The 49,419-nt window shown below is 66.0% G+C and carries 43 protein-coding genes, 1 other RNA gene and 1 pseudogene; 22 read left to right on the top strand and 23 right to left on the bottom strand.

Annotation, left to right across the window (positions count from 1 at the left end; translation table 11 throughout):
* Positions 1–441 (bottom strand): annotated as a pseudogene (locus tag SP6_RS19270) (hypothetical protein); the annotation flags it as partial.
* A gap of 135 nt (positions 442–576) precedes the next feature.
* Here SP6_RS19270 and SP6_RS19265 point away from each other — a divergent pair.
* From SP6_RS19265 to SP6_RS19250, 4 genes are read left to right on the top strand one after another with little or no spacing between them, the layout of a single operon-like run.
* On the top strand, positions 577–1,245 hold the full coding sequence (locus tag SP6_RS19265) for a response regulator (RefSeq protein WP_007406933.1): 669 nt from the start codon (positions 577–579) through the stop codon (positions 1,243–1,245).
* Positions 1,245–2,606 carry an ATP-binding protein gene (locus SP6_RS19260; protein WP_007406930.1) on the top strand — a complete coding sequence of 454 codons (1,362 nt, stop codon included), beginning with the start codon at positions 1,245–1,247 and terminating at the stop codon, positions 2,604–2,606. Before SP6_RS19265 ends, SP6_RS19260 begins: the two co-directional genes overlap by 1 nt.
* Positions 2,607–2,623: 17 nt before the next feature.
* Positions 2,624–4,210 (top strand): alpha,alpha-trehalase TreF, encoded by a 1,587-nt coding sequence (treF, locus tag SP6_RS19255; RefSeq protein ID WP_037570057.1) that lies wholly within the window; start codon positions 2,624–2,626, stop codon positions 4,208–4,210.
* Positions 4,211–4,267: 57 nt separating this feature from the next.
* Positions 4,268–5,551 carry an Hsp70 family protein gene (locus SP6_RS19250; RefSeq protein WP_007406939.1) on the top strand — a complete coding sequence of 428 codons (1,284 nt, stop codon included), beginning with the start codon at positions 4,268–4,270 and terminating at the stop codon, positions 5,549–5,551.
* A gap of 39 nt (positions 5,552–5,590) precedes the next feature.
* Here SP6_RS19250 and SP6_RS19245 read toward each other — a convergent pair whose 3' ends face one another.
* Entirely contained in the window at positions 5,591–8,002 is a 2,412-nt protein-coding gene (locus tag SP6_RS19245) for a TonB-dependent receptor (protein WP_007406940.1), read from the bottom strand.
* 286 nt (positions 8,003–8,288) lie between these two features.
* Positions 8,289–10,547 (bottom strand): NADP-dependent malic enzyme, encoded by a 2,259-nt coding sequence (locus SP6_RS19240; protein ID WP_007406925.1) that lies wholly within the window; start codon positions 10,545–10,547, stop codon positions 8,289–8,291.
* A 132-nt stretch (positions 10,548–10,679) separates the two neighbouring features.
* Here SP6_RS19240 and SP6_RS19235 point away from each other — a divergent pair, with 132 nt between their 5' ends.
* The 3 genes from SP6_RS19235 to mutS are packed head-to-tail and all read left to right on the top strand — an operon-like array spanning position 10,680 to position 13,720.
* Positions 10,680–10,859, top strand: coding sequence for an antitoxin (locus SP6_RS19235; protein ID WP_007406923.1), 180 nt, complete (start codon positions 10,680–10,682; stop codon positions 10,857–10,859).
* Complete coding sequence (locus SP6_RS19230) at positions 10,847–11,122, top strand: type II toxin-antitoxin system RelE/ParE family toxin (protein ID WP_007406919.1); 276 nt, start codon at positions 10,847–10,849, stop codon at positions 11,120–11,122. The genes SP6_RS19235 and SP6_RS19230 overlap by 13 nt, the downstream gene beginning before the upstream one ends.
* A 27-nt stretch (positions 11,123–11,149) precedes the next feature.
* Positions 11,150–13,720, top strand: coding sequence for a DNA mismatch repair protein MutS (mutS, locus tag SP6_RS19225; RefSeq protein WP_007406927.1), 2,571 nt, complete (start codon positions 11,150–11,152; stop codon positions 13,718–13,720).
* A 405-nt stretch (positions 13,721–14,125) separates the two neighbouring features.
* Here the strand turns inward: mutS and ssrA are convergent.
* Positions 14,126–14,474: a transfer-messenger RNA gene (gene ssrA, locus SP6_RS20650) on the bottom strand.
* A 36-nt stretch (positions 14,475–14,510) separates the two neighbouring features.
* Here ssrA and SP6_RS19220 point away from each other — a divergent pair.
* Positions 14,511–14,942 (top strand): RrF2 family transcriptional regulator, encoded by a 432-nt coding sequence (locus SP6_RS19220; RefSeq protein WP_007406932.1) that lies wholly within the window; start codon positions 14,511–14,513, stop codon positions 14,940–14,942.
* A 154-nt stretch (positions 14,943–15,096) separates the two neighbouring features.
* Here SP6_RS19220 and mscL read toward each other — a convergent pair whose 3' ends face one another.
* On the bottom strand, positions 15,097–15,549 hold the full coding sequence (mscL, locus tag SP6_RS19215) for a large conductance mechanosensitive channel protein MscL (RefSeq protein WP_007406920.1): 453 nt from the start codon (positions 15,547–15,549) through the stop codon (positions 15,097–15,099).
* Positions 15,550–15,656: 107 nt separating this feature from the next.
* Here mscL and SP6_RS19210 point away from each other — a divergent pair, with 107 nt between their 5' ends.
* The 4 genes from SP6_RS19210 to SP6_RS19195 are packed head-to-tail and all read left to right on the top strand — an operon-like array spanning position 15,657 to position 18,360.
* Positions 15,657–16,250 carry a LemA family protein gene (locus SP6_RS19210; RefSeq protein WP_007406921.1) on the top strand — a complete coding sequence of 198 codons (594 nt, stop codon included), beginning with the start codon at positions 15,657–15,659 and terminating at the stop codon, positions 16,248–16,250.
* A 10-nt stretch (positions 16,251–16,260) separates the two neighbouring features.
* The gene (locus SP6_RS19205; protein WP_007406931.1) at positions 16,261–17,163 is read left to right on the top strand and encodes a TPM domain-containing protein; all 903 of its coding nucleotides are present in this window, start codon (positions 16,261–16,263) and stop codon (positions 17,161–17,163) included.
* A gap of 1 nt (position 17,164) precedes the next feature.
* Complete coding sequence (locus SP6_RS19200) at positions 17,165–17,830, top strand: TPM domain-containing protein (RefSeq protein ID WP_007406929.1); 666 nt, start codon at positions 17,165–17,167, stop codon at positions 17,828–17,830.
* A complete protein-coding gene (locus SP6_RS19195) occupies positions 17,827–18,360 on the top strand; it encodes an NUDIX hydrolase (protein ID WP_007406922.1) in 534 nt (177 codons plus the stop codon). Before SP6_RS19200 ends, SP6_RS19195 begins: the two co-directional genes overlap by 4 nt.
* A gap of 231 nt (positions 18,361–18,591) precedes the next feature.
* Here the strand turns inward: SP6_RS19195 and SP6_RS19190 are convergent, their stop codons facing one another.
* The 3 genes from SP6_RS19190 to SP6_RS19180 all read right to left on the bottom strand — a co-directional run bounded on the left by SP6_RS19190 (position 18,592) and on the right by SP6_RS19180 (position 22,561).
* Positions 18,592–18,873: an ETC complex I subunit gene (locus SP6_RS19190; RefSeq protein ID WP_007406935.1), complete on the bottom strand. Its 282-nt coding sequence runs from the start codon at positions 18,871–18,873 to the stop codon at positions 18,592–18,594.
* 12 nt (positions 18,874–18,885) lie between these two features.
* Positions 18,886–21,336 (bottom strand): ATP-dependent helicase HrpB, encoded by a 2,451-nt coding sequence (hrpB, locus tag SP6_RS19185; protein WP_037570061.1) that lies wholly within the window; start codon positions 21,334–21,336, stop codon positions 18,886–18,888.
* Between the two features lie 214 nt (positions 21,337–21,550).
* Complete coding sequence (locus SP6_RS19180) at positions 21,551–22,561, bottom strand: polyprenyl synthetase family protein (RefSeq protein WP_007406937.1); 1,011 nt, start codon at positions 22,559–22,561, stop codon at positions 21,551–21,553.
* A gap of 109 nt (positions 22,562–22,670) precedes the next feature.
* Between SP6_RS19180 and SP6_RS19175 the strand changes: the two genes are divergently transcribed.
* Both SP6_RS19175 and SP6_RS19170 read left to right on the top strand, forming a co-directional pair.
* Positions 22,671–22,949, top strand: coding sequence for a chorismate mutase (locus SP6_RS19175; RefSeq protein WP_007406936.1), 279 nt, complete (start codon positions 22,671–22,673; stop codon positions 22,947–22,949).
* On the top strand, positions 22,949–23,620 hold the full coding sequence (locus SP6_RS19170) for a nucleoside/nucleotide kinase family protein (protein ID WP_007406928.1): 672 nt from the start codon (positions 22,949–22,951) through the stop codon (positions 23,618–23,620). Before SP6_RS19175 ends, SP6_RS19170 begins: the two co-directional genes overlap by 1 nt.
* A 415-nt stretch (positions 23,621–24,035) precedes the next feature.
* On the opposite strand, the gene SP6_RS19165 is transcribed toward SP6_RS19170, so the two are convergent.
* The 3 genes from SP6_RS19165 to SP6_RS19155 are packed head-to-tail and all read right to left on the bottom strand — an operon-like array spanning position 24,036 to position 27,247.
* Entirely contained in the window at positions 24,036–24,629 is a 594-nt protein-coding gene (locus SP6_RS19165; protein ID WP_007406938.1) for an NADPH-dependent FMN reductase, read from the bottom strand.
* Positions 24,630–24,683: 54 nt separating this feature from the next.
* A complete protein-coding gene (locus SP6_RS19160; RefSeq protein ID WP_007406924.1) occupies positions 24,684–26,738 on the bottom strand; it encodes a putative bifunctional diguanylate cyclase/phosphodiesterase in 2,055 nt (684 codons plus the stop codon).
* On the bottom strand, positions 26,735–27,247 hold the full coding sequence (locus SP6_RS19155; protein ID WP_042469521.1) for a GAF domain-containing protein: 513 nt from the start codon (positions 27,245–27,247) through the stop codon (positions 26,735–26,737). Before SP6_RS19155 ends, SP6_RS19160 begins: the two co-directional genes overlap by 4 nt.
* A 312-nt stretch (positions 27,248–27,559) precedes the next feature.
* Between SP6_RS19155 and SP6_RS19150 the strand changes: the two genes are divergently transcribed.
* From SP6_RS19150 to rplA, 6 genes are all read left to right on the top strand, one after another.
* Positions 27,560–29,605, top strand: a complete 2,046-nt coding sequence (locus tag SP6_RS19150) for a carbon starvation CstA family protein (protein ID WP_042469518.1) — start codon at positions 27,560–27,562, stop codon at positions 29,603–29,605.
* A gap of 10 nt (positions 29,606–29,615) precedes the next feature.
* Entirely contained in the window at positions 29,616–29,798 is a 183-nt protein-coding gene (locus tag SP6_RS19145; RefSeq protein ID WP_007407053.1) for a YbdD/YjiX family protein, read from the top strand.
* A gap of 538 nt (positions 29,799–30,336) precedes the next feature.
* Positions 30,337–30,534 carry a preprotein translocase subunit SecE gene (gene secE, locus SP6_RS19140; RefSeq protein WP_007407051.1) on the top strand — a complete coding sequence of 66 codons (198 nt, stop codon included), beginning with the start codon at positions 30,337–30,339 and terminating at the stop codon, positions 30,532–30,534.
* A gap of 10 nt (positions 30,535–30,544) precedes the next feature.
* Positions 30,545–31,081, top strand: coding sequence for a transcription termination/antitermination protein NusG (gene nusG, locus SP6_RS19135; protein ID WP_007407052.1), 537 nt, complete (start codon positions 30,545–30,547; stop codon positions 31,079–31,081).
* A gap of 316 nt (positions 31,082–31,397) precedes the next feature.
* Positions 31,398–31,829 carry a 50S ribosomal protein L11 gene (rplK, locus tag SP6_RS19130; protein WP_007407063.1) on the top strand — a complete coding sequence of 144 codons (432 nt, stop codon included), beginning with the start codon at positions 31,398–31,400 and terminating at the stop codon, positions 31,827–31,829.
* Positions 31,830–31,833: 4 nt separating this feature from the next.
* Positions 31,834–32,526 carry a 50S ribosomal protein L1 gene (gene rplA / locus SP6_RS19125; RefSeq protein WP_007407047.1) on the top strand — a complete coding sequence of 231 codons (693 nt, stop codon included), beginning with the start codon at positions 31,834–31,836 and terminating at the stop codon, positions 32,524–32,526.
* Positions 32,527–32,674: 148 nt separating this feature from the next.
* Here rplA and SP6_RS21740 read toward each other — a convergent pair whose 3' ends face one another.
* Entirely contained in the window at positions 32,675–32,749 is a 75-nt protein-coding gene (locus SP6_RS21740) for a tryptophan 7-halogenase (RefSeq protein WP_113667900.1), read from the bottom strand.
* Entirely contained in the window at positions 32,746–33,219 is a 474-nt protein-coding gene (locus SP6_RS19120) for a tryptophan 7-halogenase (protein WP_050794234.1), read from the bottom strand. Before SP6_RS19120 ends, SP6_RS21740 begins: the two co-directional genes overlap by 4 nt.
* A gap of 209 nt (positions 33,220–33,428) precedes the next feature.
* Here SP6_RS19120 and SP6_RS19115 point away from each other — a divergent pair, with 209 nt between their 5' ends.
* Positions 33,429–36,278, top strand: a complete 2,850-nt coding sequence (locus SP6_RS19115) for a TonB-dependent receptor (RefSeq protein WP_007407058.1) — start codon at positions 33,429–33,431, stop codon at positions 36,276–36,278.
* 112 nt (positions 36,279–36,390) lie between these two features.
* Here SP6_RS19115 and SP6_RS19110 read toward each other — a convergent pair whose 3' ends face one another.
* Both SP6_RS19110 and hchA read right to left on the bottom strand, forming a co-directional pair.
* Positions 36,391–37,110, bottom strand: coding sequence for a PA1136 family autoinducer-binding transcriptional regulator (locus SP6_RS19110; RefSeq protein ID WP_007407057.1), 720 nt, complete (start codon positions 37,108–37,110; stop codon positions 36,391–36,393).
* A 2-nt stretch (positions 37,111–37,112) separates the two neighbouring features.
* Positions 37,113–37,982 carry a glyoxalase III HchA gene (hchA, locus tag SP6_RS19105; RefSeq protein WP_007407054.1) on the bottom strand — a complete coding sequence of 290 codons (870 nt, stop codon included), beginning with the start codon at positions 37,980–37,982 and terminating at the stop codon, positions 37,113–37,115.
* 153 nt (positions 37,983–38,135) lie between these two features.
* On the opposite strand from hchA, the gene SP6_RS19100 reads away from it, so the two are divergent.
* Positions 38,136–38,699, top strand: coding sequence for a DUF1993 domain-containing protein (locus tag SP6_RS19100; protein ID WP_037570202.1), 564 nt, complete (start codon positions 38,136–38,138; stop codon positions 38,697–38,699).
* 148 nt (positions 38,700–38,847) lie between these two features.
* Here the strand turns inward: SP6_RS19100 and SP6_RS21735 are convergent, their stop codons facing one another.
* From SP6_RS21735 to SP6_RS19060, 8 genes are all read right to left on the bottom strand, one after another.
* The gene (locus SP6_RS21735) at positions 38,848–39,174 is read right to left on the bottom strand and encodes a methyl-accepting chemotaxis protein (protein ID WP_126053466.1); all 327 of its coding nucleotides are present in this window, start codon (positions 39,172–39,174) and stop codon (positions 38,848–38,850) included.
* A 65-nt stretch (positions 39,175–39,239) separates the two neighbouring features.
* Positions 39,240–40,850 (bottom strand): long-chain-fatty-acid--CoA ligase, encoded by a 1,611-nt coding sequence (locus SP6_RS19090; protein WP_007407066.1) that lies wholly within the window; start codon positions 40,848–40,850, stop codon positions 39,240–39,242.
* Positions 40,851–40,852: 2 nt separating this feature from the next.
* Positions 40,853–42,202 (bottom strand): alpha/beta hydrolase family protein, encoded by a 1,350-nt coding sequence (locus tag SP6_RS19085; RefSeq protein ID WP_007407064.1) that lies wholly within the window; start codon positions 42,200–42,202, stop codon positions 40,853–40,855.
* 16 nt (positions 42,203–42,218) lie between these two features.
* Complete coding sequence (locus tag SP6_RS19080; protein WP_113667901.1) at positions 42,219–43,352, bottom strand: alpha/beta hydrolase; 1,134 nt, start codon at positions 43,350–43,352, stop codon at positions 42,219–42,221.
* The gene (locus SP6_RS19075; protein ID WP_007407062.1) at positions 43,349–44,689 is read right to left on the bottom strand and encodes an alpha/beta fold hydrolase; all 1,341 of its coding nucleotides are present in this window, start codon (positions 44,687–44,689) and stop codon (positions 43,349–43,351) included. The genes SP6_RS19080 and SP6_RS19075 overlap by 4 nt, the downstream gene beginning before the upstream one ends.
* Before the next feature lie 13 nt (positions 44,690–44,702).
* Positions 44,703–47,375 (bottom strand): TonB-dependent receptor, encoded by a 2,673-nt coding sequence (locus SP6_RS19070; RefSeq protein WP_007407060.1) that lies wholly within the window; start codon positions 47,373–47,375, stop codon positions 44,703–44,705.
* 173 nt (positions 47,376–47,548) lie between these two features.
* The gene (locus SP6_RS19065) at positions 47,549–48,517 is read right to left on the bottom strand and encodes a FecR family protein (RefSeq protein ID WP_007407050.1); all 969 of its coding nucleotides are present in this window, start codon (positions 48,515–48,517) and stop codon (positions 47,549–47,551) included.
* Positions 48,514–49,080, bottom strand: a complete 567-nt coding sequence (locus tag SP6_RS19060; RefSeq protein ID WP_037570206.1) for an RNA polymerase sigma factor — start codon at positions 49,078–49,080, stop codon at positions 48,514–48,516. Before SP6_RS19060 ends, SP6_RS19065 begins: the two co-directional genes overlap by 4 nt.
* Positions 49,081–49,419: the final 339 nt, after the last annotated feature.

The following is a 49,419-nucleotide window of genomic DNA, read 5'->3' as shown; positions in this document are numbered from 1 at the left end:
CGGGGGCGGCGGACCATCGCCACGCGGGCCGGCACCGGGGCGCGGCGGGGGCGGGCCGACCGGCACGACCGATCCGTTGGGATCGACCAGATACTGGGCGTGCATCACGCCGTCGTCATAACGCCCCTGAACCAACACATTGCTGCCGACCGAGGGCATCGCGTCACGCGACCCCGCCACCATCGCGCGGCCGGTACGGTCCTGCACCACGAAGCGATCGCCGAAGACTTCGGTCACGCGCCCCTTGGCGCTGACGATGCCGCTGGTCGAGGCCAGCTTGGCGATCGCCGTCGGGTTGGTGGGGGCCATGGTCACGGTCGGCCGGGTCATCGAGACGGCGGCGGCGCCACCGCCCGCGCCCAGTGCGATCAGGACTGCGGCCGCAGCAGCCAGCGGGGCCTTGCCCTGAAGGCGGAGATTCGAAACATTCCATCGAGACATTGTCTGAGGCTCCTTGGTTGATGAGCCCCTTCTAGGTGATTCGTCCCGATGCCCGCTGAACCACGCGGTTCAGATTGGGTTTAGGCTTGGGCCGGATAGCCGCATCGTGGGGACAAAGGGGAAGACAGGCACGCCATGCGAATTTTGTTGGTCGAGGACGATCCGGCGCTGGGCCCTGCCATCGCCCGTGCGCTGCGCGCCGAGCATTGCGCGGTCGACCTGTTCGACACCGGCGTGGATGCCGGCCATGCCGGCGACACTGAAATCTATGACGCCGCCGTGCTCGACCTGGGCTTGCCTGATGGCGATGGCATGACCTTGCTGCGCGAATGGCGAGAGGCGGGGCGTGCGCTGCCCGTGCTGATCCTGACCGCGCGCGACGGCTGGTCGGACAAGGTGGCCGGGTTCAAGGCGGGCGCCGATGATTATCTGACCAAGCCCTTCCGCGTCGAGGAACTGGTCATGCGGCTGCGTGCGCTGGTCCGCCGCGCGGCGGGCCATGCCCAGCCGCGTCTGACCTGCGGCCCCCTCTCCTTCGACAGCCAGACCGGGCAGTTCGAACTCGACGGTCTGCCGCTGAAACTCACCGCGTTCGAATGGCGGGTGCTGTCCGCGCTGATGCTGCGCAAGGAGGCGGTGATCCCCCGGCTGGAACTGCTCGAGCGGGTCTATGAGGGCGATGCCGATGTCGATTCCAACAGCCTGGAGGTGATCGTCGGGCGGCTGCGCAAGAAGATCGGCGCCGATCTGATCGAGACGGTGCGCGGCATGGGCTATCGCCTGACCGCCGGGGATGCGGGGTGATGCCGCGATCGATCCGGGGGCGGATGATCCTGATCTCCGCATTGGCCATCCTGTTATCGCTGCTGATCGCCGGCTGGGCTCTGGCGGGCGCACTGGAGGGGTTCGTCACGCGCGGGCTGGACCAGCGGCTCGATTCGGAAATCACCTTGTTGGCCACCGCGATCGACGATCGCGGCGCGGTGGAGCGTTCGCGCATCGCCAAGGTGCGCGGGCTGCTGGAGGCGGAGCCCGGCTGGCGCTGGCAAATCTGCGGCCCCGATGGCGTGCTGGGCTCCACCGATTTTCCGCCCCTCGCCGCCCCGCACCCGCCGGGCCCGGGCCCGATGGAAAGGACGGCACCGCCGCCCCCCGGCCCCCCGCTGCCCGACGCCGCGCCGGATCGGCCGCAGCCGGCCGAGGGTCGGACGGAGCAGGGCGTGCGCGTTCATGCCCGCCAAGTCACCCTGCCGACGCCGCGTGGCCCGGTGACGATCAGCGCCGCCGCCCCGCGCGCCGTGGTGGCTCGCCCGATCCGGGCCGCCTTGTTGCCGCTGCTGGCGATGCTGGCCGGGCTCGGCGTACTGCTGGCCGCCGCCAGCCTGATCCAATTACGGCTGGCGCTGCGCCCCTTGCAGCGACTACGCGACGAGATCGCAGCCATCCGCACGGGCGAGCGGACCCGCGTCGACGAGGAACAGCCCGCCGAGCTGCGGCCCCTTGCCAGTGAACTCAATGCGCTGGCCGCCGATAGCGAGCGTGCGCTGGCCACGGCGCGGACCTCGGCGGCCAATCTGGCGCATGCGCTGAAGACCCCGGTGGCGACGCTCGCGCTCGATCTGGCTGGCGACCCGGCCCGCGCCGCGCAGGTGGCGCGGATCGACAAGACGATCCGCCACCATCTCGCCCGCGCCCGCATCCAGGCGAGCGCGACCCGCGCCATGACGCCCCTCGCGCCGGCGCTCGACGATCTGATGACGGCGATCGGGCGTCTTCATGCCGATCGTGGCCTGACCCTGTCGGCGCAAGGCGCGGACGATCTGGCGGTGGCGATGGACGCGCAGGATCTGGACGAGGTCGCCGGCAATCTGATCGACAATGCCGCCCGCCATGCCCGTGCGATAGTGACCGTCACCGCCACGGCCGAAGGGCGGCAGATCCGGCTGAGCGTCGTCGATGACGGTCCCGGCATTCCCGAAGCCGACCGCCTCCGCGCGACCCAGGCGGGTGCACGGCTGGATGAGCGCGGCAATGGCCATGGCTTTGGCCTGGCCATCGCGCGCGAACTGGCCGAACTCCATGGCGGCCGTTTGATCCTCGACGAAGCGCCCAATGGCGGGTTATCCGCGACCGTACTGCTGCCTCGCGCGGCCAAGACCGGATAGTCAGGAGAAACGCCGTCATGACGTCCCGATGCCCTCGGCTCCGCTCGTTGGCGCTCCTGCCTGCCCTGGCCCTGCTGCTGCAGGCGCAGGCGATGCCGCCCTCACCCGCCGACATCTATGGCCCGCTCTTCGCCGCCGTGCAGGAGGCGCAGGTGTTTCCCGACGGCAAGACCTTCGCCGATGCCGTGCCGCGCGAGAACCCGCAAGCGATCCTGGCCGCCTATCGCCGCGAGGCCCCGCGCGACAAGGCGGCGCTGGCGGCCTTTGTCCGCCGCCATTTCTCGGTCCGGGGCGAGGATGCCAAGGCGAAACCGCCGCTGCGTGCGCGCATCCGCGAGCTGTGGCCCGTCCTGGGCCGCGCGCCCTTTGCCGCGACACCGGGGTCATCTGCATTGGGGCTGGATCGCGGCTATATCGTGCCCGGCGACCGGTTCCAGGAGATTTACTACTGGGACAGCTATTTCACCATGCTGGGGCTGAAGGCCGATGGCCAAGCGCCGCTCATCGAGGCGATGCTGGCCAATTTCGTCGACCTAATCGAACGTTATGGCCATGTCCCCAATGGCACGCGCAGCTACTATCTCAGCCGGTCACAGCCGCCCTTTTTCGCGCTGATGCTCGACCTGTCGGAGAATCGCGATCCGGCGCTGGCGAAGCGGCGGCTGGCCGCGCTGATCCGCGAGCATGATTATTGGATGGCGGGGGCCAAATGCCTCGATGCGAGCGGCGCCTGTCGCCATGTGGTGCGCATGCCCGATGGCAGCTTGCTCAACCGCTATTGGGACGCGCGCGACACGCCGCGCGACGAGAGCTGGCGCGAGGACCGTGCCACCGCCGCCAAGGCTGCACCCCGCCCCGCCACCATCGTCCAGCGCGACCTGCGCGCGGCGGCGGAGTCGGGCTGGGACTTCAGCTCGCGCTGGCTGACCGATCCGATGCGGCTGGAGACGATCCACACCACTGACATCGTGCCGATCGATCTGAACAGCCTGTTGTGGGTCACCGAGACCCGCATCGCCGCCCGCGCCCGTGCGAGTGGCGACAGCGCGACGGCCAGCCGGTTCGAAGGGCTGGCCACCCAGCGAAAGGCGGCGATCGACCGCTATCTCTGGGTGCCAGGGGAGCGCCGCTTCGCCGATTGGGACCGCATCGCCCAGCGTCCAACGCCCGCGCGCACCGCCGCCACCCTGTTCCCGCTCTTCGCCGGCCATGCCAGCCGGGAGCAGGCCCGCGCGGTCGCGGCCATCACACGCGAAACCTTGGTTGGCGAAGGTGGGCTGCGCACCACCGGCATCCGCACCGGCCAGCAATGGGATTCGCCCAATGGCTGGGCGCCGCTGCAATGGGTCGCGGTCGAGGGGCTCGGGCGATACGGCGAACAGGCGTTGGCCAAGGACATCGCCCGCCGCTGGATCGCGACCGTCGCGCGGACTTATGCCGAGACGGGCAAGCTGCTGGAGAAATATGACGTCGAGGAACGCCGGCCGGGCGGTGGCGGGGAATATCCGACGCAGGACGGCTTTGGCTGGACCAACGGCGTGACGGCGGCGATGCTGGATCGTTGGCCGGATCTGACGCCGGCGATGAAAGGCGCGGGGCAATAGATTTTCGCGCGAACAAAAATCCTCCCCGTCGCTCGTACATCGTGTAGCGGACCCCGCATGACCGACACTCCGCACACTATCCTCGGCATCGACTTCGGCACCACCAATTCGGTCATCGCCCGCGCCGACGCCGGCCAATCGCACCTTGTGCCCCTCAAAGGCCCGCGGGGCGCAGACCCCGTCTTCCGCTCGGCGCTGTGCTTCTGGGAAGACGACGGTATCGCGGTCGAGGCCGGTCCCTGGGCGATCGCCGAATATCTCGACTTTCCGGGCGGCAGCCGGTTCATCCAGTCGTTCAAGTCGGTCGCCGCCTCGCCCGTGTTCGAGCACGCCACCGTCTTCGACAAACGCTATCGCTTCGAGGAACTGGGCGGCCGCTTTCTCGAGCGGATGGCGGCGCGCAGCGACGGCGCGCTAAACGGCAAGGCGGCACGGATCGTCGTGGGACGTCCGGTCGAATATGCCGGGCACCGTCCCGACGAAGCACTGGCCCGCCAACGCTATGACGCGATGTTCGCGCGGCTGGGGGCGGAGATCCACTATGTCTATGAACCGCTGGGCGCGGCCTTCAGCTATGCCTCGCGCATCACCGAGCCCGCGACCGTGCTGGTCGCCGATTTCGGCGGCGGCACCAGCGACTTCTCAGTCGTGCGCATCGCCGCCCCCGGCGCGGTGCGGCGGTGCGAGCCGCTGGGCCATGCCGGTGTCGGCATTGCCGGCGATCGGTTTGACCAGAGGCTGATCGATCACCTCGTCCTGCCGCTGCTCGGCGCGGGCGGGCGCTATCGCTCGTTCGACAAGATACTGGAGATTCCGCGTGGCTATTTCGCCGATTTCGGCGACTGGTCACGCCTCGCCCTGATGCGCAACCGCAAGACGCTGGCCGAACTGGAGAAGCTGCGCCGCGCCGCGCTCGACCCCGACGCCATCGGTCGGATGATCGCGATCATCGAGGAGGAACAGGGATATCGCCTCTACGACGCGGTCGGCCGGGTGAAGCGGGACCTGTCGGCGGCGGAAGAGGCGCGCTTCCGCTTCGAGGGCGGCGGCCTGTCGATCGAAGCGGATGTAAAACGCGCCGATTTCGAGAACTGGATCGCCCCCGACCTCGCCCGGATCGAGCAGGCGGTGGACCGGGCACTGACGGCGGCGGCGACCGAAGCGGATGCGATCGACCGGGTCTTCCTGACCGGCGGCACCTCGCTGATGCCCGCGATCCGGCGGATGTTCGAGGCGCGCTTTGGAGGTGAGAAGATCGCGACCGGCGGCGAACTCACCTCGATCGCGCATGGCCTGGCGCTGATCGGCGAGCAGCCCGATATCGCAGCCTGGGCGGTGTGAAGAGGCGGACGGCCACAGCCGCCCGCCCTTCCCGATGGCTTAGAAGCCCTTCTTCAACGTCACGAACCACTGGCGCGGCGCGCCGGTCAGCAGCGTCTGGAACGTGCCCTGCGGATCGCTGGCGACGAAGCCACCGGTGCCGACCGTCGCGATATAACGCTTGTCGGTCAGGTTGGTCACGCTGCCCTCGATCGAGAAGCCGCCCCATTCCGCCGGGAAGCGATAGCCGATACTGGCATCGACCAGCACGCGCCCGTCGACCGACTGGTCGTTCAGATAGGTGTAGTAGCGCTTCGACATATAGTCGGCACCGACCCGACCGAAGACGCGGCTGTCGTCATAGACCAGTTCGCCCTTTACCATGTCCTGCGGCTGGCCGACCACATAGCGGCCCTTTTCGGAGAGCAGATTGCCCTGACCGTCGCGCACCGTCTGCTGATAGGTCGCATGGTTGTAGGAATAGCTGGCCAGCGCCGACAAGGCCGGAGTCACGCGGTAGAAGGCGGACAGTTCCGCGCCATAGCTTTCCACGCCGCCGACATTGTTCAGCGTCGGCGGAATGCCCTGGATCGCGGTGCCGATCGAATAGGTCAGCAGACGGTCGGAGAAGTCGATATAATAACCGACCGCCGATAGCTGCAGACCGCCGGCACGTACGCGCACGCCGCCCTCGGCCGTCTTCGACTTTTCGGGGCGCACGGTGTTGGCCACGCTGTTGAACGCCACCTGGGTGATCGAGAAGGGCGGCGCGGTCGCGGCGGCGATGAAGGCGCGCATATTCTCGGTATAGCTGGCGAAGATTTCCGCCTGGTTGCCCAGGTGGAGCACCGCGCCGACCTGCGGCAGGAACCAGTCCTCGCTCTGAATCTTGCCGCGCGCTAGTGAGCCCGCCAGCACATTGGCCTGGTTGCGGACACGCACGCCCTTCCACCCGCCGTTGAGCGTCAACTGGCCGATATCGACCGTGTCGCCGATCGAATATTGCAGCGTCTCGGTATCATATTTGCCGTTCCACACGGTCGCCATCGGATTGCTCTGGTAATCCAGCGCGTTGCGATTGGGCGTCGCGGTGTCGGTCATGCCATAGAGGCGGCGCGCCTGGTGGAGCGTGTTGCTCTCATACCAGCCGGTCAGCTCCAGCTTGTTGATGCCGGTGGTCAGGGCCAGCTTGGCGATGGTGCCAGCCCGGTCCAGGCTATATTCGGTCGTGCGGAACGACAGCGGTGCCGGATTGGTGATCGGCGTGCCATCGGCATTGGGGGCGCCGACCGTGGTCGCGGTATAGGGGGTGATCCACGATCCCTGCCCCTTGTTGTGATGATAGTAGCTGGTCGAGGTCAGCGACAGATTGTCGGTCAGCTTGGCATCAAAGATGATCCCGCCCAGATAATCGCGGCGCAAACCGGCGGCGTCATAATAGCCGTCGTCCAGCGTCACATTCTGGGGGAAGGACAAGCCCACGCCCGCATAAGGCGCCGAAAAGCCGTTTAGCGACCCATTGGCCTGCTGATAGGCGGCGGCGGCATATTGGTTGTTGGCGATCTTGGCCAGGCGAACGGCCAGCGGATAATCGTTGCTGATATTGTCGTTATAATAGCCGCGCCGCTTGATGATATCGAGGCTCAGGTCCTGATAGTCGTTCTCGCGCCGGTCGGAGAAGTTGAAGAAACCGGTGATCGAACCGCGATCGCCGAAATCCTTGACGATCTTGGCATTGGCCTGATGCTGGCGCTGCGAGCCGAAGCCCTTCCACTTGTCGGTGGTGAGATAGCCATAGCTCAGATAGCCCTTCAACCCACCGCCCAGATCACCGCTGTCAACGCGGACGAAGGCGCGGACGGTATCGTTGCTGCCATAGGTGCCCGAGGCGGCGATGCCCGCGGTGTCGGACGGCGCGCGGCTGGTGAACTGGATGGTACCGCCCAGATTGCTGGTCGAGGCGGTGCCCAGCGCGCCGGCACCCTGCGCCACGCTGGTCGAGGCGATATTCTCGGAGATAATCGCGCGGCTGATATGCAGGCCGTTGGTCGGGCCATAGCTCATATCACCGAGCGGCACGCCGTCGAGCGTAAAACCGAGCTGGTTCTGGCTGAACCCGCGCAGGCTGATGCTGGTCGACCATTCATAGGCGCCGAAGGGATCGGCGGACTGGAAATTGACGCCGGGCAGCTTGGAGATCGCCTTGAGTGGCGAGGTGCCGGGAGTCAGCCGGTCGAGATCGGCGGCGGTAACTGTCTGGACCTGGCGGCTCTGGCCGAAGCCCAGCACGACGACATCGCCCGAGGCGTTCGCCTGATCCGCGTCGGTCGGGGCGGGATCGGTCGGAGCGGGATCGGTCGGAGCGGGATCGACCGCGGCCCCCGTGACGGCGACCTGCGCCGGCAGGGTCTGCGCCGACGCGCCGGATGCGATCAGTGCGAGCGGCGCGACACCGATCAAAAACTTCACCATAAACTTGGCCCCCAAATGGCTCGTTAACCCAATGGGCCGGGCGCATGGGGCCAGCGCATGACACCGTGGCGACAGCGTAATGACCGGATTGTGACGGCGTAGTGTTGTGGCTTTGGGAACACGATCCTTCCCAGCACGGGGCGGTGGCAGGGCGACGCCCCAACGGACGGGGGGCTTTCATAGAGTATGCCCTTCGCTGCGCGCGCCCTTCCCTTGCAGGGGAGGAATGAAAAAGGGCCGGACAGCCTGATGCTGCCCGGCCCCCTTTCCTACAATCCGGCCGAAATCAGCGCGCGATACCGCCCGCCGCCAGCACCGCCAGCGTCACCAAATCGCCGGCGGTCGAGGTCATCGGTGCGATCTGCACCGGCTTTTCCATGCCGATCAGCATCGGCCCGATCATGCTGTCACCGCCCAGCTCGCGCAGCAGCTTGGCCGAGATATTGGCCGACTGAAGCCCCGGCATGATGAGGACGTTCGCCGGCCCCGACAGGCGCGAGAAGGGGAAGTTCGCCATCTGCTTGGGGTTCAGCGCGACGTCGGGGGCCATGTCGCCTTCATATTCGAAGCCGACCTGCCGCTTGTCGAGCGCGGCCACGCCGTCGCGGACATTGTCGATCCACTGGCCTTCGGGATTGCCGAAGGTGGAGTAGGACAGGAACGCCACACGCGGCTCATGCCCCATGCGGCGGGCGACGGCGGCGGTGCGCTCGGCGATGTCGGCCAGTTCCTCGCCCGAGGGACGCTCGTTGACCGTGGTGTCGGCGATGAAGACCGTGTGGCTCTGCCCGACAAGCAGATGGATGCCGAACGGCACCTTGCCATCGACCGGATCGATGACCCGGCGGATCTCGCGGAAGCTTTGCGCATAGGTGCGGGTGATGCCAGTGATCATCGCATCGGCCTGCCCCAGTTGCAGCATTACCGAGCCGAAGATGTTGCGGTCCTGGTTGATCAGTCGCTCGGCATCACGCTTGAGATAGCCGCGCCGCTGCAGCCGCTCGTAGAGGAAGTCCACCATCTGGGGCACCATCTCCGAGGTGCGGCTGTTATGGACTTCATATTCCTGCGGATTGGTGACACCCAGCGCCTTCAACCGGTCATAGACATCGTCGCGGCCGACCAGCACCGGCGTGCCATAGCCCCCTTCCTTGAAGGCGATGGCGGCGCGCAGCACGACTTCCTCTTCGCCCTCGGCGAACAGCACGCGCTTCGGGTGCGCACGCGCGCCTTCATAGGCGAGCGTCAGCACCGAGGTGGTCGGATTCAGGCGCGCGCGCAGCTTCTGGCGATAGGCGTCCATGTCGAGGATCGGGCGCGTCGCCACACCCGAATCCATCGCCGCCTTGGCCACGGCCGAGGGGACCAGCTCCATCAGGCGCGGGTCGAAGGGGGCGGGAATGATATATTCGGGGCCGAATGTGTGCTGCGTGCCGTACGCCAGCGCCACTTCCTCCGGCACGCGCTGGCGCGCCAGTTCGGCGATCGCATTGGCGGCGGCGATCTTCATCTCGTCATTGATCCCGGTCGCGCGCACGTCGAGCGCACCGCGGAAGATGAAGGGGAAGCCGATGACGTTGTTGACCTGGTTCGGATAGTCCGACCGGCCCGTCGCGACGATCGCGTCGGGGCGCGCGGCCTTGGCGAGTTCGGGGCGGATTTCCGGCTCCGGATTGGCCATCGCGAAGATGATCGGCGACGGCGCCATATCCTTGACCATCTCGGGCTTCAGCGCACCCGCCGCCGACAGCCCCAGGAACACGTCCGCACCCGACAGCGCCTCGGTCAGGGTGCGGCGGTCGGTGGCGGCGGCGTGGGCCGACTGCCACTGGTTGATGTCCTCGCGGCCCTGATAGATCACGCCGGTGCGGTCGCACATGATGACGTTTTCGTGCCGGACGCCCATCGCCTTCATCAGCTCGGTGCAGGCGATCGCCGCCGCGCCGGCGCCGTTGACCACGACCTTGATCTCGTCCAGCCGCCGCTTGGTCAGCAGACAGGCATTGATGAGACCCGCCGCGCAGATGATCGCGGTGCCATGCTGGTCGTCATGGAAGACCGGGATGTTCATCCGCTCACGCAGCGTCTGCTCGATGATGAAGCATTCGGGCGCCTTGATGTCTTCCAAGTTGATGCCGCCGAAGCTTGGCTCCATCAGCTCGATCGCGTCGATCATCCGATCGACATCCTCGGTCTTCAACTCGATATCGATCGAGTCGACATCGGCGAAGCGCTTGAAGAGCACCGCCTTGCCCTCCATCACCGGCTTGGACGCCAGCGCGCCGAGATTGCCCAGGCCCAGGATCGCGGTGCCGTTGGAGATGACCGCGACCAGATTGCCCTTGGCGGTATAGTCGTACGCCGTGGCGGGATCGTCGGCGATGGCCAGCACCGGCACCGCGACGCCGGGCGAATAAGCGAGCGCCAGATCGCGCTGCGTCGCCATCGGCTTGGACGCGATGATCTCGATCTTGCCGGGCCGTCCCTCGGAATGGAACAACAGGGCCTCGCGCTCGGAGAACTGGTCGGTCGGTTCGTCGGACATGCGCGCGGCCTTCGATGCTGTGAATACAAGGACGCTACGGCTCTTGAAGCTTTCGCGCACGGCTGACAACCCTGTCACGCGGGAGTTTTGCCGCCCTAGGCAAGCCGAGCCATCAGCCGTATAAGTTGCGCTATGGAGCATGAGCCCGGCATTTTCGAGCAGCGTGACGAGGCGGCGGAACTGGCCGCCGACGAACGCGCACGGGCCGATTTCAAGGCGGGCCGTTTCGTAAGCCATGAGAAGATGGCCGAATGGCTGAAGACCTGGGGCACCCCCGATCGCAAGCCCCTGCCCCCCGAATGGCTCAAATAAGCTGGTCGGTTCAGGCCTCGCTCCAACTCGCCGCGATCGTCGATTATATAGAGCAGTTCGATCCCGACGCCGCCCGGCGCTTGGGTGACAGGCTGATCGACGTCGCCGAATCCTTGCGGCAATTCCCGGATCGCGGCAGGCCCATTTCCCATGGCCGCCGCGAGATGGTGACGGTTCGCCCCTATGTCCTGCGCTATGAGCATGACGGCGAGACCGTCCTGATCCTCGGCATTCGCCACGCCGCCCAACTTTCCGACGATTGAAGAAGCCCCATGACCACCCCCACCCCGATGATGGCGCAATATCTGACGCTGAAGGCCGAGGCCGAGGATTGCCTGCTCTTCTACCGGATGGGCGATTTCTTCGAACTGTTCTTCGACGATGCGCGCATCGCATCGGGCGTGCTCGACATCGCATTGACCTCGCGCGGGGAGCATGGCGGCGAGAAGATTCCGATGTGCGGCGTGCCCGTCCATGCCGCGACCGCCTATCTCCAGCGCCTCATCAAGGCCGGGCACCGCGTCGCCATCGCCGAACAGACCGAGACGCCAGCCGAGGCCAAAGCGCGCGGCGGCTCCAAGGCGCTGGTATCACGCGGGATCGTGCGGGTGGTGACGGCGGGCACGCTGACCGAAGAGGCGCTGCTCGACGCCAAGTCCGACAACTGGTGCGTCGCGATCGGCGAGGCGGGCGGCGCGGTGGCACTGGCAGCAGCGGATATCTCGACCGGGCGGTTCGTGGTGATCGATGTGAAGGCCGACGCGCTGGGGGCCGAACTCGCCCGCCTCGCCGCCGCCGAGGTGGTCGCCGCCGAGAATGCCGCCCATGCCGAAGCGGCGACGACATTGCGCCCCTCTGCGACCTTCGACAGTGGCAGCGGCGAGGACCGGCTGAAGCGGCTGTACGGCGTCGCGACGCTGGACGGGTTCGGCCAGTTCAGCCGGGCGGGTCTGTCGGCGGCCGGCGGGTTGGTCGCCTATCTTGATCATACCGCCAAGGGTGCCCTGCCCTTCCTGCGCCCGCCGGTCCTTTGCCAAGCCGCTGGTGCGATGGCGATCGACGCAGCGACGCGCGAGAGCCTGGAGCTGACCCAGACCGCGAGCGGCCAGCGCAAGGGTTCGTTGCTCGATGCGGTGGACCGCACGGTGACGGGGGCGGGCGGGCGCGCGCTGGCGGGCGACATCGGTGCGCCACTGATGGACCGCGATGCGATCGAGGCGCGGCTCGATCTGGTGCAGCATTTCCATGACGATGCCGCGCTTCGCGAGCGATCGCGCGCGGCGCTGCGGGCGCTCCCCGACATCGGTCGCGCCATCGGGCGGATCGCGGCGGGGCGCGGCTCTCCCCGCGATCTGGGGCAGTTGCGCGACGGGCTCGACGGGGCTTGGACGCTGTCCGAGCAACTGGCCGATGGCCCGCCTTTGCTGCGCGAGACGACGCCCCGCCTGCGCGGGCATGGCGAACTGATCGACCTGCTCCGCCGCGCGCTGGTTCCTTCACCCCCGATCGAGGCGAGCGAGGGGGGCTATATCGCGGCGGGCTATGACGTGGCGCTCGACGATCTGCGCGATGCGGGCGCGGGCGGACGCCGCGCCATCGCCGCGCTGGAGGCCGAGTTCCGTCAAAAGACCGGTATCACCGCGCTGAAGATCCGCCATAATGGCGTGCTCGGCTATCATGTCGAGGTGCCCGCGCGCTCGGCCGATGCGCTGATGAAGCCGGATTCGGGTTTCACCCATCGCCAGACGCTGGCAGGCGTGGTCCGCTTCAACACCCCCGAACTGCACGAGGTCGCCAGCAAGGTGGCACAGGCCGGCGCCCATGCGCTCGCCGCCGAGGCCGCGCATCTGGAGGAGCTGACCGCCGCCGCGCTGGCCTCGCGCGAAAGCATCGCGGCGACGGCCGACGCGCTGGCCCGGCTTGACGTAGCGATTGGCCTCGCCGAACGCGCGGTCGAGGGCGGCTGGGTGCGGCCCGAACTGGTCGATCACGCCTGTTTCGAGGTGACGGGCGGTCGCCATCCAGTGGTCGAGGCCGCCGTGGCACGCTCGGGCGAGCGGTTCGTCGCCAATGACTGCCAATTGTCGGAGACGTCGCGGCTCTGGCTGGTCACCGGCCCCAATATGGGTGGTAAGTCGACCTTCCTGCGCCAAAATGCGCTGATCGCGGTGCTGGCGCAGGCCGGGTCCTATGTGCCCGCCACCCATGCCAAGATCGGGCTGGTCGATCGCCTGTTCAGCCGCGTCGGCGCCTCGGACAATCTTGCGCGGGGCCGCTCGACCTTCATGGTCGAGATGGTCGAGACCGCCGCGATCCTGGCGCAGGCGACGCCGCGCAGCTTCGTCATCCTCGACGAAGTGGGGCGCGGCACCTCGACCTATGACGGCCTCGCCATCGCCTGGGCGGTGGTAGAGGCGATCCATGAGGATAATCGCTGCCGCTGCCTGTTCGCGACGCACTATCACGAACTGACCCGGCTGGCCGAGCGGTGCGAGGCGCTGTCGCTCCACCATGTCCGTGCGCGCGAGTGGAAGGGCGAACTGGTCCTGCTGCACGAGGTCAGCGAGGGACCGGCGGATCGCTCCTATGGCCTGGCGGTGGCGCGGCTGGCGGGGATGCCGCCGACGACCGTCGCGCGCGCCAAGGCGGTGCTCGCCAAGCTGGAGGCGGGACGCGCCAAGACCGGCGGGCTGGCGGCGGGGCTGGACGACCTGCCCCTCTTCGCCGCCGCCGCGCAGATCGAAGAGGAGCAATGCGACGCGATCCGGGCAGAGGTTGAGAAGCTCGACGTCGACGCGCTCTCGCCGCGTGAGGCGCTGGATGCGCTGTACAAGCTGAAGGCGCTGGCGCGGGAGGGCTGATCGCCCTCTTCTGGCAGCCCAACATACTCTTCCACCCCGGCGGAGGCCGGGGTCCAGTACTGAGTTCTCAAGCGGGTGCCGTTGCCTCCCCCCGCCGTCTTAGCGCGCCACCAGCCTGGTAGAGTCTGGGCCCCGGCCTGCGCCGGGGTCGAGGAAGGGGAAACTTTCCCACTCTCCCTTCAGCCTGAGCGAAGTCGAAGGCAACGCCCCTCGCCTCGCCGCAAGCGCAGCCCGTGCACTTCGACTTCGCTCAGTGCGAACGGAGGGTTAGGAGAGTGGTAGCGACTGCGGGTGAGCAATTTAAGGGCCCGCCGCCGTTCAGGCTGAGCGAGTTCCACACCCAACCTTCAAAACCACAATGAGGTAAGTGGGGAGCTTCTGTTGCCCGGTGCTCCCCGTACCGCTGGAATCCCCTTCTGTTGCCCGGTGGGGTCCGACCGCGCTATTTTGGTGTAATGTCAGGCCGTGAGGCCCTCAATTACGCCGCAATCGCGAGTGCTTCGTTATCGTTGGCACTTGTGGTTATGGGCCGTTGCGGTGGTCCCATTCCGAACGAAAACAGCGCTTTTCAACACACGTCGATCCTGGTTCGGCCCCGTCAGAAACGGTGTCCAGATACACCACCTTTTATGGTGGAGCCGCCGGGTACTGCCCCCGGGTCCGCTGCGTCTATTACTCGCCGCAGTTTATCGTCATAGCCGGGTGAAACCCGGCAAGGACGGATATAGGAAGCCTCGCGCTTTTACGCAAATGCCTTTCGCTCGCCGCATTTTGGGTCCATGGGAGCCGCATGTTGACCCAGCGGTCCCGTTATGCGCTGCGCGCGATGCTGTTCCTGGCGGAGATGCCGCCTGCCGGTCCGCCGACCTCGATGACGCGCATCGCGACCGAGGCCAATGTGCCGCGCAAGTTCCTGGAACTGATCCTCGCCGATCTGAAGGGTGCGCAATTGCTGGACAGTCAGCGGGGCAAGATGGGCGGCTATCGCCTTGCCCGCGCGGCGCATCTGATCTCGCTGGGCGACATCATCCGCACGATCGAGGGGCCGCTCGCGCTGGTCCCCTGCGTCAGCCGAACCGCTTACCGCCCGTGCAACGACTGCAAGAGCGAGGCCGACTGCGCCATCCGCCATGCGATGATGCGGGTGCGCGATGAGACCGCACGGATTCTCGACGGCACCAGCCTGGCGGATGCCACCGCCAAGAAACTGGCGGCGGCGTAACCACCCCGCCCTGCCGTACCACCCCGGCAAAGGCCGGGGTCCCGTTGCCGCGAATGGGCGAAGGCGGGAAGAAGCCGCCCCCCACGGGACGTTACGACGCACCACCGGCTTGGTGGTATCTGGGGCCCGGCCTTCGCCGGGGTGAGGTGATAAATTAAGGACGACGCGCGCGCAGTTCGTCGCGAATCTCCCGCAGCAGCGCGATATCGGTCGGCTCGGCCTTGGGCTCCTCCGCCGCCTTGGCCTTTTCCTTCTCGAACAGGGTCGTCGCGCGGTTCACCGTGCGGACCAGCAGGAAGATGATGAAGGCGACGATCACGAAATTGACCGCCTGGGTCACAAACGCGCCGTACCCCAGCAGCGGCACCCCCGCCTTCTTCAGCGCGGCATAGTCGCTCAGCGACCCCGTATAGCTCGCCGGCACCGGCCCCATGCGCAGGAAATAGCTGGAAAAATCCAGCCCGCCGAAAACCTTGCCGATCACCGGCATCAGCACATCGTCGGTCAGCGACGTCACGATCTTGCTGAACGCCGCCCCGATGATCACCGCCACCGCCAGGTCCAGCACATTGCCCCGCGCGATGAAGGCACGAAATTCCTTGAGCATCGCCAACTCCCTCAATTCGATGCCCTTTACGCTATCGTCGCTTTTGCCCTTCGCCAAGCCGCCCATGCGTCTTATATAGACCAGACAGTTGACGGAGGAATATTCGAATGCGTCGTCCCGTTCTTGCCCTGACCCCGGTCGTGATGGCCGTCGCGCTGTCCGGCTGCGGCATGAACAGCGTGCCCACGGCGGAGGAAAATGCGAAGGCGAAATGGGCGGACGTCCAGGCCGCCTATCAGCGCCGTGCAGACCTGATCCCCAACCTCGAAGCGACCGTGAAGGGCGCTGCCGCCTCGGAAAAGGCGATCCTGACCGACGTGGTCAACGCCCGCGCCAAGGCGACCTCGGTCCAGGTCAGCGCCGATGACATTTCGGATCCTGCCAAGATGCAGCAATTCGCTCAGGCACAGGGGCAGCTCAGCGGCTCGCTCGGCCGCCTGCTCGCCAATGTCGAGGCCTATCCGAACCTGAAGAGCCAGGACAATTTCCAGACTTTCATGAGCCAGCTCGAAGGTACCGAGAACCGCATCAACATCGCGATCCGCGATTATAACACGGCGGTTCAGGCCTATAACACGCGTATCCGCACCTTCCCCGATGCGATCGGTGCGAAGGTCTTCTACGGTGCCAAGCCGATCACTCCCTATCAGGCGACGACGCCGGGGGCCCAGAATGCCCCGAAGGTGAATTTCGGTAGCTGATCGCATCCTCATGACCCGGTTCACCCGGTTGCTTCGCCCGGTTCTCGGGCTCTGGCTGATCCTCTGCGCCGTCCCCGTGATGGCGCAGACCTTTCCCAAGTTCGACGGTCTGGTCGTCGATGCGGCGGGCAAGATCGATCCGGCCACCAAGGCCCAGCTCGAGCAGAAGCTGGAAGCCTTGCAGAAGGATACCGGCCGCCAGTTGGTGGTCGCGACCATTCCCGACCTGCAGGGCTATCCGATCGAGGATTATGGCTATCGCCTCGGCCGTGCCTGGGGCGTGGGCCTGAAGAACGCGGACAACGGCGCGATCCTGTTCGTCGCGCCCAACGAAGGCAAGGGCCAGCGTGGCCCCCGTCTGGAAGTCGGGCGCGGGCTGGAGCCGATCCTGACCGATGCCTGGTCGTCGCAGATGATCCGCACCCTCATGCTGCCGCGCCTGCGCGAATCGAGCGACATTTCGGGCGCGTTGAACGCGGGAGCGGATGCCGTGATCGCGCAACTTCGCGCCTCGCCGGAAGAAGCGCAGGCCAAGGTCGCCGAGGCCGCCAAACAGTTTGATCGCCAGCATCGCAGAGGCGGCGGCGATTCCAATGGTTTTCCGATCCTGATCGTCCTGGTCATCTTCATCGGCGGCTTCGTTGTCCTGGCGATCATGCGCCGCAAACAGGGCCAGCGCTTCCATGATGACGACGACGACGATCGCGGCGGCGGCGGCGGCGGGCGTCGCGGCGGTGGCGGTTGGCCGATCATCCTCTGGGGCCCCGGCTGGGGCAGTGGTGGCAGCGCCGGCAGCGGCTGGAGTTCCGGCGGATCGTCGGGCGGGGGCAGCGACGGGTCGTGGTTCGGCGGCGGCTTTACCGGCGGCGGCGGAGGCGATTTTGGCGGCGGCGGCGCATCGGGGGATTGGTAAGATGTTGAGCGAAGCCGATAGCGATCTGATCACCGCCGCCGTGGCGCGGGCCGAGGCGATGACTGACGCCGAGATCGTCACCATCGTCGCGCCCCGGTCGGACGAGTATCGCGACGTGGCGGTCTGGTTCGCCGCCGCAGCGATGCTGCTGGTGCCGTTGTTCGCCGCGCTCTTCCCCGGCCTGGGGCTGAAGCTGCTGGCGCTGGTCCATGACGGGTGGAGCGCGCCGGGCGAGGATCTGATCCTGGGCGTGCTGATGATCGCGCAGATCCTGGTCTTCGGATTGGTCTTCGCGCTGCTCGGCCCGGTGACGCGTCGGATCGCGCTGGTGCCGCGCAGCATCCGCCATGCCCGCGTGCGCGCCCGCGCCGTGCTGCTCTTCCGCGTCTCGGCCGAGCGGCGGACCGACAGCCGTTACGGCGTGCTGCTCTATCTCTCGCACGACGAGCATATGGCGGAGATCGTCGCCGACTCCGGCCTCACCGGCAAGGTCGGCCCGGACATCTGGGGCAAGGCGATGGCGGTGATGCTGCCGCATGTCGCCCAGGGCCGTACCGGTGAAGGAATCAGCGCGGCGGTCGAACGCATCGGGCTTGTGCTCGCCGAGCATTTCCCCAAGACGGCGACGGATACCAACGAACTGCCGGACAGACCCATCTCGCTATGACCGATCCCCGTATGGACGCCCCCCTCGAAACACTGGCCGAGGGTCGGTTCCTCGCACTGCGCAAGCGCGGGAGCTGGGAATATGCCGACCGACCGCGTGACATCCGTGCGGCGGTGATCCTGGCGATCGACGACGATCATATCCTGCTGGTCGAACAGTTCCGCATTCCGGTCGGCGCGCCGTGCCTGGAGATGCCCGCCGGGTTGATCGGTGACGAGACCGAGGGGGAAGCGGTGCTGGACGGTGCAGCGCGCGAACTGGAAGAGGAAACCGGCTATCGCCCCTCGCGCGTCGAGGCGCTGGGGGAGTTCTGTTCCTCGCCCGGCATGACCTCGGAGCGGTTCACGCTGGTGCGGGCCAGCGGCTTGGTAAAGGTCGGTGAAGGTGGCGGCGATTCGGACGAGCAGATCGTCGTTCACCGGGTTAAACTGTCCGACGTCCCCGCCTTTATCGCCGAGCGGCGCGCGGTGGGTGTCGTGATGGATGCCAAGATGCTGTTGCTGCTGGGTGGCGGCATCCTGGGCGTTTGAGTTCACGCGAAGCCGCGAGGACGCGAAGAAGGCCGGTTCGCGCAGAGGCGCGGAGAACGCGGAGGGGTCTTACTCGCGAAAGCGATACGCCTCTCCAACCGGTCGGTTGTGATGCGATACCGATGCCGCCGGGCGGACACCACCACGTCTCCGCGCCTCTGCGCGAACCAGCCTTCTCAGCACTGCGCGCGAACGAAAAAGCGCTCCAGCCCTAGCCGGAGCGCTCGAAGCTCAGCGGAAATTGTCGGCGTAGCTCTGCAGCTTCAGCGTCTTCTGCGGCGTCGGCACGACATGGTGGTCAAGCCCTTCGCGCTGGCAATAGGCGATCGCCTCTTCCAGCGTCGCGAAGGTCAGGCGAACCTGCTCCCGCGTGTCGCCGCTGCCGGCCCAGCCGGTCAGGGGATCGGGCTGTTTCGCCTCGGTGGGTTCGAATTCGAGTTGCCAGCGATCGGTCCGGTACTTGCCGGATTGCATCGCGTTCTTGGGGCGCTGGAAGATGCGAGCGGTGGCCATAATTCTTGTCCCTTATCGCGAACCGGCGGCTCTTGCATCCGCCTTTTTCGTGCGCAGCGTCGCGGACGCCTCCGCAGGCGCATCGGGCCAGGGATGGCGGGGGTAGCGACCGCGCATTTCCTTCGCCACCGCGCTCCAGCTTCCCGCCCAGAAACCGGGCAGGTCACGCGTCGTCTGGATCGGGCGGCCGGCGGGTGAGGTCAGGCTCAGGACCAGCGGCACCCGCTCGGTTCCGATCACCGGATGCTCGGCGAGACCGAACAGTGCCTGCACGCGAAGCTCGACACGCGGGCCGCCTTCGGCCGCATAATCAATCGCATGGGTGCTGCCCGCTGGGCTGGTGAACTGGGCGGGTGCCATCGAATCGATCCGCCGCTGGTCGTTCCAGTCGATCAGGTTGCGGATTGCCTCGGTCAACGCGCCCGGCGCGATCGCGTCGAGCCGCCGCTTCCCCGCGACCAGAGCGGGTAGCCAGTCGTCGAGCCGTTCGATCAGCGTCGCATCGTCCAGCGCCACCCCAGCATAGGCCGCACGCGCCCGATACGCTCCTGCCCCGTCGCTCCATGGGAGCAACGACAGGCCGTGTGTCCGCACCCCGTCGACCAACGCAGCCGCCACCGCTTCGGCCGAAGCCCCCGAATCGGGACCACTCGACAGGCGAAGCCCGCCCAGCCGACGTTCGCGCAGAGTCTCGACGCCGCCGGTCGCGGGATTGAAAATGACGGTGCGCCGGGTCTCGATCCGATCGGCGAACAAGGCCTCGACGGTGGCAAGGTCGAGCGGCGCGGCGGACAGGATGCGCGCGCCCGAAGCCGCCCCTTGCGTCTCCCCCACCGCCAACCATTCCGACCCCGCCAGCGCTGACGCCGGGTCGAGCCGGAAGCCACGCCCGCCGACGCTCGCCCAATTCTCACCCGTCCCATCGCGCCGCCGCGCCACCCGGTCGGGATAGGCGAGCGCTAGGCAGACGCCCGCCAGGTGATCCCAGGCCTCGCGCTCGACCGGCTTGGGGGCGAGGCCTGTCCAGCGTTTCGCCATCTGGCGCGCCGCTTCGGCCTTGGGGCCACGCTCGGTCCGCCAGCGGCGCAGGCGCTGTTCGACATCGACATCCTGCCCGCCGATGCCCCGCTCGCCGAGCAGCACCGCCACCTCGGCAGCGGTGGAAGCCAAGCCCCGCTCGCCGCTGCGGATCAGCATATGCGCCAGGCGCGGCGGCATCGGCAGCTTGGCGATGGCCTTGCCATGCGCGGTCGGGCGGCCGGAATCGTCCAGTGCCTCCAGCACGGTCAGCCGCGCGCGCGCCTCGGCGACGGCGGCCTCGGGCGGCGGATCAAGCCAGGGCAGCGCGCGCGGATCGCCGACACCCCATAGCGCCGTGCCGAGCAGCAGCGCCGACAGGTCCGCCTCCAATATCTCCGGCGGGTCGAAGCGCGGCAGGCCCGCCGTCGCAGCCTCTTCCCACAGGCGATAGGCGACACCCGGCGATTGGCGTGCGGCACGACCCGCGCGCTGGATGACGGCGGCTTGGCTGGCACGCTCGGTAACGAGCCGGGTCATCCCCGCCGCGCGATCATAGCGCGGACGGCGGGCCAGCCCCGAATCGACGACGATCCGCACGCCGTCGAGCGTCAGGCTGGTCTCCGCGATCGAGGTGGCGAGCACGATTCGCCGCCGTCCTTCCGGGTCTCGCCGGATCGCCGCCCGCTGTGCCGCCGGATCGAGCGAACCATGGAGTTCATGGACCGCGATATCGGACGGCAGGTTGGCGAGCCGCTCGGCGGTACGGGCGATCTCGGCGGTTCCGGGCAGAAAGGCGAGGATATCGCCCTCCGCTTCGTCCTGAAGCGCGCGGCGGATGGCGGAGGCGACCGAATCCTCTACCCTAGCTTCGGCGGCTCGGCCGAGATGGCGCAAGGTCAGCGGATAGCTGCGCCCCTCGCTCTCGATGACGGGCGCTTCGCCCATCAGGCTGGAGAAGCGGCGACCATCCAGCGTCGCCGACATCGCGACCAGCCGCAGGTCGGGGCGCAGGCCCGCTTGCGCATCGAGCGCCAGCGCCAGGCCGAAATCGCCGTCGAGGCTGCGTTCGTGCACTTCGTCGAACAGCACGGCCGAGACGCCCGCCAGTTCGGGATCGGCCTGGATACGCGCGACGAAGATGCCCTCGGTCACGACGGTTACGCGGGTCGCGGCGCTGACCTTCGTATCCATGCGCGTGGCATAGCCGAAGGTGCGGCCGACCGGCTCCTCGGCGAGCGCGGCCATCCGCTCGGCGGCGGCACGCGCGGCGAGACGGCGGGGAGAGAGGAGCAGGACTTCACCGGTGCACCAAGGCTGGTCGAGCAACGCGGGCGCGACGGCGGTGGTCTTACCGGCGCCCGGCGGCGCGACGAGGACGACGTTGGGGGCGTCGGCGAGCGCGGTCAACAGGTCGGGCAGGACGGCGGTGACGGGCAGGGTCATGCGGGGTTCGATACGGGGTTTGGCGAGCGGGGTGAAGGACCTCACCTTTCCCGCCGCCTCTCCCCCCATCCCCAACTTCCGTTCAGCCTGAGCGAAGTCGAAGGCCAAGGGAAACCCTGTCCATTGGGCGAATGTCGGGACGTGGGCTTCGACTTCGCTCAGCCTGAACGGGGGTTGGCGGAACGCCTTCAGTCTTTACCGGAGCGGCCCGAGTTCAATACGCCCGCGCGACCGCGAACTCGACCGCCTCGATCATCGCCGCCTTCGCCGGACCATCCGCGAAACCCCGGATCGCCTCGATCGCCAGGCCACCATAGTGCCGCGCCCGCGCCATGGTGTCATCGACCGCCCGGCTCTTGCGGACCAGCGCGATAGCGCGGGTGAAATCCTGGTCCGAGGTGCGCCGCCCCTCGACCGCATCCTTCCAGAAAGCACGCTCTTCCTCGTTGCCGCGCGCATAGGCGAGGATCACCGGCAGCGTCATCTTACCCTCGCGGAAATCGTCCCCCGCATCCTTGCCCATGGTGCCGGCGTCCGACACATAGTCGATCGCATCGTCGATTAGCTGGAAGGCGATACCGAGGTTGCGGCCATAGGCCTCCAGCGCCAGTTCCTCGGCTTCGGGCCGCTCGGCCACCACGGCGGCGATGCGGCACGCGGCGGCAAAGAGCGCGGCGGTCTTGGCGTCGATGATCGAGAGGTAACGTTCCTCCGGCAGCCCCACCTGCCGCACGGCGGTCAACTGGTTGACCTCGCCCTCGGCGATCACCGCCGAGGCGCCCGACAGGATGTTGAGCACCTTCAGGCTGCCCGCATCGACCATCAGTTGGAACGACCGGCTGAACAGGAAGTCGCCGACCAGCACGCTCGCCGGATTGCCCCAGATGATATTGGCGGTGCGCCGCCCGCGCCGCAGGTCCGAGCCGTCGACCACGTCGTCGTGAAGCAGCGTCGCGGTGTGGATGAACTCGACCGCCGCCGCCAGCACATGGTGGCTGGTGCCGCGATAGCCGAGCAACTGCGCGCTGGCGAGCGTCAGCATCGGGCGCATCCGCTTGCCGCCACCCGAGATCAGATGCCCGGCAAGCTGCGGGATCAACGGAATCTCCGACCGCATCCGGTCGATGATCACCTGGTTCACGGCGTTCATGTCGTCGGCCACCAGCCGGATCATCGGGTCCAGCGAGGGCGCGGGCTTGGCGAGGCGGGTGGCGGTTACGGTCATGGGCAGGTAAGAGCCTCTGGCGACAACGCTTGCCGAACGCAAGCCTAAGCGCGAAAGGGCGTGCGCGAATTCATGTGCCGCGCGCACGCCAGAGGGAGCTACGCCACTCATGTCCGACACCGTGCTGACCGGCTATCGCCAGTCGATCGACAATATCGACGCCGCGCTGGTTTTCATGCTGGCCGAGCGGTTCAAGATCACCCAGGCGGTCGGACGCTACAAGGCGGAGAACGAACTTCCCCCCGCCGATCCCAGTCGCGAGGAGACCCAGATCGCCCGGCTGCGCCAATTGGCCAGCGATGCGCAGCTCGACCCTGAATTTTCCGAAAAATTCCTGCGCTTCATCATCGACGAGGTGATCCGCCATCATGAAGGCTTTCGCGGCTGATGGCGTTTCTGCTCGCCATCGAGGGGGCGGACGGCGCCGGCAAGGCGACCGCGACGGCGGCCGTGACCGAGCGGCTGAACGCCGCCGGGCTATCGGCGGCGGCCCTGTCCTTTCCGCGCTATGCCGAGACGGTCGGCGGCTGGGCGCTGGGCGAATATCTGGCTGGCCGCCTGCCCCATGCGGCGGCGCCCGAGACGGCGGCGACGCTTTACGCACTCGACCGATTCGAATCGCGGCCACATCTGGTCGAGTTGGCCGAACGCCACGACGTCATCGTCTTCGACCGCTATATCGCGTCCAACATGGCCTATCAGGCCGCGCAGGTGCCGACCGAGCAGGCCGAGGCATTGCTGCAATGGATCGAGCAGTTGGAAACGGTTCAGTTCCGCCTGCCCGCGCCGCATCTGTCGGTCTATCTCGACACGCCGCTCGAGATCGCGCGCGACTTGATCGCCCGCAAGCGCAAGCGCAGCTACACCGACGAGACCTATGACGCCTATGAGGCCGATCTGGGGCTTCAGGCGCGGGTACGGGCCAATTATGCCGCGATGGCGGACGGCGCGATGCTGGGCGAATGGGCGACGGTGTCGACCGTGGCGGGCGGCAACTTGCGCGATCCGGCCGCGATCGCCGACGAGATCACGGCACTGGTGACCGAGCGCCTGCGCTAATCTGTTCCCCGGTGAAGGCCGGGGTCCCGTTTTGATGCGCTATCAAAGGCGCGAGGCATTTGCCGCCCGCGCGACGTTTCAGCGCGCCACCGGCTTGGAAAGAACTGGGGCCTCAGTCTTCGCCGAGAAATGGATTTATTCGACTCGCGGGCTTCGCCCTTCGACCGGGCGATGGATAAAATCATTTATCTCACGCGAAGCCGCGATGCCGCAAAGAGAAAGAATATGGTTCGTGCGGAGGCGCGGAGGTGTCGTACTCGCTGCTCTTGCAGCCCTTCCTCCTCGAGCGATCGAGGAAAGAGGATTGCGCGCGGTCGCGCGCGATACGTCCCTGCGTTCTCCGCGCCTCCGCGCGAAATCAAAGTCTTCGCGGCATCGCGGCTTCGCGTGAACCAAAGTCCGCGTCGAAGGCCCCTCAATTCGACGCCCGGATCGTCCCCGCCAGCGGGGCGAAACGGGCGACCTGCTGGCCGACCAGCCGCAACTGCCCTTCCACCGTCGCATCACCGATCCGCCCTTGCGCATCGAAATGTGTCTGCTGCGTGTTCACCGCCGCCGCGAACGGGGTCGGCCAGCCGCGCAGGGCATGGACGATCGAGCGCAGCGCCGCGATGGTCGAGCCGGTCGCCTGCCAGCCATAGGCGGTCGCGATCAGCCCCACCGGCAGGTCCGCGAGATAAGGCCGGTCGTCCTTCGCCGTCTCCTCCAGCAGGTCGAGCGCGTTCTTCACCAGGCCCGAGATGCTGCCATGATAGCCGGGGCTGGCGATGATGATCGCCGAGGCTTGGCGCACCGTCTCCACGAACAGCCGTTCGGCGTCGGTGCGGGTTTCCGCCCGGGGATTGTAGAGCGGAAGACGCGCCAGATCCTCACCTCCGAAGACATGGGTGCGAAACCCCTCATCGGCGGCGGCCGTCATGGCGATCCGAAGCGCGCGCTCGGTCGAGGAGACGTTGCCGATCGTGCCGCCGATACCGACGACGAGCGGAGAAGAGGAAGAACTGGCCATGGCATGCCTTTCACCCCGGACGGGCCCGGCGGGCAAGGGATAAGTTGCCGCCGCCTAGCCGACCGCCAGGTCCTCCAGCGCATGCGGGCGGAGCGCCATGGTCTGGCGCACCTGCTCGGCATCCGCCAGCGCGCGCGACGGATGGCCGATGAGATAGCCCTGTACCGCCGCGCATCCTTCGCGCGACACGATGGAGAGCTGCGCCGCCTGCTCCACCCCTTCGGCCAGCACCGGAATGTTAAGCGTCGTGCCCAGCGCCGCCACCGATCGCAGGATCGATACCGCCTGTTCGTCATGCTCGATCTCCGCGACGAACGAAGCGTCGAGCTTGATCCGGTCGAAGGGGAAGGACCGCAGCACGTCGAGCGAGGAATAACCCACGCCGAAATCGTCGAGCGCGATCGCGATCCCCATCGCCTTCAGCGCGCGCAATTGATCAAGCGCGAAACGGCGGTCATGGATGATGGCGCTTTCAGTCAACTCCAGCGTCAGGCGCTCGGGTGCCAGACCGCTATCGACCAGGGCCGAGCGCACGGTCTCGACCAGCCGGGAATCGGCCAGGTGAATCGGCGACAGGTTGACCGACACGCTATGGCGATTGGGCCATAAGGCCGCCTCGAAACAGGCTTGGCGGATGATCCAGATGCTCAGCGGAACGATGTCACCGCTCTTCTCCGCCAGGGGGATGAAGTCCGAGGGCGGGATCACCCCGCGCACCGGATGCCGCCAGCGGATCAGCGCCTCATAGCCGGTGATCTCACCCGAGGGGATGGCGGCCTGAACCTGATAATGAAGCTCGAACGCCTCGGCATCCAGCGCCGAGCGCAGGTCGGCGATCAGCTCGCGCCGCGTCTTGATCGCGTCATCCATCTGGCTGTCGTAGAAACAGGGTTCGTTGGAATGCGCCGACTTGGCCCGGTACATGGCCAGATCGGCCTTGGCGAGCAGCGAGTCGGCGTCGTCGCCATCGACCTGGGCCAGCGCGATGCCGATATTGGCGCCGATTGCGGCGGTGAACCGTTCGAAGACGAAGGGCGCATCGCAAGCGGCCTTCAACCGTTCCAGGAAATCCAGCAACTCGCCGTGATCGCCATAGGAGACGACGGCGGAGAATTCGTCACCGCCCAGCCGCGCGATATATTCGCCCGGCCGCAGCATCGCCGCCAGCCGCGCCGCCAGGGCAATGAGCAACTGGTCGCCCGCCTGATGACCATAGGTGTCGTTGACGACCTTGAAGCGCGACAGGTCCATCATGATGACGGCCATGCAGGGATAGCCGCCGCGGATCACGAAACGCTGTTCCAGTTCGTGGATGAAGCTGGTGCGATTGGGCAGATCGGTCAGGCCGTCATGCATCGCCATCTGGCGAAGGCGGCGATAGGCTTCGGTCTGGGTATGCCCGTCGATCAGCGCGCTGATCGCGGCGCAGCCGACGATGATGCAGGTCGCCACCGTGGTAGTGACGGCGAGCGCGACCATGGTCAGGTTCGATAGCCCCTCGCCCAGTTTCAGCACGGTGATGTCCATCGCCGCCATGCCCGTGAAGTGCAGGGCCGCGACCGCCAGGCTGAGCAGCCCCACCGCACCGACTCGCCGCCACCGCTCCTCGCCGCCGCGCAGCACCCGGAACGCCGCCGCGCCAAGTCCGGCCGACAGCAACACCGAGGCCACGACATAGTGCCATTCCCAGCTCACGATCCCATCGACGCGATAGGCGGCCATGCCGACATAATGCATGACCGAAACACCGACCCCGACGATCGCGCCGCCGATGGTGGCCGCCCGAACGCGATCGGCGGCGGCCAGCGCCAACCCCGGCACCGCCAACAGGATCACCGCCAACAGCGAGGCCAGCGTCAATATCGGATCGAGCACCACCGGCGCCGTCGCACGAAAGGCCATCATCGCCACGAAATGCGTGGCCCAGACCATCGTGCCGGTCGCAACCGCCGTCAGGACGATCCAGCCGATCCGGCTGAAGCCCGTCGCCGCGCGGACGCGGTGGAACAACTGCACCGTCGCCGCCGATCCGATCAGGCAGATCAGCAGCGCCAGCACCACCAGGCGAAGGTCATGCTCTTGGGTCAGACACAGGAGAACGCGCGTCATGCCAGCCGACTCCGAACCTGACGATCAAGCCGCGCCTCGAGCGCGGTGGAGGCTTGGCGCGCCAGGCCCATCAGATAGGCCGCCTGATCGGGCGAAGCGGGATGGCGCCGCCTGGTGTCGACGACGCACAGGACGCCGACATGGGCACCGTTCAGCCGGCGCAGCGGCGCGCCGATATAATAGCGGACATAGGGCGCCCCCGTGACACCGGGCAGCGCGGCGAAGCGCGGGTCGTCCAGCGGATCGGTACACTCCAGCACATCGGACCGATCGAGCGCATGGGTGCAAAAGCTGTCGTGACGCGGATAGCAGTCCAGGGTGATGCCGTGGCTGGCCTTGACCCATTGCTGGTCGCGGTGGATCAGTGACAGCAGCGCCATCGGTGCATCGAATGCGCTTGCCGCGGCGGACACCAGCCGGTCGAAAACGGGCTCAGGCGCGGAGCCCAGCACCCTCAAGCCCAGCACCGCCCTGGCCCGCCTTTGTTCGCCGAACAGGCTTTGCATCATCGACAATCCCGCCATCACATAAACGGCAATGCCATTGGGCGGCAAAGTTTAACGAACCATGCTCTATCCGATCGAGCACCTTTATTTGATATCGAAGCACTATCTGTCGCCAATGCCGTGACATTACTTCGTCGTTCCAATCGGATACCGGGAAATATATTTGCCGACTGGCCAGGGGCCTTACCGCCGATGGCTATGCTCGGCTCCATTGCCGTCGCCATATCCCGCTGGCGGCACTTCAAGCCTTTGAGGGGTGGCGCGACCGGCCCGGCTGGTTAGAAGGGACCATCATAACGGGAGGAGCCGCAAGGCATGACGAGACACCTGCCATGGATCGCACTGGCGATCGTCGGAGCGGGCGCGCTGGGCGTGGTGGCCACGGTACGTGGCGAACCGATCAACGCGCTGTGGATCGTGGCGGCGGCCGTCTCCGTCTATCTGATCGCCTATCGCTATTATGCGCTGTTCATCGCGCGGGTGATCGGCATCGACCCCAGCCGCCCCACGCCGGCCATCCGCCGTGCTGACGGGCTTGATTATGTCGCGACCGATCGGACCGTGCTGTTCGGCCATCACTTCGCCGCGATCGCGGGCGCGGGGCCTTTGGTCGGGCCGGTGCTGGCGGCACAGATGGGCTACCTACCCGGAACGCTGTGGATTCTGGCGGGTGTGGTGCTGGCGGGTGCGGTGCAGGATTTCTTGGTGCTGTTCCTGTCGATGCGGCGGGACGGGCGCTCGCTGGGTGAGCTGATCCGCATGGAGATGGGCCCCGTGGCGGGCACCATCGCGCTGTTCGGCGCCTTCATGATCATGGTCATCATCCTGGCGGTGCTGGCGCTGATCGTCGTGCGGGCGCTGGCCGAAAGCCCCTGGGGCCTGTTCACCGTGGCGGCGACCGTGCCGCTCGCCATGCTGATGGGTGGCTATACCCGCTGGGTGCGACCGGGGAAGATCGGCGAGGTGTCGATCATCGGCTTCATCGGCCTGATCCTGGCGATCGTCTATGGCCAGTCGATCGCGCAGTCGGCGGTGCTCGCGCCGCTGTTCACCTTTACGCCGGTGCAGCTCTGCTTCCTGCTGATCGGCTATGGCGCGGTCGCCTCGGTCCTGCCGGTTTGGCTGCTGCTCGCGCCGCGTGATTACCTTTCGACCTTCCTCAAGATCGGCGCAATCGTTGCGCTGGCCATCGGCATCGTCATCATGGCGCCGCCGCTGAAGATGCCCGCGCTGACCAAATTCATCGACGGCAGCGGCCCGGTCTGGGCGGGGCCGCTCTTCCCCTTCCTGTTCATCACCATCGCGTGCGGCGCGGTGTCGGGCTTCCACGCCCTGATCGCCAGCGGCACCACGCCCAAGCTGATCGCCAGCGAGAAGGACGCGCCCTTCATCGGTTATGGCGCGATGCTGATGGAAAGCGCGGTCGCGATCATGGCGCTGGTCGCCGCCTCGATCCTCGATCCGGGCGTCTATTTCGCGATGAACGCGCCCGCCGCCGTGTTGGGCACCGACCCGGCCAGCGCCGCCGCCGCCGTCACCGCAATGGGCTTCCCCATCTCCGCCGACACGCTGGCGCAGGTGGCCAAGGATGTCGGCGAGCATACGATCATTTCCCGCGCGGGCGGTGCGCCGACGCTGGCGGTGGCGATCGCAGAGATCTTCAGCCACCTGTTCGGCGGACAGACGATGAAGGCCTTCTGGTATCACTTCGCCATTTTGTTCGAGGCACTGTTCATCCTGACCGCCGTCGATGCGGGCACGCGGGCGGGCCGCTTCATGCTGCAGGACCTGATCGGGCTGGTCGTTCCCAGCTTCCGAGGATCGTCGAAGGTCGCGCCGGGCCTGATAGCGACCGGGCTTTGCGTCGCGGCCTGGGGCTTCTTCCTCTATCAGGGCGTCACCGATCCGCTGGGCGGGGTGAACACGCTGTGGCCGCTGTTCGGTATCTCCAACCAGATGCTGGCGGCCGTGGCGCTGATGCTGGCGACCGTGGTGTTGTTCCGCATGAAGAAGGACCGCTACGCCTGGATCACGGTGGTGCCGACCGTCTGGCTGCTGGCCTGCACGCTGACCGCCGGGTGGCTGAAGATCTTCTCGGCCGATCCGCGCGTCGGTTTCCTCGCGCATGCCGACAAGTTTGCCGGCGCGGCGGCGGAGGGCAAGGTGCTGGCCCCCGCCAAGACCATGGCGGAGATGGGGCGGATCGTCTTCAACGACCGGATCGATGCGGGGCTGTGCGCGATCTTCCTGGGCGTGGTGCTGGCGATCCTGGTCTATGCGGTGCGCACCTGCCTGATCGCACGTCGTATCGACCGACCAAGCGTCACCGAAATCCCGCCCGAGATGGTGGCGGCCGAATGAGCTGGGCCCAATGAATTGGCTCAGCCGCCTGCGCGAGATCGGCAATGCGATGGTCGGGATGCCTAGCTATGACGCCTATGTGGCGCACATGGCGGCCAAGCATCCCGACCGGGAGCCGATGGACGAGGTGACCTTCTTCCGTGAGCGCCAACAGGCGCGATATGGTGGGAAAAATGGCGGGCGGTGCTGTTGATTGTTCACGCGAAGCCGCGAGGACGCGAAGAAGGCTGGTTCGCGCGGAGCCGCGGAGACGCGGAGGGGAAGAATGGAGCATCCCCCCGCCCTCCGTTCAGCCTGAGCGTAGTCGAAGGCCACGGGATAATATCCGCCACGCGGGCGGAACGCTCCAGCGTTCAGGGAGCCCGCGGCTCGAAGACCTTTGCGGCGGTGCTTGCCCTTGGCCTTCGACTGCGCTCAGGCTGAACGGATGGAGGGGATCGGGAAGCAGGATCAGCACAAGCCTCTCTCTGCGTCCTCCGCGCCTCTGCGCGAACAAAAAGCTCCGCGCCTCCGCGTCTCCGCGCGAACCAAAACCCTTCGCGCCATCGCGGCGTCGCGGAAACAGAAAACCCCCGCCCCGCCCCACCCTTGCCTTTTGGCCACACCACGGCTACATCGCGTTCCCATCCGAACAGCGCGGACGGACCTTTCGTCGCAGGACCCCCGGGTCAGGCGACGGCGGACCCATGCCCCGCTGACAGAATTTCAACGCAGGTGCGGGAACGGCACGAGTGGCGAAGACGACCCCCATCGAATTCTTCAATCAGGTCAAGACCGAGACCAAGAAGGTCGTCTGGCCGACGCGGCGCGAGACGGTGATGACCGGCGTGATGGTGGTCGTGATGACCACGATCCTCGCCATCTTCTTCCTGGCGGTCGACTCGTTCTTCGAGACGCTGGTCCGCACCCTGCTGTCGCTCGCGAAGTAAAAGGGTTCCCATGGCGCGCTGGTACATCATCCACGCTTATTCCGGTTTCGAGGGCAAGGTCCGCGACTCGATCATGGCCGAGGCGACCCGTCTGGGCCTCGACCATCTCGTGGCGCAGATCGAGGTGCCGACCGAGACCGTGACCGAGGCCCGCCGCGGCAAGAAGATCGCGGTCGAGCGCAAGTTCATGCCCGGCTACGTGCTGGCCAAGCTCGACATGAACGATCAGGTCTATCACCTCGTCAAGAACACGCCGAAGGTGACCGGCTTCCTGGGCGCGATGGGCAAGCCGCAGGCGATCAGCGAAAGCGAAGCCACGCGGATGCTGAACTCCAAGGAAGAAGCCGCCGCCGCCCCGAAGCACAAGGTCAAGGTCGATTACGAGATCGGCGACGCGGTCAAGGTGCTCGAAGGCCCCTTCGCCAGCTTCAACGGCGTGGTCGAGGAACTGGATTTCGACAAGTCCAAGGTCAAGGTGTCGGTGTCGATCTTCGGTCGCGCGACCCCGGTGGAACTGGATTTCGAGCAGGTCGAACGCTCGAAGTAAGTTCGTACCGTCCGACGAAACAAGGGCCGGGGCGGCAACGCCACCGGCCCTTTTTCGTAGCTCAATACCTCACCCACCCCCGTTAAGGCTGAGCGAAGTCGTAGCCCACGCCCCACCCTCTCGGCAGACGGAATCCCGTGCACTTCGACTTCGCTCAGTGCGAACGGAGGTAGTGGCTTGCCCGCCTTGCCATTCCACTCATAATCCGCTATCGGCGCGCGCTTCCCTAGCATCATGCGACGGAACCCTTGCGGGAGGGTGCCCTGGCCTATGCCTTCGTGCCCGTCACGACCGCTAGACTCGAAAAGAGAGTGACATGGCAAAGAAGATTACCGGCTATATCAAGCTGCAGGTCCCTGCAGGCGCCGCCAACCCCTCGCCGCCGATCGGCCCGGCGCTGGGTCAGCGCGGTGTGAACATCATGGAATTCTGCAAGGCGTTCAACGCGCAGACCGGTGAAGTCGAGAAGGGCACGCCCCTGCCCACCGTCATCACCGTCTATGCCGACCGTTCGTTCTCGTTCGAGACGAAGACCGCGCCTGCGACCTACCTCATCAAGAAGGCGGCCAACCTGAAGTCGGGCTCGAAGGAGCCGGGCAAGGTGTCGGCGGGCAAGATCGCGCGCTCGAAGCTCGCGGAAATCGCCCAGGTCAAGATGAAGGACCTGAACGCCAACGATATCGAGGCTGCGACCAAGATCATCGAAGGCTCCGCCCGCGCGATGGGCCTCGAAGTGGTGGAGGGCTAAGATCATGGCGAAGCTGACCAAGAAGCAGAAGGCCGTCCAGATCGATTCCGAGAAGCTGCACGGCATCGACGAAGCGATCACGCTGGCGCGCACCAACGCGACCTCGAAGTTCGACGAGACGATCGAAGTCGCCGTGAACCTGGGCGTTGACCCGCGCCACGCCGACCAGATGGTGCGTGGCGTCGTCACCCTGCCCAAGGGCACCGGCAAGACCGTTCGCGTCGGCGTGTTCGCCAAGGGCGCGAAGGCCGACGAAGCACGCGCCGCTGGCGCCGACGTCGTGGGTGCGGAAGACCTGATGGAAACCATCCAGGGCGGCACCATCGATTTCGATCGCTGCATCGCGACCCCGGACATGATGGGCGTCGTCGGTCGCCTCGGTAAGGTGCTGGGCCCCAAGGGCCTGATGCCGAACCCGAAGCTGGGCACCGTGACCATGAACGTCGCCGAAGCCGTCAAGGCGGCCAAGGGCGGTCAGGTCGAGTACCGCGTCGAAAAGGCCGGCATCATCCACTCGGGCATCGGCAAGGCGTCGTTCCCGGCGGAAGACCTGCGCGCGAACTTCGACGCGCTGGTCGACGCTCTGATCAAGGCCAAGCCGTCGGGCGCGAAGGGCAAGTATGTCCGCAAGGTCGCCGTCTCTTCGACGATGGGCCGCGGCATCAAGGTGAACGTCTCGGAAATCCCGGGCGCGTAATCCTGCCGCCAGCCGTGAGGCTGACGAAGTTGGGGGTCGGGACTTCGGTTCCGGCCCCTTTTCGTTAGGGGCATCGATGATTGATGGTGCCAGCGGCGCATGTCGCCATGCGGCTTGACCATGCTGAAGTCTTTGCGGTGCGAGGTCGTCAGCCCATCCCCTCGGCGAACGTGCGAAGATAGCGGGGATAACGCCCCGCATCGAGATGATAGGCATAGCTCAGCGTCTTGAGCGGCGACCCCGGCGGGGCCCCGTATCAGGCCGGTCGAACCGACGCATCCGCGCCGCGACCGAGGTCATGCAATAATCCTCGAACCCCGTGACCAGGCCGCGCTGCCGCGCCTTGACCCAGAGATGCTGGAACCCGACTCCACTCAGCGGCACGCGGTAACGCCCGAACGGGTGGTGATAATGACTGCCCGAACCGGTCCAGTCGCGACAGTCGATCCCCAGCTTGAACGTCGCCTGGCTGGCATGGACGAAAGAGTCCTCGCCGTTCCTCAGAATATTATTCAGCCAATGAGTACCGGCGATCGTCGCCTCACCCACCCCGATAATACCAATATCATCCGACTCGATGACCTGGATATTGCAGTGTTGGAGGCCAAGAGCCTTTGCGAGAACTACGGCCGACATCCATCCGGCCGCCCCGCCCTCGGCGATCACGATCTTCCGTACGGCCTCTACCGCCATTTGTGGCACCCTCCCCTTGTGCTTTCCTGTCCAAAGACTCGCGGCCGCCCCTCCGCATGATAGCGATAACACCTCCTATGCCACCAATGGCGCTCATATATGAGTACCATCTTCAAGGACAAAACTGATCATTGACATATATTGGTCATACAATTTAGCTTCCCATCGGGCCGAGCACAGGGGCAGGCCCATAACAACAGGGGGGGTAGATGAGCATTCGCACGCTTGCGTTGTTTACTACGGCTATCACCAGCTTGGGCTGGTCGATGGCAGCCGCGGCACAGAACCAGATCAGTGATCCAAAGCCGCAAAGCGACACAGCCCGCAGCACGGCGGACCGCGTCACCGAACGATTGGAAAAACAAGGTAAAAGCGATGCCGAGGGCGACATCGTCGTCGTCGGGACCCGGAACGCGATCGCCAATTCGGTCGATACCAAAAGGGCATCATCGGCCCAGATCGACGTCATCACCGCTGAAGACGTATCCCGCTATCCCGACGTGAACGTCGCCGAGTCGCTGTCGCGCCTTCCGGGCGTGACCATCGACCGTACCGCCGGTGGCGAGGGCGCGAAGGTGTCGATCAACGGCATCGACTCGCGGTTGATCCTCACCCAGTTCAACGGCCAGCCGATCGCGACCACCGAGGCTGGCGCCAATAATCGCGACACCGGCCGCAGCTTCAATTTCCGCAATCTCGCACCCGAACTGATCGGCACGGTCGAAGTCTACAAGACGTCGGAAGCGCGGCTGGACGAAGGCGGCGTCGGCGGCTCGATCATCGTCAATTCACGCCTGCCGTTCGAACTGCCGCGCAATACGCTGTCGGTGGCGGCCAACTACAATGTGAACCTGCGCAATAAGGAACGCACGCCGCGCGCGTCGATCCTGTATAGCTGGTATAACGAAGACAAGACCTTCGGCATCCTGGCGAGCCTGGCCTATAACAAGTCGGTGCTGGGCGCCGGGTCCTTCGCGACGCGCTATGGCCCGGTCTGCAACGGCAATGGTTGGGGCGGTTGCAGCAACGGGGCGAGCGGATCGTTCAACAACCCGGCGCTGCTCCCCATGGTGACCAGCGGCCCGGCACTGACCAGCTCGATGCTGGTGCCGCAATTCCTGTGGATGACGGCGTCCCAGTCGAACAGCATCCGCACCACCGGCTATATCGCGGTCCAGGCCAAGCCGGTCGACAATTTCGAGGTACAGGGCACGGCGCTTCGCATCTGGGGCGACTTTTCGGATTATACTCAGACCTTCCAGACCGACCTGAGCGTGCCCTGGAACCAACGCAATGCTTACGACTCGGCCTCGGCCCCGATCACGCGACTGTCGAGCGTCACCACCCAGGCGGCGGGCGTCACCGGCGGCGCGGGCAATTTCGCCGTTCGCATGGACGAATATTACAAACGGTCGAAGCTGAATACCGATGTCTACAACATCCGGACGCGCTGGTCGCCCGGGCGGCTGGACATGGTCCTGAACGCGGGCATCACCCAGGCCACCGGCGGCAGCAACCCGGAATATTATCTCAGCTTCTACGGCAATACCTCGGGCAGCTTCGCCTTCGATCGCAACGGGCCGTCCTTGACGCTCGCCCAGTCGCCGACCGATCCGGCGCTGTTCAAGACGCGCGCCGCTGGCCAGCAGGCGGGCTTCGTCAAATATGCCGAGACCGTCGACCGCTACCAATATGCCAAGTTCGACGGCAAGTGGAACGTCGATCTCGGGCCCGTGCGCGACGTGCTGTTCGGCGGTCGCGTGCAACAGCATATCTCGCTCAACAAGCCGACCTTCTACAACACCGTATTCCCGCGCACCGAAAGCATGGCGGCGTACCAGACTTCGGTCCTGGACCCCGTTCTGTGGCGGGGCTTGGGCGCGGGCGGCGCGCTGCGCAGCATCGTCGGGCTGACGCAGGACTCGTTGACCAAATTCTCCGAAGCCAACCGCTCGCCGGGCAATGCCACCGGCAATTTCCGCGACGCGGGCAACTTCTGGAACACGATCGAAGACACCTATGCCGCCTATGGCCAGGTCAATTTCGAGACCGGCCGCCTGTCGGGCGATATCGGCTTGCGCTATGCCAAGACGGTCAACGAACAGACCTATCGCTCGACGCTCGATTACGAACCTTGGTATGAAGAGCAGATCACGATCAAGCGCGGTTATGACGATTGGTTGCCATCGTTCAACGCCGCCTATGAACTGACCGACGACATCAAGCTTCGTGCTGCGGCCAGCAAGGTCGTGTCGCGCCCGTCCTTCGCCGACATGTCGGGGCAGGTGGAATATAGCATCGACCGTTATTCCAGCTTTGGCCCGTTCTTCGGCGGAAGCGGCGGCAACCCCGATCTGAAACCCTATCGGGCTTGGCGCTACAATGCGGCATTCGAATGGTATTTCGCCAAGGGCAGTCTGTTCAACGTCGATCTGTTCATCAACGATGTGCAATCCTACATCGTGCGCAAGAACGCCTTCGTTCAGGTCGTGGTCCCCACCGAGGCGGTCACCTTCTGCCAACAGAACCAGTCGCTCTTCTGCAACGGCAAGCTGCAGCGGACGAACACGATGCTGATCAACACGCCGTTCAACGGCAGCAACGCCCAGGTAAGGGGTGCCTCGGTCGGTTTCATCGGCAATCTGATCTGGGGCTTCGGTATCCAGGCCAATGCCACGGTGCTGGATCAGAAATACGGCTCGTACACCGATCAGTTCAACAAGGCGGGCAAGCTGCCCCTGCCCTATCTGTCGACGTTCAGCTACACGATCTCGCCCTATTACGAGCGGGGGCCGATCCAGGCCCGCGTCTCCTATACTTGGCGCAGCAAATATCTGAACACGGTGGGGACGGAAACGGACGCCCCCACCTATGTCAACGCCTGGGGCCAGTTGGACGCGCAGGCGGCGTACAATGTCACCGACAGACTGGCCGTGACCATCGCGGCGCAGAATATTCTCGATGCGACGGAACGGCCCACGACCAACGGCGATCTGCCGCTGGCATGGAACCGCTATGGTACGCGGATTACGGCGGGCGTGACCTTCCGTATGTTCTGATGGTCTGGGGTCGCGGCGGTGTCGCGACCCCATTTGCCGGCGCCTTCGGCCGTCTCGGCCGCCGCTCGAAACCGTGCGGGAAGTTGTCGTCCTGCCTGGGCCATCTGCAACGTCAGGCGCCCAGGTTGCCCGAGCGGACCAGCAGGTGGATAGCCTGAGCCGTACTGGCGGCTCCCAGGCGGTTGCGGATGCGGCGCAGATGGTTTTCGATCGTGCGTTCCGAAAGGCCGAGCAACGCGGCGACATCGGCCTGACGGCGACCGGAGGCGATCCAGCGGATCACCTCGCGCTCGCGGGCGGAAAGTTGCGGCATAGCGTGCGCTACAACCGATCCGGCGAGACGCTCCGCGACATGAAACGCCGCCGTCCCGACCAAAGTCAGTGCCAGGCGCGTATCGATCGCACTATCAATGGTGCGACCGCCAAAACTCACCGCGCCCGCAAGCCCGACATGGCTGAAGATCGGCACCTGTAGCCCGTGGATGCCCGGCCCTTTGGGATGCGGAACGACGCGATAGGTTTCGGCGTCGGCCGTGCCGTTCTTGGTCCAGAAGAAGGGGCGATCGGTTTCCAGCACATGCCGGTTGACCGGACAACGCGCGAGATAGGTGGCGGCATTGACCCTGTGACCGTTGCCGAACCAGTCGCCCTCCAGCCACAGGATGCGATCGACCGCCCCGTCGCCGGGCGGCGGGGCGGTGTAGATGACGAAACGACCATAACCGAACGGGGCGGCATAGGCGCGGACCGTGGCATGCAGCGTCTCGGCGTCCATGCTGTGCTCGATCGCGGCCACCGCCGCGGCGGCTCCGGCCAAGGCCGCCCCGCTCATGGTCAGGCGCCGCCGACCTCGGCCAACAGCGTCTCCGCCGCCAGCTTGCCGAGATTGTTGGCCGCGAACGGGCTGGAGCCGGTCAGCAGCTTGCGGTCCTTGTGCGTCGACGTGTCCACCTCGGTGTTGAGGATGGTCACGCCCAGCGCCTTCAGCTTCTCGCCAAAATGCCAGGTCAGATGGCCGGGCATATAGCCGACCTCTGGCGTCATGCGATCGGCCGCGTCGGGGAAGGCGGTGATGCTGTAGCCGGCCAGCGGGAACGGCTCGCCATCGACCTTGGGCGTGCAGGCCAGCAGCGCGGCCGGGCCATGGCAGATCGAAATGATGTGACGGTCATTCTCCAATGCCCAGCGCAGCACCGCGCCGACCTCGTCACTGAACGGCAATCCGGCGAGCGGCCCATGGCCGCCGGGAATGAACACCGCCGCATAGTCGCTGTCGGGTCCCAGCGCGGCAACGATATCGGCCAGCTTCAGCGGTTTCTGAAACGCGTCCAGATACGCCTTGTGCAAACCGGTGATCGCTTCGTCCTCCTTGGGCATCGCCCAGAATTCGAACTTCACCGGGTTGCCGGACACGGTCGCGATGTCGAATTCGAACCCCGCCTTGTGCAGATGGTACATCGGCACCAGCGTCTCGACCGGATGGTTGCCGGTGGAGAACAGCGTGCCGTTCTCCATCTTCAGATAGCGTTCGTCGGTGCCGATCAGCAGGATGCGGCGCGTGCCGGTATAGGGCTGCGGATAGTCCGCCCCCTCCAGGTCGCTCTTCGGACTGGTGTATTCATTCAACGAAAACTTCGACGGGAAGAAGGCGTTGAACTCTGCCTCATCGGGCTGCGGATCTTTGCTCAGCGGCAGGATGCTCATATTCAGTCTCCTCCGGGCCCAACATAAGGGCTGCAACGCGCCACTGAATGCGGGATTTCCCTCAATCTATGTGGGCGATCCCGAACGTCGTTTCATAGGGGTAGCGGCCAAGCCGGCCTTGCACTGTCAGCGTCTCGCTATACCATTTCGGCCATGGCCCTGACGAACCTGCTCCTTCCGACCTACCAGCACATGCTGCAAACCATGTCCGGCATATTGGACAAGGCCGAGCAGCAGATGCCGGATCAAGCCGAAGCCTTATTGGCGGCGCGACTGGCGACCGACATGTTCCCGCTCGCGGCACAGGTCCGCTTTGCGGCCTTCCAGGCGCAAGAGGCTGTCTTCCGGCTCCGCGGCGAGCCCGTTCCCGAATGGCTGGATGCCGTTGCGGCCGAAGGGCGCAACGCCGGCGACACGCCCGGCACGATCGCCGACGCCCGGACGCGGATCGACGAAGCCCTTTCCTTCCTCGCGACCGTGTCGAGCGGCGTCCTTGATGCCGGCGCGGATCTGCCGATGGCTATCGAACTGCCAGACGGCATGACGTTCGACATGACGGGCGAACAATATGCTCGCGACTGGGCTTTGCCGCAGTTCTATTTTCACGTCATCACGGCCTATGCGATCCTTCGCCATCAGGGCGTCGACATCGGAAAGGCGGATTACGTCCCTCACATGTTCGCCTATCTGCGACCGGGGACGATGGCGGCGGCATAGACGAGGATCCCCGCCTTTCCCGTGACTCGATCAAGAAGCGGGACGATCGGCACGGGCATCTTCTATGCCGAGGCGACCAGTCCATGCCGCCCCCGGTGCAGAGACTGGGGGCGGCTCGAACGCCATTGGCATCGCCGTAAATAGTGGCTTAGCCGGTCCGGCGCTGCGACAAGTCCCGCGAGGCGTTGCCGCGCTTCGGGTCACCGGGCTGGGCGGTCAGTTGGAACGTGGCGAGCATCATGCCCAGATCCTGTGCCTGCGTCGCAAGGCTGCGTGCGGCGGCGGTGCTTTGTTCGACCATGGCCGCATTCTGATCCCCGTCCCTGGCCGCTTCTTCGACGAAGTGTGCGACGATTTTGGGCGAAATCGTCGCGGGACCGACGGCCATCCGCCGCATCCGGGAGATCGACCTCCGGTCCATACAGCCACCAGACATCATGACGATCGGCAGTCGCGGACCGGCCTTGCCCGTCATGATGACGCCAACTGCGTCGGCGTGCATCGGACCGGGAGCGATGGCGCATCGTCGACATAGTCAGGTCATCCGTTCGGTTCACCGAGGTTGCGAAGGGCCTTTTTGTCGATCTTGCCGACGCTCGTCCGTGGCAAGGCATCGAGCACGACAAGTCGGTCGGGCAGCGCGTAGCGGCTGATCACGCCCTGCGTAACGAATTGCGAAAGGTGCTCGAGGATCGCCGGCACGTCCGGCACCTCTGCGCGGGGCACGATGAATGCGACCGGGCGCTCGCCCCAGCGATCGTCGGTCACGCCGACGACCGCCGCCGACCCGACCTGTGGATGGCGCATCATCAGTTCCTCTAGCTGGATCGACGATATCCATTCGCCGCCGGACTTGATGACGTCCTTCAGTCGATCGCGAACGACGATGTTGCCGCACGGATCGACCTGTACGACGTCCTGGGTGTGCATCCAGCCGCCACGCCAGAGCGCGTCGGATGCGTGCAGGTCATTGCCATAGCTCATCGTCAGCCACGGGGCGCGTACCGTCAATTCGCCCTCCGCAGCCTCCGCCCCGCGTTCGTCGACGACTCGGATCTGGACGAGCGGGATGGGGCGTCCGGCAAGGCATGAACGCTCCGTGCTGTCCGGAGCATCTCCCGGATCATGCCGCGCGATCGATAGGACGGGTGCGGTCTCCGACATGCCATAGCCGGCGAATGCCATGATGCCGCGCTCCCTGGCGGCGTGACACAGGCTGCTCGGCAGCGCGGAGCCGCCGACGACCATTTTCCAGGGGCGTTTCAACTTCCGATCGCCCAGCGCTTCGACGAGCATCTGTACGATGGTGGGGACGCCGTGCGAGAAGGTGACGCCCTCGCGTTCGCCCGACGCGACGATCCGATCCGCAAGATATCGGCCCGGATAGACCTGCTTCAGCGCCAGGAGCGTCGCGACATAGGGCATACCCCAGGCATGGACATGGAACATCGGCGTCAACGGCATGTAGACGTCGTCACGGCGCAGCGACTGATGGTCGGGCTGTCCCGCCATCGCGGCGAGCTCCGCCAGCGTGTGGAGAACGATCTGCCGGTGGCTGAAGGCCACCGCCTTGGGCAACCCGGTGGTCCCCGTGGTGTGGAAGGTCGTCGCGAGCGCATTTTCGTCGAAATCGACAAAGCGGAAGAGGTCGGTTCCCGCCGCCAGCAATGTCTCGTAGTCGCCGGCGACCGTCATATCCTGCACCGGCGCGCCGTCGTGCATCGCGATCTTGCAGGTAAGCGCCGGCAGCCCCCCTTCGATCGCGCGAACCAGCGTCGCGAAGTCGGCATGGAACAGCAGCAACCGTGCGCCGGTATCGGCGATCGTGTAGGCGATCTGGTCGGGCGACAGCCGTACATTCACCGTCTGGAGCACAGCGCCCATCATCGGCACGGCAAAATAGGCTTCGAGATAGCGGTGACTGTCCCAGTCCATCACCGCGACCACGTCGCCCGGCCCAATGCCATGATCGGCAAGGACCGCGGAGAGGCGGCCAATCCGCCGCCCCAGTTCGCCATAATCGTGGCGCCGGCCATCGGTCCCGACGATCTCGCACGGACTGCGCACGTCGAGCGCGCTTTGCAACAGGTGGCGGATCAGCAGAGGATAGGCATAGGCCTCCGGCGCCGGGGTCGCGAAACGATAGTCCATGGTCAGCGGAGCTCCGCATCCGGCTTGCGACCCTGTTCCACCCATTGGCGCAGCGCGTTCCATGCCGCCACCGTCTGACCCTTGTCGAACCCGCAATGACTGTAGCCCTCGATCCCGCCGATGGGCAGCGGGGCGCGGGTCGGCGGCACTGTGAACTGCGCCAGATTCGCGGACCGACCCGCCTTGGCCACCACAGCGGCGAGCTGGGCCTCTTGCGCATAGGGCACCAGTGAATCGATCCTGTTGTGCAGCGTGACCAACGGCACCGCGATCCGACCGGAGGCGGTGTGCCATTTCCGGAGATAGGCGATGGCCTGGGGTGCCGCCTCGACCCGCTGGATATCGTGGTTCAGCGCACCATTCTCCTCCGCCGACAGCGACGAGGCCGCATAAACCTTGCCGACATTGCCATGGATCCAGCCACCCGCGGTCATCGCCATGTCGTCCGCCCCCAGCGCGGCGATGACGAGCGGATAGGCGAGCGAGGCCGCGTCATATTCGAACCCACCGATCTCGGTGACGGCTCGGGCGATCCTCGCCTCACGTCCCTTCGGGTCTTTCTGCGCGGCGGTCCACAGCGCGAGCGGCGGCATCCCGACCTTGGCGATCTCGCCAAGGACATGGACCTGCGCGATGGCGTCTGGCGTCCCGGCGGGCGGGCGCGACGATAATGCGTCGTGGCGGACGTCCTGATTGCCGGGAAGCGCATAGGGCGTGTCCTTGGTCAGCGCATTATATGCCAGGCGCATGTCGACTATGCGGCCGAGCATATCCTCCCAGCTGGCGACGACGCCGCACCGGGCAAAGCCGCCCGCAAACGCCTTCGGGTACATTTCAAGGAGCGTGACGACGATGCCGCCGCCCATCGAATCCCCCATCACATAGATGCGCTTGCCGCCCATCTCCGCCAGCATGTCGCGCAACCGGGCGATCGCCTTGGTCCCTGCCTCGGCACCCAGTCCGTCCTTGGCATAGGCGCTGTGCCCGACCGCGAAACCTTGACCATAGGCCTCGCCGAGCGCGCCGGTGCCCAGCGCTTTGTCGACAGGATCGGCCGATACCGCAACCGGCGTGCCGGGGGGCGAGTAGCCATGGGCATATAGCAGCCCATCGCCCGTCCACTCCTTGGGGAATGCCAATGCGAACTGATTGCCATCGAGGCGACCGTTGATCGTGACGCCACCATCGGCGCGGGCAGTCACGGTGACGTCGGTGGCGCCCAGTCGGGTCGCTTGCGCCGTAAGGATCTGCTGGCTGGATCCGGGACCGTCGCGTCCGCTGGCGGGCGCGAGCGGCGCGGCCAACGCCACGGCACTGGCGAGGAGGAGGGACATCAGGGGAAAGGCGCGCATCGGGCGTACTCCTTGTCTATCGGGATTTGCGGCCGAGATGGCGGTCGAAGAAGCTCGCGATCAGGTGAAAGGCTTCGGTCGATTCGGGCATGTCGGGCCACATGAAGAAGGCGTGTGGCAGGCCGTCGAAGAGTTGCAGCTCGCTCGGCACGCCAGCCGCCGTCAGGCGACGATGGGCGCGCGTCAGGGCGCTGACCGCGAAATCGCGACCGCCCGCCAGGAGCAAGGTCGGCGGCATCGCGCGGACTTCGGCATCCGATTGCAGCGGATAGGCAATCGGGTCGCTGCCGGGCACATCCGCCATGTATGGTGTGGGCAACGTCGCGGGCAGCATGGGCGTTGGCAGCGTTTCGCCGCCGGTGATGGGGCCGGCCAGATAGGGGCTGTCACCCGAATAGGGTGCCCCGGTGCCGCAAAAGGTTCCGATCGCGCCGGGGCGCGGCAGTCCGATCTTCCTGATCCAGGCCGTCGCCTGTGCGGTGATAATGCCGCCCGCCGAGCAACCGTAGATGCCGATATTCTCCGGACGATGCGTCTTGAGCAACGCCCGATAGACCGCCGCCACATCCTCGGATGCGGCCGGATAGCGATGCTCGGGCGCAAGCCGATAGTCCAGCGTGACGACCCGGACCTTCATCATCGCCGCGATCGGGATCGCCTCGATCAGTGCCCCGCTGCCCGATCCCCACAGGAACGCACCGCCATGGACGTTGATCAGGACGCGCTGCGCATTGTCGGCGGCGATGCCGCTTGCCGGCTCGACGATGGCGACGGGTACGCCCGCAATCTCCTGTCGGTGTTCGTTCGTCGCGAAATGGCGCCGCATCTCGGCCAGGCGACGGTCATTCCATTGCTGATAGAAGGAGCGTTGCTGCACCAGATCGCCGGCGATCGCCTTTGGCGCGGTCTCCGCCTTCATCCGCATTAGCACACCAAGAGCCTGGGGGCTGAGTTGACTGGACGGCGGCAGGGTGAAGGCGGGCACGGCGACGGATTGCGCCGTCGCCGGTTGACCAATCGCGGCAGAGACAGCGAGCGTGGCGATCATCAGTCGCGGAATCAGTGCCGTTCGGCCACGAGAGCGGCCCCTGCGTCGCGGCCCGTCGACAGCTACCTCGCGCCGGAGCAGATCGCGTCGGTCGATCGTCATCGCACCGCCTCCGCCGCCGGCTTGCGCCCCGTCCGAACCCATGTCCGCATCGCATCGAACGCGGCGATATTCTGCACCGGCGTGAAGCCACAATGGGTGTAGCCGGTCAGTCCGCCAGGTAGGGGGATCGTCGTCGGTGGCACCGCATATTGCGCCAGCCGCGCGCCGTTGCCGGCGGCAGCGGTGATCCGCCCCAGCCCCTCGGATTGAGCGAACGGGACCAGTGAATCGATCGTCTGGTGTACGGTCACTAGCGGTATGCGGAACCGACCGGTCGCCTCGTGCCAGCGCCGTGCATAGGCGACTGCGCGGGGATCGGCATCGTAGCGCTGCATCTTGCGGTTGAATGCCGCCGTTTGCGTCGCATCCATTTCCGGCGGTGCGTAGACGATGTCGCGGTTACCAATCGGCAGACCACCCATCGTAGCCTTGATATCATCCATGCCGAGTGCGGCAGATGAGATCGGCGCCCCCAGCGCCGCCGGATCGGGCGCGAAGCCGCCGACCGCCGCGACCTGCCGGATGATGCGCGCTTCCGATCCCTGCGGGTTCGCCTTGGCAGCTAGGAACAGCGTGAGAATCGGCGAAAGAAGCTTCATCTTCTGCGCTTCGCGGAACGCATCACCCGGTGTCGGATCGTTGGCCGGCGGCACGATCGGCAGCGCCGAGCGGGTCAGGTCCTTGCCGCCCGGCAGCGCATAGGGCGTGCCTTCGGTCAGCACGTCATAGGCGCCGCGCATGTCGGTCAGTTGCCGGACCATCGCCAGCCACCCCTGCGTCACGCCGCACATCGCGACCGCGCCAGAAAAGGCGTTGGGATGGTTCTCGATCAGCGACAGCACGATATTGCCGCCCATCGAGCCGCCAACCGCGTAGAAGCGTGTCGCCCCAAGTTTCGCCGCTAGCGCGCGCAGCCGCATGGTGTTGCGCGTCGCGGTCTCGGTTGCGATGCCGTTCTTGTCCACCGCCGCGATGCCGCTGGCGATCCCCTGCGCGTAAAGATGGTTGAATAACCCGCCCCCCGGGTCCTTGGCCAGCGGATCGGCGGGCACGGTGGGCGGAGTGCCCGGCAGCGCATAGCCCTGCCCGAACAGCACCGTCTCGCCGGTCCAGTTCGGCGGGATCGTCAGGACAAAGCGGCGCCCCTCGACGCTACCGTTCAGGATCATGCCGCCGTTAGGTGCGGCTGCCGCTGCCAGCTCGGTGGCGCCGGCCGCGCGTGCCTTCGACTGTAAGGCGGTCTGGACAGCGCTCGGCTGAAACACGTTCGGCGCCTGCTGGGCAATGCTGGCGCTGGCCAACAGGACGATAGGGAAGATCGCGGAGTGGCGCACCATGTCCAATGCTCCTTTAAAAGCGATAGCGGAGCTGGACGCCATATTGCGCCGGCTCGCCATAGATCGAGCCGATAAAGCCCGAATTATTGTAGCTGGGATTGGCGGTCACCCGATATTCCCGGTCGAGGATGTTGGTGCCGTAGAAGGCCAAGTCGAGCGGAAAGCCGCGCACATCACGCCAATCGATGCGGAGGTTGAGGAGACCATAGCCGGCGATGGTGTCGAACGGCTGCGCCTCCGGCGTGACACGCTGGCTGGTCTGGTACGACCAGTTGCCGCTCAGTTGCAGCGTTCCCTCACGCTCCGGGATCGGCAGATCGACGCTCGCCGTCAGATTATATTTGTGCTTCGGTACGAAGGAGAATGGCGTGCCGGCCAGATCGCGGCTCGGCTGCGCGGCGGTCAGCGCCTGCGGAATCGCCAGGATCGCGATCGTGTCATATTGCAGGTATTTGGCGGAGTTGTACGAATAGGTGGCGCCAAGGGTCAGCCCCTTGACCGGAACCAGCATGCCTTCGAATTCCAGCCCCATCACCCGCGCGCGCTGGGCATTGGTCAGAATGTCCGATCCGGCGATGGCGGCGCGCTGAATGACCTGGATGTCGTTGTACCAGGTATAGAAGGCAGCGACGTTCGTGCGCGCCCGGACGTCGCCGAAGCTCCAGTCGCGCTTCAGGCCGATTTCAGCATCGGTCACATGTTCGGGCTTTACCGCGAACAGCGGATGCTCTTCGCCGAGGAACAGTGATACGATGGGGTTGCTCGCCCCCGATTTATAGCCCCGTCGCGACACCACATAGAGCAGGGTCTGCGGATCGGCCTGCCAGTCGAGCCCCAGCTGCCATGTCGGACCGTTGCTCTCTCCGCGGAAGGTCGCCGCGGTGCAGTTGGGATATTTGAGCGTAGGGACGCGCCCGGCCGCGACCGCCCGGTACGCATCATAGACGCACAGCCCGGCGTTCAGCCCGACCACCTGCGCCGCCTGCGTCGGGCTGATGATCCCGAGCGCAGCGAGCCGGTTGAAGATTTGATAACTGGCAGGGTCCTGATAGCTCTGGATGTCGCCGCCGAATTCATCCCACGTCCAGCGGAAGCCGGCGGTGGCGGTCAGCGTCGGAACGATCTTGTACTGAACCTGCGCATAGGCGGCCTTGCTGCGTCCATCGACATGAGCGCTGGGTTGCAGGGTCAGTGCGGGGACGAGTGGGCTGGTCAGGCCGAGCGCCGCCTGCAATGGCTGTGGGATCAGCAACGGTCCCCCGCCCAGAATGCCACCGGCCTGCATCGGGTTGACCGTCGCGAAGGTCAGCGGTGCCGGCGTCTTCTGGTCGAGGAAGAAGCCGCCCACCTGCACCCGAAGCGGGCCGTTATCATAGCGCGCCTGTACTTCCTCGGTGATGGTGCGCAGGTTGTTGTTCCAGCTACCGGGATAGGCGCCGAGCAGGTCGGCGATCGGCAGCGTCGTCGAATCGCGGTCGTTGGCGCTGGTTGAACGGGTGCGGGCGTAGCTGAAGATATTCTTGAGCGTGAACGTGTCGCTGACGCGCCATTCGGTATTGTTGAGGACGAGGAAGTTCTTCGCCTTCTCAAAGGTCGGCACGCTGAGCGCGGTCCGGCGTACGCCACGCGCCTGCTGTGCGGCGAGATAGGGTTGCAAAAGTGCCGCATAAGGCCGCGCGGGATTGACGGCGAGCAGGATGCTGCCCCCGCCATGCTCGTCCACTTCCTGATAGCTGACGGCGGCATAGTTGCTGATCGTCGCGGTCGGGTCGAACTGGATGCCCAGCCGCAGGCTGAAATTGTTGCGGTTCAGATAGTCACGCCCGGTAAGGACGTCGCGGACATAGCCCTCGCGCTTGTCTAGCTGACCGGCGAAGCGGACCGCCAGCACATCGTCGACGATCGGCACGTTCAGCGCACCCTGCACACTCTTGCGCTGGAAATTGCCGATCGTCCCGTCGACATAGCCCTCGACGCGGTTCATCCGCGGCCGTTGCGGCTCCAGCAAGACGGCACCGCCGGTCGTATTTCGCCCGAACAGCGTTCCCTGCGGCCCTTTGAGGACCTGCAACGACGCGAGGTCGTAGAAATTGCCCGGACCGCTGACGCTGGTGGGAACTTCGGCGAAATAGCCGACCACGCCCGGACCGCTGCCCGTACCCGGACCGCCGGTCCCGCCCATGCCGCGGATGGTATAGGTTTCCTGATTGCGCGCGACGTCGCCGACCACGGACAAAGACGGCGTGAAATTCTGAAGATCGGTTCCGTTGTTGATGCCTTTCTCGCGGATGGCATCTTGCGAGAAGGCGGTGATGGCCACCGGGACCCGCTGGCCGCGTTCGGCCGTACGGCGCGCGGTCACGACGATATCACCGATGCTGTCGTCCTCCTGCGCAGGCGCTGCTGCCGGTTCCGCGACAGGAGCGATCGCCGCCGTGCGATCCGCGGCCGGCATCCGCGTCACGGCGACTGCGCCGCTGCGATCGTGATGCAGGACGAGGCCCGAGTCGCCCACGACCGCCCGCAATGCCGCCATCGCGTCCAGCTTGCCCCGCACGCCGCGCGAGTGCAGCGCATCGACTTCGTCGCTGCGATAGAGAACCGGCGTGCCAGTCTGGCGCGACCAGGCATCGAGCGCCGCCCGCATCGATCCGGGCGCGATGCTGTAGGTGCGGACGCGGTTCACGGTTTCTGTCCCGGACTGCGACCACGAAGGCGTTGCCGCGCAGGTACTTACCAGCGCCGCTGCAATCAGGAACCGATGCTTTCCGGCCATATTCCCCCTCCGATACTGCACGGCCTCTTTGGGCCTTCTGCAATGCTAGACGGACGGTACGCGGAAAGTCGTAACGCAACCGATCAGGAATTTATCGTGATCGCATCCGCGTTTTCGCGCACCGTCAGTCCGAAGCCCGCGCGCAGCAGCCGTGCGAACGCATCGATGTCCGTGGCCTCGAATGTGCCGCCGATCCGGATCTGCGCGGTGCGAGCATCGGCGATCTGGATTTGCCGGCGATTATAGCGGTTGAACTCGGCCGCGGCCTCGCCCAGCGTCGTCCGGTCGAAGGTCAGCATCCCCCGCCGCCACGACAGCGCCGCCTCCACCCGCGCGGGCGACCGGTCGGTCAGCAGCATCGACGTGCCCCGCGAAATGGCGACATTGCCGGCGGTGATGACGGCCGCCCGCCCCCGCTCGCCACCGGCGGCATCCTCCACCCGCACGCGGCCTTCGACGACGGCGACGGTGACCATCCGGCCATCACGTCGTACCGAAAAGCGGGTGCCGAGCACCGTCACCACCCGGTCCCCTGCATGAATGACGAAGGGATGGTTCGTGTCGTGGGCCACGTCGAAATAGGCTTCGCCGCGATCCAGCCAGACGGCACGTTGGCCACGGTCGACCGCCGTCCGCATCATACTCGCCGTGTTGAGCGTCACCGCGCTGCCATCGGGCAGGCGCACCGCGCGATGTTCGCCGACGGTGGTCGCGAACCGGCGGAGCGGCGCTGGCGGCTCGCTTCGCACCCATCCGGGAAGGGTCGATGCGGCGAACAGACATAGCAGGATCAGGCTGGCCGCCAGGGCCTGCAGCGGGCGGCTTCCCGAAAAGCGGTACAGCGGCGGTCGTTCGGCGACTGCACTCCGCGTCGCGGCGAGCCGCGCGGTAGCATCCCAGCCCGCTTCGAGCCGCCACAGGGCGACCTTGTGCGCATCGCTCTCCGCCAGCCAGTACTCAAGCGCCTGCGCGTCCGCCGCGCTCCATTCGGGCTGATCGCGGCGTACCAGCCAGGCGGCGGCGCGCTCCTCGATCCCGTTCCGGCCGGTCATGGCGTCCGCTTCCGTCGCGGGGCCAGCCCGGGCTTGCGTTCGATGCGCGCATTGCCGCCGAGCATGAAGTTGGCCAACGCCCGAAGGCCGAGCGTCAGTTGGCGCTCGACGGTGTGATGGCCGACACCGAGCCGGGCGGCGGTTTCCCGGATATTCAGCCCCTCGACTCGTCGCAGCCGTACGACCTCCCGACAACGCGGGGGCAGCTGGTCCAGCCCGGCCATAGCCCGGCGGAGTTCGTCGCGCGCGGTCAGCGCGCGATCCGCCTCGGCCAGATCGGGCAGGTTCAATTCGTCGAGGTCCGCCATCTGTTCGAACGAGACGACCTTCGCGCGCCGCGCCCGATCGATGAGCAGATTGCGCGCGACCGTCAGCACGAAGGGGCGCGTATTGAGCGGAAGCCCCTTTCGCGCGGCCGCAACGGCATGTTCGTACACCTCCTGCCGAAGGTCGATCACATCGTCCCGCGCTCGACAATGCCGCGCGAGATAGCGCTCAAGGTCGCGCTCCAGCGGAAGCACGTCTGCCACGAACCAGCGCTTCAGGGCATCATCGTCGATCATCAAAGAGTTGGGACGAATGACATACGATAACCCGTAACGCCCGATCGACATCGGCCTACCTATTCGGGGGCGGCGGTTCCGACAGCCGGCATTGTTCTACAAGGACGCTGCCATGGGAAGGGCCATTCGGAACGATGGAGCGCACAATCATCCGCACCATGCATGTACATGGGCTTAAAGGCGCGTAGCGGATTTGGAGCTCTTTGAGGGCCATGGGGGTATCTCATGCCGAGGCCGGAATGATACTCACGAAGATACCCCCATGGGCAAATCGACGTCCTGGCATTCAGAGAAGTCGACTGGGAGGCGAGAGGCCCCCTGAACGAGGGTTAACTTGCT

It is taken from the genome of Sphingomonas paucimobilis NBRC 13935 (assembly GCF_000739895.2).
GTDB classification, from domain to species: domain Bacteria; phylum Pseudomonadota; class Alphaproteobacteria; order Sphingomonadales; family Sphingomonadaceae; genus Sphingomonas; species Sphingomonas paucimobilis.
The sequence above is the reverse complement of the archived record's forward strand: the minus strand, read 5'-3'. Positions and strand labels throughout refer to the sequence as shown.

Excerpts from the sequence above, each read along its gene's own strand:
- SP6_RS19200 (WP_007406929.1), top strand. The coding sequence starts at position 17,165 with ATGTTGAGCGAAGCCGATAGCGATCTGATCACCGCCGCCGTGGCGCGG.
- SP6_RS19210 (WP_007406921.1), top strand. The coding sequence starts at position 15,657 with ATGCGTCGTCCCGTTCTTGCCCTGACCCCGGTCGTGATGGCCGTCGCG.
- SP6_RS19115 (WP_007407058.1), top strand. The coding sequence starts at position 33,429 with ATGAGCATTCGCACGCTTGCGTTGTTTACTACGGCTATCACCAGCTTG.
- SP6_RS19235 (WP_007406923.1), top strand. The coding sequence starts at position 10,680 with ATGGAGCATGAGCCCGGCATTTTCGAGCAGCGTGACGAGGCGGCGGAA.
- rplA (WP_007407047.1), top strand. The coding sequence starts at position 31,834 with ATGGCGAAGCTGACCAAGAAGCAGAAGGCCGTCCAGATCGATTCCGAG.
- SP6_RS19075 (WP_007407062.1), bottom strand. The coding sequence starts at position 44,689 with ATGGTGCGCCACTCCGCGATCTTCCCTATCGTCCTGTTGGCCAGCGCC.
- rplK (WP_007407063.1), top strand. The coding sequence starts at position 31,398 with ATGGCAAAGAAGATTACCGGCTATATCAAGCTGCAGGTCCCTGCAGGC.
- SP6_RS19245 (WP_007406940.1), bottom strand. The coding sequence starts at position 8,002 with ATGGTGAAGTTTTTGATCGGTGTCGCGCCGCTCGCACTGATCGCATCC.
- SP6_RS19090 (WP_007407066.1), bottom strand. The coding sequence starts at position 40,850 with ATGGACTATCGTTTCGCGACCCCGGCGCCGGAGGCCTATGCCTATCCT.
- SP6_RS19195 (WP_007406922.1), top strand. The coding sequence starts at position 17,827 with ATGACCGATCCCCGTATGGACGCCCCCCTCGAAACACTGGCCGAGGGT.
- SP6_RS19085 (WP_007407064.1), bottom strand. The coding sequence starts at position 42,202 with ATGCGCGCCTTTCCCCTGATGTCCCTCCTCCTCGCCAGTGCCGTGGCG.
- SP6_RS19265 (WP_007406933.1), top strand. The coding sequence starts at position 577 with ATGCGAATTTTGTTGGTCGAGGACGATCCGGCGCTGGGCCCTGCCATC.
- SP6_RS19230 (WP_007406919.1), top strand. The coding sequence starts at position 10,847 with ATGGCTCAAATAAGCTGGTCGGTTCAGGCCTCGCTCCAACTCGCCGCG.
- nusG (WP_007407052.1), top strand. The coding sequence starts at position 30,545 with ATGGCGCGCTGGTACATCATCCACGCTTATTCCGGTTTCGAGGGCAAG.
- SP6_RS19190 (WP_007406935.1), bottom strand. The coding sequence starts at position 18,873 with ATGGCCACCGCTCGCATCTTCCAGCGCCCCAAGAACGCGATGCAATCC.
- SP6_RS19060 (WP_037570206.1), bottom strand. The coding sequence starts at position 49,080 with ATGATCGACGATGATGCCCTGAAGCGCTGGTTCGTGGCAGACGTGCTT.
- SP6_RS19170 (WP_007406928.1), top strand. The coding sequence starts at position 22,949 with ATGGCGTTTCTGCTCGCCATCGAGGGGGCGGACGGCGCCGGCAAGGCG.
- SP6_RS19220 (WP_007406932.1), top strand. The coding sequence starts at position 14,511 with ATGTTGACCCAGCGGTCCCGTTATGCGCTGCGCGCGATGCTGTTCCTG.
- SP6_RS19065 (WP_007407050.1), bottom strand. The coding sequence starts at position 48,517 with ATGACCGGCCGGAACGGGATCGAGGAGCGCGCCGCCGCCTGGCTGGTA.
- SP6_RS19175 (WP_007406936.1), top strand. The coding sequence starts at position 22,671 with ATGTCCGACACCGTGCTGACCGGCTATCGCCAGTCGATCGACAATATC.
- treF (WP_037570057.1), top strand. The coding sequence starts at position 2,624 with ATGACGTCCCGATGCCCTCGGCTCCGCTCGTTGGCGCTCCTGCCTGCC.
- SP6_RS19080 (WP_113667901.1), bottom strand. The coding sequence starts at position 43,352 with ATGACGATCGACCGACGCGATCTGCTCCGGCGCGAGGTAGCTGTCGAC.
- SP6_RS19160 (WP_007406924.1), bottom strand. The coding sequence starts at position 26,738 with ATGACGCGCGTTCTCCTGTGTCTGACCCAAGAGCATGACCTTCGCCTG.
- SP6_RS19100 (WP_037570202.1), top strand. The coding sequence starts at position 38,136 with ATGGCCCTGACGAACCTGCTCCTTCCGACCTACCAGCACATGCTGCAA.
- SP6_RS19260 (WP_007406930.1), top strand. The coding sequence starts at position 1,245 with ATGCCGCGATCGATCCGGGGGCGGATGATCCTGATCTCCGCATTGGCC.
- SP6_RS19120 (WP_050794234.1), bottom strand. The coding sequence starts at position 33,219 with ATGGCGGTAGAGGCCGTACGGAAGATCGTGATCGCCGAGGGCGGGGCG.
- SP6_RS19150 (WP_042469518.1), top strand. The coding sequence starts at position 27,560 with ATGACGAGACACCTGCCATGGATCGCACTGGCGATCGTCGGAGCGGGC.
- mscL (WP_007406920.1), bottom strand. The coding sequence starts at position 15,549 with ATGCTCAAGGAATTTCGTGCCTTCATCGCGCGGGGCAATGTGCTGGAC.
- SP6_RS19145 (WP_007407053.1), top strand. The coding sequence starts at position 29,616 with ATGAATTGGCTCAGCCGCCTGCGCGAGATCGGCAATGCGATGGTCGGG.
- SP6_RS19240 (WP_007406925.1), bottom strand. The coding sequence starts at position 10,547 with ATGTCCGACGAACCGACCGACCAGTTCTCCGAGCGCGAGGCCCTGTTG.
- SP6_RS19155 (WP_042469521.1), bottom strand. The coding sequence starts at position 27,247 with ATGATGCAAAGCCTGTTCGGCGAACAAAGGCGGGCCAGGGCGGTGCTG.
- SP6_RS19180 (WP_007406937.1), bottom strand. The coding sequence starts at position 22,561 with ATGACCGTAACCGCCACCCGCCTCGCCAAGCCCGCGCCCTCGCTGGAC.
- SP6_RS19110 (WP_007407057.1), bottom strand. The coding sequence starts at position 37,110 with ATGAGCGGGGCGGCCTTGGCCGGAGCCGCCGCGGCGGTGGCCGCGATC.
- SP6_RS19250 (WP_007406939.1), top strand. The coding sequence starts at position 4,268 with ATGACCGACACTCCGCACACTATCCTCGGCATCGACTTCGGCACCACC.
- SP6_RS21735 (WP_126053466.1), bottom strand. The coding sequence starts at position 39,174 with ATGACGGGCAAGGCCGGTCCGCGACTGCCGATCGTCATGATGTCTGGT.
- hchA (WP_007407054.1), bottom strand. The coding sequence starts at position 37,982 with ATGAGCATCCTGCCGCTGAGCAAAGATCCGCAGCCCGATGAGGCAGAG.
- SP6_RS19165 (WP_007406938.1), bottom strand. The coding sequence starts at position 24,629 with ATGGCCAGTTCTTCCTCTTCTCCGCTCGTCGTCGGTATCGGCGGCACG.
- SP6_RS19205 (WP_007406931.1), top strand. The coding sequence starts at position 16,261 with ATGACCCGGTTCACCCGGTTGCTTCGCCCGGTTCTCGGGCTCTGGCTG.
- mutS (WP_007406927.1), top strand. The coding sequence starts at position 11,150 with ATGATGGCGCAATATCTGACGCTGAAGGCCGAGGCCGAGGATTGCCTG.
- hrpB (WP_037570061.1), bottom strand. The coding sequence starts at position 21,336 with ATGACCCTGCCCGTCACCGCCGTCCTGCCCGACCTGTTGACCGCGCTC.